Source organism: Pseudomonas sp. NPDC089734, assembly GCF_044748865.1.
Classification (GTDB): domain Bacteria; phylum Pseudomonadota; class Gammaproteobacteria; order Pseudomonadales; family Pseudomonadaceae; genus Aquipseudomonas.
The window spans coordinates 400,169-456,667 of sequence record NZ_JBIVGV010000002.1 but is presented as its reverse complement, the minus strand read 5'-3'; the positions used below and the strand labels follow the sequence as shown (position 1 = coordinate 456,667).

Genomic DNA, 56,499 nt, shown 5'->3' with positions numbered 1-56,499 from the left:
CCCAAGCAATCTGCAGAGCGCAGGTTGATGGTGAGTGAAGACGACAGACGAAAGTTTGCGCACAAACCGATCACATACCCGATTCGCTGGGACGTGCTGCAAGGTACGCACTGGCTACAGAATTTCTTGACGACCATAGAGCATTGGAACCACCTGATCCCATCCCGAACTCAGCAGTGAAACGATGCATCGCCGATGGTAGTGTGGGGTTTCCCCATGTGAGAGTAGGTCATCGTCAAGATTCATTTGCGAAACCCCAACTGCGAAGGCAGTTGGGGTTTTGTCTTTAAGTAGAAGTCACCAGAATTCGCTGACACGTTACGCAGTAACGGATCGGCCACAGAATTTCTTGACGACCATAGAGCATTGGAACCACCTGATCCCATCCCGAACTCAGCAGTGAAACGATGCATCGCCGATGGTAGTGTGGGGTTTCCCCATGTGAGAGTAGGTCATCGTCAAGATTCAATTAAAAACCCCTGTCTGCTCGCGCAGACAGGGGTTTTGTCTTTCCAGGGTTCTAACTAGAACTGATAGCTGACCGTCGCACTGACATTCCGTTCTTCGCCCATGTAGCAGAAGCTCAGGCTTGCACAGGATGCAATGTAGGATTCGTTGGTCAGGTTATTGGCATTCACTCGTACATCGACACCCTTGAGCCCCACCTTGCCGAGATCGTACCCCACGGATGCATCCAGTAACGTATAGGCGGGTACCTTCATGGTGTTCTCTGCATCTGCCCAGCTATAGCCGACATACCGCACACCACCTCCCAGACGAAGTCCATCGAGAGCACCGCTATTGAAGGCGTAGTCCCCCCAGATCGATGCCATATGTTTGGGGGCCTGGGTGGGTGAGTTGCCCTTGTTCTCAATGATGTTGCTGGCTGTGCTCAATGTGCTGATCATCGATTTTGAATATTCAATATCGGTCAGCGTATAACTGCCGAGCACCTTGAAGTTATCGGTCAGTTGCACGTGTGCCTCAAGCTCCAGCCCCTGAGAGCGTACAGCTCCAACCGGACGATAGAAGTTCTCCTGCGGCAGTTTGGACGCCAGATTTTCTTGATCGATACGGAATACCGAGGCAGTGAACAAGTTGTCCGTTCCGGGTGGCTGATACTTGATACCGGCTTCCCACTGAGTGCCATCTGTAGGTGCCAGCGGGTTGCCGCTGCTGTCAGAGTACGAGTTAGGGTTAAACGACTCGGAATAACTCAGGTAAGGCGCAAGCCCGTTATCGAAAAGGTAAAGCACACCGGCCCGGCTTGTCAGTTTGGTGCGCTTGTCACTGATTTCGGTCCCGGCCGGACGCCCGGTCTCAGCCAGTCGATTTTCGTCGGAGGTTTCGACCCAGTCCTGGCGTACGCCAAGAGAGAAGCGCCACTTGTCCAGCTCGATCAGATCCTGGGCATAAAGGCCTGTCTGCTCCAGACGCCGCAGATAGCTGGTCGGACTGTAATAAGTGATTGCGGAGTTGCCATACACCGGGTTGAAGGCATTCAACGAAGCAAGTTGCCCGCTGGTCCAGTCAACGACGGTCTTGCGCCGTTGATAGTCCACACCCAGTAGCGTCGTATGCTTGGCGGAACCGGTGAAAAACTCGGCCTGCAACATGTTGTCGACGATGAAAGAGTGCAGGCGCTCATCGCCGCCGGAGTAATAACGGTTCAGTTCATTGCTGGTCGCGCTGGTCCAGCCGTAGGCATAAACCTGATCCAGTTTCACTTTGGAATCCAGATAGCGGAAGTTCTGCCGTGCGGTGAAGACATCGTTGAAGCGATGTTCAAACTGATAACCAAAGGACTGCTGATCGCGACTGTAGCCATCCACACCTCGCTCGCCATCAAAGAAGTCCGTCGAGATGCGTTGCCCGTTGCGCTGGTGAAGCGCGCCATCGGCAGGAACACCGCCGTGATAGCCGCCTTCGGGATCGTGCTGCAGATAGGCCTGCAATGTCAGTGACGTGTCTTCGCTGAAGTCGATGCTGACCGTCGGTGCCAATGCATAGCGCTTCTCTTCCACATGATCGAACTGGGTGTCGGATCTATCAGTCAGCCCTGTCAGGCGATAAGCAATGCGCTTGTCCTCATCCACGGGGCCACTGAAGTCGAAAGCCAGGCCACGCTGCCCTTGTGTCCCGACAGTGGCCTGAATCTGGTGATAAGGCTCATACAGCGGCTTCTTGCTGGTCAACGCCACCAGACCGCCCGGTGAGCTGCGTCCATAGAGCACTGATGACGGGCCTTTGAGGATATCGACCCGCTCAAGGAAATACGGATCGACCTGCATGGTGCTGTAGGTCCCGCTGTCACCCATGGACTTGAGACCGTCCAGGTAAATGTTATCCACAGAGCCATCGTTGAAACCACGCATCGCGACATAGTCGTATCGATGAGTCGCCCCATAAGGATTGGTCAGTACGCCCGGTGTATAACGCATGGCCTGTGAAACCGTCTGTGACCCCTGATCCTCCATCTGCTGGCGGGTCACTACCGAAACCGATTGCGAGGTTTCAAGCAGGGATGTGCTGGTCTTGGTCGCGATCTGGCTGTGTGTGGCGTTATAGCCATCCATGCTGCCCAAGGCATTGCCCAGTGCGAAGCCGCGGATATCGGTACTGGGCAGCGACAGGGCCGCCTCTTCTGCGGGACGCAGCACATAGCTGCTGCCATCCTGAGAAACCGCCTGCAAACCGCTGTTGCCCAGCAGAATCGTCAAGGCCTGTTCTATGGAGTAACGGCCTTGCAGCCCCGGTGAGCGAGCACCAGCGGTCTGTGCCGGTGTCGCGGACAATGTAATGCCTGCCTGTCGTGCAAACTGATTCAACGCTTCCCCCAGCGGAGCGGCCGCAATGCTGTAGTCACGAACAGCGCTGCCCGTCGATGGCGGTTCCTGAGCCTGTACCTGAAGCGGCAGGAGGGCGGCACCCAGGGTCATGGAAATCAAGGCGGCACGAACCGCCATGCCGAGGGTTGAAATGCCTTTTGCATCAGGGCGGACATAGCCGTCAGGATCAGGGTGAGAATGCGATATGCCTTGAAGCCGGGTCATGGGGACAGTTCCGTCATGTCGATTAAGAGGGAGGGGTACTGATCTCCAAGCCGGACGACCGAGCGAAACCCGCCAAAAATAATCAGGCCTGGCGTTGCAGCGATACCCACCAGCGCGTGCGGTAACTGAGTTTTACCGGGAGCGTCTGGGGTAGAACCGCCAGCAGCTTGTCGGTGTCTTCCAGCCGGAACACACCGGAAAGACGCAGATCCGCAATGTCGTCCGCACACCCCAGATAACCTCGTCGATAGCGTCCGACCTCGGCCAGAAAATCTCCCAGGCGCATATCTTTCGTCACAATCAGGCCTTCGGCCCATGCGGCAGCGTCCATATCCAGAGCCTGTAGCAGGGCGACATGTTGAGGAGTGATCGAATAATGCTCACCGGCTTTCACCTGGACAGGCGGGGAGACAGGTGAGCGGATCACCAGACTGCCTTCCATGACGCTGATGCGGGTTTTTGCCTGCTCCTGACGCACGACGAAGCGACCGCCAATGCTTTCAAACAGCCCATGGCGACCCTGAACCCGCAACGGCCTGGGTGCAGGGCTTTGTGAGTCGGCCCCACAGGCCACAAGGATTTCCCCACGCATCAGGGTGATCAGGCGTTGCTGTGCCGTGAAGTGCTGATCCACTGCGCTGTCAGTGTTCAGTTGCAGGCGTGTTCCGTCCTGCAACTGATAGCTGTGGCGCTGGCCCACGTGGGTTGCAAAGTCGGCCTGCCATTGTTCCCAGGGCACGGTTTCTCGCGAGACCCAGGCCGCCGAGCCCAACACCGCCACGCCGGAGAGCAGTTTCAGTGCTCGTCTGCGCCCGAGCCGTTGTGCGCTGTTTTCCAGCGCCTCAAAAGCCGCACCCGATCCGGGCAACGCCTGGAAACTATGGCTCAACTCGCTGCTCAATGCCTGAATCCGCTGCCAGGCACACTCATGGTCGGGGTGCTCGGTGCGCCACTGTTCACATTGCCTGTACAGGCGGGGATCGGCCGAGGCACTGTTCAGGCGCATTGACCACTGAATCGCCTGTTTCACGACCTGTGGTGAAGGCTGATGGCGGGATGGGCTCAGGCTCATGCGTCGTAACGCAGCAGGTAGCAGTGATACAGCGCATCGGCAATGTAGCGCTCCACTGAGCGCAGCGACACACCCATATGCTCGGCAATGCGCTTGTGCGGCATACCTTCGCATTGAGCCAGCAGAAACGCTTGCCTGACTTTGGGCTTCAGGCCATCGAGCATGCTGGCGATGCTTTCCAGCAACTCGAAAACCAGCTCGCGGGACTCCGGTGACGGTGCTTCGTGGGCGGGTAAATGAGCGATCGCCTCCAGGTAGGCCCGCTCGAGTTCTTCACGACGCCAGTGATCGATCACCAGGCCTTTGGCAACCGTGCGCAAGAAGGCCCGAGGTGCTTTGAGTTCAAACAGTTCGCGGCGATTGAGCAGCCGTACAAATGTGTCCTGCGCAAGGTCGGCGGCATCGGCGGCATTGCCCAGTTTGCTGCGCAGCCATGCATGGAGCCAGCCATGGTGATCGGTGTAGAGCGTGTGCATGACCGAGTGATGAGAAGGCATTGAGGCGCGCCATCCCAGCGCTATGTAAATGATAATAAATCGCATTGTGTGAAAGCCTTCGTCAATTTGCAACCGCGCAAACGACAAAACCCGCCCAGGCCTTTGGCGCTGAGCGGGTGGCGGCAGTGCTGGGTCTCAGGCAAACAGGCCGCGTACGTTGCTCATGGCACTGTCAGCGAAGCCTTGAAGGAATTCCTGAAACGCTGGCAGAGCTTCAGGCCCGCCTTGATCCGGCTCGGCAATGATGGTCCAGGTCGCGACACAGTCATTGTCGCCCGTGGGCTGCACGGTCATTGCTGCCCAGAGATTGCCGACCGGCAGGCTGGTGTAGATCAGTGTCCAGGTCATGGTGCGGGTGTGGTTGTCGTGGGAGTTCAGTTGCTCGATGGCCACGTTGCCATCCTTGAACAGTTTCCTGCGTACCGAGCGCACGCCTTTACCGGTGACTTCGGTGCTTTCCAGTGCCGGGATGAAGGCTTGGAAACCGCCAAAGTTACCGACGATGGCCCATACGCTATTGGCATCGCCCGGAACTTCCACGCTCGATACGACTTTGCACAGTTCAGGGTTCTTGATCAGGGTGTCGGGTTTCAGGGTGTTGATTGCGTTCATGGCGTTCTCCGTTTTTTCGTGTCGGTGTGGTTCAGATAAAGTGGATTTCTTTCAGGTAGTCGCACCCCTTGCGCAGCAGCGCCGGGGTTTTCTGCGGGTATTGCTCGCCCATGTGGCGGATGCCGGCCAGCGCGTTCTGGTACTCGATCATCGAGATGTCGCCGATGTCTTCCTCAAAGCCGTCCAGGTAAAAACCCAGCACGCCGAACAGCGCGTTCTGGCTGTCGACCCGGCTGAGCTGGGTCTGCCAGTGCGCCACGCTGACCATCTCGAATTCGCGTCCGGCTTCGCGGAAGGCATCGACATAACTGTTCCAGCTCAAGGGCTCGGGGTTATGCAGGTTGAAAACCGCTCGACTGGCCTGGTAGCGGCTGGCATGGAAGCCGATGAAACGCGCCAGGAAGTCCACGGGCATCAGGTCGAAATTGATGGCGAACTCCGGCACCTGGCCCAATTGCAGCGAGCCCTTGAGCATCAGCATCAAGCGGTTCTTCTGGGGCTGGCACACGCCTGTGACGCTGTTGAAGGCGATGTTGCCGGGGCGATAGATATTCACCCAGACGCCTTGCTCCCTGGCCCGTTGCAGGACCCGCTCGGCAACCCATTTGGACAGGTTGTAACCGTTCTTGATGTAAATCGGCGGTGTGGCGGCCGCGGGTTGTTCCAGCACGCTGCCTGCCGCATTGACGGCGCTTGAGGCGGACAGTGTGGAAACGAAGTTGAAGATCTTCTTGCTACGCCCCTCGCACAGTCGCAGGCATTCAAAGACCGGCTCAACGTTGTCGCGGATAAGCGTTTCGTAGTCCTGAACGTGGTTTACGTTGGCCGCGTTATGCACCAGCGCACCAAAGTCCCGGTCCAGGCGCTCATACACGTCATTGCTCAACCCCAGCTGTGGCTGTGTGACGTCGGCGGCATAGATCGTCACCCGGCTCAGGTCCAGATGCTCCAGCCGGTTCTCCCGCAGTGACTGAATGAAGCGTTCCCGTGCGCTTTGCCCTGCACTTTCGCGTACCAGGCATGCCACCTCGCTTGCACCCCAGGCCAGCAGGGCTTCGACGATATGCACGCCGAGGAAACCGTTGGCGCCGGTCACGATGATCTTGTGCACATCCCCCAGCCTGCTGATGGGCAGAACAGGTATGTCCAGCTCGGCATTGGCATCCAGCAAGGCTTGCGGGCTGATGGTGTAAGTCGATGCACCTTCGCTGGCGATCAGGCTGGCCAGGGTCAGAACGGTAGGGGCTTCGATGAAGCGGTTGATCGGAATGCTGCGTCCGAAGCGTTCGCGGATCCCCAGCAACATGCGCGACAGCAGGATCGAGTGGCCCCCGAGATTGAAGAAGCTTTCGTCGGTGGAAATATCCCCGACAGGCAACTCCAGCAGTTCGGCCCACAGTTCGAGCAGCCTCTGCTCCTGTTCGGTTTCCGGCAGGCGTCGGGTGAGTTGCCCGGTAAAGCTCACCGGTATTTCCAGCAGCGCCTTGCGGTCGATCTTGCCGTTACTGGCAAATGGCATGTTCGCCAGCACCGTATAGGCAGCCGGGTGCATGTAGTCGGGTAGCAGGCGTTGCACATGGGCTTTCAAGGCAGACAGTGCGGCTTCGTCGGCCTCATGCGGCTGGGCAAGAAACGCCAGAATGTGCCGTTGCTCATCCACCACCACGGCAATCTGCCGATACAACTGACTGCTGCGCAGGCAATGCTCGATTTCTTCCGGCTCGACCCGGAATCCACGGATCTTCACCTGATTGTCGCGCCGCCCGGCCAGCTCGATACCTTGCGCCGTCCATTTGCCGATATCGCCGGTTCGATAGGCGCGCAACGACTGCCCGTCTGGTAATGCCAGTTGTACATAGCGTTCGGCGGTCAGTTCGGGATTACGCAGGTAACCCAGGCAGACGCCCGGCCCCACGATGTACAGCTCGCCCTGGGTCTGCTCTTCCACGGGTTGTAACTGCTCGTCGAGGATCCAGACCTGACTGTTGGCAATCGGTCGGCCCAGATTGCGGTTGCTGCTGCCGGGCTGGAACTGCCCGGCCGTGACCAGCACCGTGGCTTCGGTCGGACCATAGAGATTATGAAAACGGCACTGCCGGGTCAGGTGCTCGATAACGTAAGGCTCGCAGACATCGCCGCCGGTCATCACATGCTCAAGGCCCAGTGGTTCATCCAGCGGCAGAATGCTCAGCAAGGCGGGCGGCAGGAAGGCATGGCTGATTCTGCGTTTCAGCAGAGCGACCAGTTGTAGAGGATCCCGCCGCTGATCTTCATCGGGGACCACCAGCTCTGCGCCGCTGAGCCAGGTGGGGAAAATGTCGATCACTGACGAGTCGAAACTCAGCGTCGAAAACTGCAACACCCGACTCTGCCCGGACAGGTTCACATACTCGGCATACCAGGCCGTAAAGTGGCTGAGGTTGTGCTGGCTGAGCAGCACACCTTTCGGATGGCCTGTCGTGCCCGATGTATAGAGCGCCATGCACGGCGAGTCGCTGTTGATGTTTCTGTGAGCACAAGGCTGATCGCCTGCGTCGGCCTGGATCGAATCGATGTCCAGCGCGGGAAACCCCGCCTTGGCCAACGGATGTGAACCGTCATGCAGCAACAGCACCGCGCCCGAGTTTTCCAGAATGTATTGCTGGCGTTGAACGGGCTGGCTCGGGTCCAGGGGGAGATAGATGGCACCACTGCGGAGAATCGCCAGAATACCTGCGTACAGGGCCGCAGACTTGGGCAGGCAAATGCCAATGACGACAGGCGCGGGGGCCTCGATCAGCGGCAACAGATGACGCTGGATCGCAACACTCTGAGCGTGTAATTCCCGATAGCTGAAGGTCCGATCGGCAAACGACAGGGCGGAGCGCTCGGCGAAGGCCTGAAAACTGTGTTCCAGCCGCTCGGTCAGTGGTGTCTGTGCCCGTGTCAGCAAGTGCTCTTGAGCGGTCTGATTCAGACGATGCCTGAACAGCAGACGGTCTATCGCGTGCAGGCTTTCCTGCGATTCACACTGGGCCGGTTCGACGGTGCCGAGCGTGGCGAAATAGCGCTCGTCTCTGGACAGGCGACTGATCAGCAGGGCGGCCTTGTCGACGAAGGCTGCGATGGTTTCATCGCGCAACACGCGACCGTTGCCGGATGCCTGATCGGGCAACCATTCACGAACGATCAGGTGCTGGGTCGTGGCTGAACCATGCCAGCACAGCAGCTCCAGACGAGGCAGGGCCTCAGGCGCGTGTGGCATCACCCCGACGCGCAGGCTCAAATGATCGGAGGGCGCGAATGCCCTGAGCTGTGCGTCGCTCAGCACCAGCGTGCCGTCCTCGATCAGGACCGACGCCTTGCCAGCGACACTCTCATGCGGATCGCTCAGGTGATGGACCGTATGCCCGTGTGCCAGCAATTCGGTGTGCAGTTCGCTCAGGGTCAGGCTATGACCGATGAGCACGATCTCCAGGCGCTTCATTGCAGCATGCCCTGGGTGGGCAGGTAATCGGCCAGCGCACGTTGCACGCAAGGTGCTTCGAGCATTGAGCTGGTCTTGAAGAAGCGCACGATATTGCCGATCAGTGGGTGGTGACGGTTGATCGGAAAGCTCATGGCCATGGTTTCGGCCTTGAGTGCCTGCTTGACCGAGGCTTCGACTTGCAGGTGATCGATCAGGATGAAATCGAAGCCATGCTGAATGTCATTGGTCAAATATTGAGCAATGAACACCGGCATGATGCGGGCGATGCACTCGCGGTCTTCTTCCGGCGCGGTGTGCCAGTAGATACGCACCAGCCGCGCCCAGAAGCCGGAATGACGACCTTCGTCCAGCAGGTGATCGGCCATCAGCCCCTTGACCGACTGTTTGACCGAGTCGTCCTTGGCAAAGGCGGCCACATCATTGGTGACGGTGTTTTCCGCGATGGCGACGCAGATCAGTTCCACGGCGCTACGCAGGTGTTCCGGTGCCAGGGCCAGCGCAGCAGGAATCGCCCGGCTCAGCTCGATTTCATGAGGCAGTTCGATGGGGGCGATACCGGTGAGGGCGATGGTCTGCTGCATGAAGTCCATGGCCACCAGTGCGTGGTAATCCTCATCGACCACCACCGTCATCGCGTCGTAACGGCAGGCGAAAGGGAAGCGGATGGCGAAGTTGTCCTTGGCGATGCTACGGGCGGTCTTGTCGACGATTTCCGTCTCGAAGATCACGACATCGTTGATGAACTTGTACAGGCTCTGTACCAGTGCGTAGTCACGCAGGTGAGGGCACTCGCGGGTAAAGGTCTCGCTCAGCACCAAGGGCTGACGGCTGAGCGGGTAGATCAGTTTTTCATCGTTCTCGACGATGCGGCGCGGGCGAGTGCGAATGGTGGCGCGGCCTTCCCAGGCATCAATGAACGACGTGTAGTCTTCTGCTTTCATGATGGCTTCCTTGTAGAGGGTGAGGGGCTTGCGATGGGCTCAGGCGCTGGCTTGCATCAGGGGTTCGCGCATGCTCAGGCGCAGGGTGTCCCACAGCTCGACCCGGCTATCCACGGCGGCAATGGCGGCCTGATAGACCTCCCGCTCGCGTTGCTCGTCGCCATTGACCAGTCGGGCCAGCAATTGCTCGGCAGCCGGGCCGTGGTCCTCCGAGTCGACTTCGATATGGCGTTCCAGGTAGTAACGAAAGGTCGGGGCCTGATCGACGGTGATGCCCCATTCGTCGAGGATGCTCTGGAACATCATCGGGATGACGCTTTCGCGGCCATGCAGAAAAGCGGCTGCCACGCTGTGGGCGGGGGCATGCAGGGCCGTATTCAATGTGTGGGTCACGAACACCGAGGCGGCCTGACCCGCGTTGACCCGCTGCAAGGCTGTGGCGTAATGCACACCCTGCTTCTGCAGCTCGACGAAGCGTTCTATCTGTACGGTGCTGGCGCCAATCTCTCGCATGGCATCCAGGTACAACTCAAAGTGGCTGTAATGACCGTGATCCAGCTTGTCGTCGGACTCTTCCCCCAGGACGATTTCATTGATCAGCCTGGCCGCCGATGCATCCCGAGGTGGCAACCATGGAAGTTGCGTGCAGGTCAGTTCCTGTTGCAGACGCTTGGTCAAGGACATGAAATCCCAGACGGCGAATACATGGGTTTCCATAAAGCGTTTAAGCACGTCCAGCGAGTTGATTTCAGCAAAGATGGGGTGTTGGCTAAGTTCAACTTTTTTACGGTCCAGTAGTGTTTTCTGACAAAGCATGGCGATATCCCGGTCGTCGTAATAACAAGTGTGGGCTGTGACGTCATGAATGAGTAACAGCCGTCGTGTTTGCAACTAAGCGCTGCTGGGGTTCGATGAACAGGCGATACAAGGCCTGTTAAAGGGAACGCCCTCTAACGGTGAATGTTATTGAGTTCGCTGCAAGGTCCTTTGCGGAGCCATGTAGCCTGTGTGTACAGCCTGTCTGGGGATGACCTGATGTTCTTGTGATTCGGCCTTTAGTGTGGGCTGCGAAGAAAAGTTAAAGCACTTTTCAGGATGTGTGCAATTACTTTTTTACATTATTTTATAGGTGGTTTTTTCAAGTATGAGAGGGGCTATATAAAACTTTTGGTTTGAGTTTTATAGGGGTGTAAGCAACCCTTTCGGCTAATTAAAGCCAAAATTACTTATAATGAACGAATGCCTCGTTCAGCGTTGCTGTGATGCCGAACAATTAACGTTTGGTCTTTTCGGTGGGCGCGACTGGAAATAACTTTCCCTGTCGGGTTGCCCTCGCAAGAACTCCTTTCCCAATACGTTCAAATGAACGGGGGCACTGCCCTGCATCAAAGGGGCAGTACAAGCATGACCAGGGCACAACCCTCCGGCTGGATGGCACCGCAGTCACGACCGAGTTTGCCCTATTCCTGAGACAGGCCAACCGGATGGTTCAGGAAAACAGGCATAAAAACGCCACACGCAAACGGATGCCTCGCGGCGCAGGCAAGGAAGCACAAGGGGAAGTGAGGGAGGTATGCCGCTATGGGCACGGGTGACAGGCTGCAATCAGCCGTGAAGCGGATTCAGGCAATGCTTTTCTTGCGTTGGCGAACCGGTTTCTCTTCCGCAGCCTTCTTGTTGTTCAGGTATTGAGTGATGGCTTTGACACCCCGGTTGAGGTGGTTCTGCAGAGCGGCCACAACCTGCTCGACGGCTTTTTCCTCGGCCAGACGCAGCAATTCCCAGTGGTCGTCCTGGGACAGTTTGCCGAGGCCCATGGACGAAAGGTTGAAGCGCAGGAAGCGTTCTTCTTCGTTCAGGCCTTCTTCTACCATGCGCATCAGGCGTTTGTTGGGGGTCTTGGCGTACAGCGACATATGGAACAAGCGGTTGAGCGTGCCCATTTTCGAGTAGTCGGTTTCAACTTCCAGCAACTCGATATAGCCCCGTGCGGTGGCCAGATCGTCGGCATCCAGTAGCGGGATGGACAAACGCAGGGCTTCGGATTCCAGCAGGATACGCAGGCCGTAGGCGTCCACGGCATCTTCGGTGATCAAGGGGGCGACGACAGCGCCTTTGTGGGTTTCGACACGCAGCAGAGACTGGGCTTCAAGCTGGCGCAAGGCTTCACGTACCGGCATGCGGCTGACGCCAAACAAGGTGGCCAGTTCCTGCTGGCGTAAGGCAGTACCGCTTGGCAGGCTGCCATCCAGAATGGCGTTGCGCAGCTTTTCTTCGATCACGGCTCTGGCAAGGTGTGGCGCTGGTTGTTCGTTTCCCAGGACCGAGCACAAAAAGGCTTCTCTATCAGTCTTGCGCATCGCCATACTTCTTCATCAACCTGGCTGGTTAGAATTATTGGATTGCCAACAGATTAGCCAAGACTTGCGCGGAAGTCTTGAAGGCCGTGGCGTTATGGGGTCCGGGACGGGCGAAGTTCATGTTCAAGGCCCGTCAGTCATCGGATCGTGGCGTATTTTAACGCCCCTGACAGCAAGATGTTGAATGAGCATTTATATACACGAAGGGCGTCAGATCGGTTTGTCATCGCGAGCAGGGCCGCGATGACAACCGTTGATAACCCATTGCCATTCAGCGAGTCAGCCGCCCTGAAACGAAGTGCTGTACATCATTGAAGCCTGCCGTGGAGGCATGCCCCGGTGTCACCAGTGAGTCGATGAAGGTTTCGTCTTCAGCCGTGATCTTCACATCCAGAGCCTTGATGTAATGATTCCACTGCTGTTCGGTACGTGGACCGACGATCGCCGATGTCACCGCTTTATTGTTCAGCACCCAGGCAATGGCGAACTCGACAAGGCCGACGCCTTTGTCCTGCACATACTCCTGAAGACGCTGGGCAATGCGAAGCGATTCTACCCGCCATTCCGTTTCCAGAAGGCGCTTGTCCTGACGTCCTGCGCGGCTGTCGCTGGCGGGCGTGATGTCCGGTGCGTACTTGCCACTGAGCACGCCCCGCGCCAGCGGGCTGTAAGGCACGACTCCCAACCCATGAAACGCGGCAGCCGTGATCTGCTCGATCTCGGCCTGACGGTTGACGATGTTGTACAACGGCTGGCTGATGACCGGCTTGTCCACACCCAGACGCTGGGCGACATTGACGATTTCCGCGATGCGCCAGCCGCGATAGTTCGACAGGCCCCAGTAACGGATCTTGCCCTGGCGGATCAGGTCGCCAATGGCTGATACCGTGACCTCCAGCGGCGTGTCGTGATCTTCTTTGTGCAGGTAATAGATATCCAGGTAGTCGGTATCCAGCCTGCGCAGGCTGTTTTCGATGGCATTGAAAATGTGTTTGCGATTCAGGCCGGCCCGGTTCGGGAGGCCATCGTTCGGGCCAATGGCGACCTTGGTGGCCAGCACCCATTCGCTGCGCCGTGCCGCAATGGCTTCTCCGACGATTTCTTCGGAACGCCCGCCGTTGTAGACGTCGGCAGTGTCGATGAAATTCACACCCTGATCCCACGCCTTGTCGATGATGCGCAGGGATTCTTCGGTGTCGGTCTGTTCGCCGAACATCATGGAACCGAGCGTCAGCGTGGAAACTTTCAGGCCTGACTGGCCAAGCGTTCTGTAAATCATGCTCAACATCCTCCTTGTCATCGAAAGCGGGATCAGGAGGGCATACTGGCTTGTTTACGGGGGCGTTGGGAAGGCCAAAATGATGAAGAATGCCCACACGCCGGTGTGGGCATGTGGGGCATCAGAAGTCGACGGTGGCCGAGACCTTCAAGGTTCTGGGTGTTCCTTGGGTCAGGTAGTTGTTCGAGGTCGAGGCCGATGCCCAGTAGGCTTTATTGGCCACGTTTTCCAGATTGGCGCGCAAGGTAATGTCCCGCTCTTCCAGCTTGAATCGATAGCGCGCTCCGAGATCGACCCGTGTCCACGCCGGAATGCTCAAGGTGTTGGCGCTGTTTACATATTGGTCGCCGGTGCGCAGCAGTCGCGCATTGAGCGCCGCGCCATGGATACCGGGAACATCCCAGTCCGCGCCCAGGTTGAACTGATAGCGCGGTACGCCGGCCGCCTGGTTGCCATCGGTCAGCCCACCTGCCGTTTTCTTCAGTTCGGTGTCCATCCAGGCAGCTCCGGCCAGCAGGCGCAGCCCTTCCAGCGGTTCGCCAAACAGGTTCAGTTCGACACCTTTATTCAACTGCTCGCCATCGACCCTGAATGTGCCGAGGGTGGAACCTGCATTCGGGTAGGTTGCGCTGTTGGGTTGCTCGATGCGATAGACACCCAGGGTTGCACCGAAGCTGTCCCAGTCCAGCTTGACCCCGGCTTCGGTCTGCTTGCTGCGTTTGGGCGGGAAGACCTCGTTGATATTGGTCACCCCCGAGCTGGGGGCCGTAGGCCCTTGCGCCAGGCCTTCGATCCGGTTGGCATAGAACGAAACATGTTCCCACGGCTTGAGTACAACCCCATAGATGGGGGTGGTGATGGACTCGTCATAGTTGGCGGTCCGGGCTCCCGATGCCGTATTCCAGGCGTCGACTTCGATCGATTGGCGACGCACACCGACCGTCAGCAGGAGACGGTCATCGACGAACCCCAGCGTGTCGGACACTGCTGCGCTTTTCATGCGGTTCTTGCCGACAATACGCGGATCGCTGAGGTCGCTGCCGAAGTACGTGGCCGGTGGTGTGGGGCGGTCAACCTGCACGGGGTTATACAGGTTGCTGTTGAAACGGCTGGCGACGTAAAGCGCTTCGTACGCCGAGCGCTGTTCCCCCCAGACGCCCGACACCCCGATATTGACCTGATGGCTGACAGGGCCGGTGTCGAAATGACCGTTGAGCCCACCCATGGCGCTCTTGTTGTCCTCGTCATGGGGTGGATACAGAAAGCCGCCTCGCGCAGTGCCATTGGCATCGCTGACATAGAGCGAGGAGTAAACCCCGTTCTCGCGGGTGTGCTTGGCACCCACACCGGCATAAGCGGTCCAGTGGTCGTTCAGGTCGTACTCGCCGTTGAGCATGCCGTAAGTGTCTTCAAGCTCCGACCAGGTCCAGTCCTGCGCATAGTTATGTTTGGCCGAAGGCGCTTTCGGAACACTCGTACCGGTGGGGTAAACCACGGCGCGTCCTTGATTGATACGCTCTTTCTGATAACCCAGGTCGGCCGAAAGGCGCAGACGTTCGCCCCGATAATCCAGGGCAATGGCGATCAGCGCAGAACGCTGGGATTCATCGTCGATGGCGGTATCGCCTTCGTGCTGCGCCAGGTTGACCCGGACACCGAACTGTTTGTCTTCACCAAAGCGTTGACCCAGGTCCAGATGACCGCCGACCTGACTGTCACTGGTGTAATCCAGCGTGGCGCTGCGTGTCGGTGTGTCCTGCGCTCGTTTGGGAACCAGATTGACGCTGCCGCCAATGCCGCTTCCCTGTGGAGAAATACCGTTCAGAAAGGCATTGGGCCCCTTGAACAGCTCGACGCGCTCCAGGGCTTCGGTCGTGATGATCTGACGAGGCAGAATGCCGTACAGGCCGTTGAAGGCAATATCGTCGGTTTGCAGAGGCAGGCCACGAATGGTGAAAACCTGAGAGAAGTTGCCGAAGCCTGCCGACTGGCGCACCGAGGCGTCATTGAGCAAGACGTCGCCTACGGTCCGGGCCTGTTTATCCTTGATGACCTCCGCCGTGTAGCTCGTCACGCTGAAGGGCACGTCCTTGATTTCCCGGTTGCCGAGCATGCCCAGACGCGCGCTGCGTGCGACCTGGCCGCCTTCATAAGTGTCGGCCGCACGATTCGCTTCACCGCTGACGGTGGTTGCACCCAGTTCCACGGCACTGCCCGTTTCGATCACGGGTGCCAGGGTGTAGCCATGGTTACCGGTGCTCAGCAGCGTATAGCCACTGCCTGCCAGCAACTGCTGGAAACCGGCCTGAACGCTGTAGCTGCCCTGCAAGCCGGCGCTTTGGCGATTGCTCAGCAGTGAAGGATCGAACGACAGCGGAACACTTGTAAGAGCGGCGAACTGTGCCAGTACCTGATTCAAGGGGCCGGGAGCAATGGCAAAGACCCGGACGGCAGCGCTGTCGGCTGTTTCGGCGGCTGACGCAGGCTGGACCGACGTCAGGGTCGCCAATGCAATGGCCATGCTCAGCGCTGCGAAACGAACGCGCGCCGTACGGTGTCTGGAAGAGGGCTGAAGCGGCCTGAGAGTCATTCGGCATTCCTGTCGGCGCAGAGAAAAGTGAGGATTCATCTGCTTACCGAACGACACGCAAAAAGGTATCAGTGAAATTGAATAAAGTTTTGATCCGGTTTTAGCGTGGCTCGATGGCAACCCAGTAGCGTGTCAGGCTGCTGACCGTAACCGGCAGAGAGTCATGCAGCAGGCGCAGGCTGGCATCGGTATCGCGCAACGGAAAGGCGCCGGACACACGCAGGTTCGCCACGGCGGGATGACAACGCAGCACGCCGGAACGATAGCGTCCCAGTTCGTCGATCAGGTCCGCCAGACGCATGTCCCGGGCCAGCAGCATGCCGTTTTCCCAGGTCAGGGCCGCGGCATCCAGAGACGTGACCGGCATGACGGTAGAAGCACTGAATGCACTTTGCTCGCCTGCTTGTATCAACAGGCTCTGGCCGGTGTTCGGTTGCATCCGGACCGAGCCTTCCTGCACGGCGACCAGACTGCGTTCTCCGTCGATACGCACACTGAACCGCGTACCCAGTGCCTGAGCGGTACCGTGCTCGGTCTGGACGAAAAAAGGGCGCGCAGAATCCTTCGCGGTGGTGATCAATATTTCGCCTGTCAGCAGTTGCAGGCGCCTTTCCTCAGGGCCAAATGCAATGTTCAGGGAGCTGGCGGTGTTGAGCAGCACGCGGGTGCCATCGGGCAGTGTCAGGCTTTTCTGTTCACCGACGGCCGTATGCTGATCGGCTGTCCATTGCCGTAATGACGTGTGTTGCCATGCCATCCAGGCCGACGGCCCGGCCAGCAACAACAGGCCAAGGCGAGTGAGGGCCTGGCGTCGACCGATGCCCTTGTTGTGGTTCACACGCTTGAACGTTTCGGTGGCAATCGCCCCCGGCAGGTTCCGGAAATCTCCCAGAATCGCTTCTGCCCGTTGCCAGGCCTGTGCGTGTTGAGGGCTGCGGTTGCGCCAGTTCTGGACGGCGCGATGGTCTTCTTCGGTTGCAACGCCCGATTGCAACTGAACCATCCAGTCGGCAGCCTCGCCCAGGATCTGCGGGTCGATCTGCTGGCTCATCAGGCCACACTCAGGCAGGCAATGAAGGCTTCGCGCATGTAGCGCTTGACGCTGATCAGCGAGACATTGAGTTCAGTGGCGATCTGCGCATAGGTCAGCCCGTCGATCTGCGACATCAGGAAAGCCTGGCGTGTTCTCTCCGGCAGGTCGCGGAGCATGGATTCGACCCGGTAGAGTGTTTCCAGAATCAGCAAGCGGGTTTCCGGGGACGGGACTTCCGGTTCCGGCAAATGAGCGATGGTTTCCAGATAAGCCCGCTCGACATCCTGTCGCCGCCAGCGATCGATGACCAGCCCTTTGGCGATATGGGTCAGCAAGGCCCGGGGCTCGCTGCCCGGATTGCGCAGTGACTGGCGCGTGAGCAGGCGCATGAAGGTGTCGTGAGCCAGATCCGCGGCATCGCTGCTGTTGCCCAGTCTGCGACCAAGCCAACCCTGCAGCCAGCCGTGATGCTCGCAATAGAGTGTGTGGATATCCTGATGGTGCGAACTATCGACTGACGACATAGAAACCACAGAAGCCTCCAGCCGTCCTTGCTGGATGTAATCAAGAATTGATCGCATTCTAGCGTCGTGTGAAGACGGGTGGCAATTCGGTTCTATCCGCTACGGATATTCGGTCCAGCAGGCTCCGCACGACGATGGCATTCGTGCAGAGCCCTTGTCCCTAGGCCTTCTTCGGCAGGCCCCAGGCCTCGAGCGGGAAGTCTTCCAGTGAGGCCAGCAGCAGATCCGCATGCTCATACTGCTCGGTCGGCATGTGCGAGTCGGGTACCGCGACGGCATACATGCCAGCGGCCTTGGCGGCGGTGACGCCGAATGGCGAGTCCTCGAACACCAGACAGTCTTCGGGCGAGACTCCCAGGCGTCGAGCGGCAACCAGGAAAATGTCCGGGGCTGGCTTGGCGGCTCCGACCTCGGGATCGTCGGCGGTCACAACCGTCTCGAACAGCTCGAACCAGGCCCGATGCAAGGTGGTCTTGGCCTGGAAGTAATGCACCGAAGAGCTGGTGCCGACCGCAATGGGAATATTGTTCGCCGCCAGGTGCCGTACCAGCGCTTCAGCGCCAGGCATTGCCGGGGCGCGAGGAAAGCGCTCATCGAGCATGGGCTCACGGATTTCCAGAAACTCGTCCACGGACAGCGGCAGTTCCAGTGCCTGGATCACGTAGCTCGAAAAGTCACGGGCACCACGGCCAATCGTGTGTTGTTTGACTGACCAGTCGAAGGTCTTCCCGTAGCGGCTGGCAATCAGATGGGTGACTTCGGTGTACACCCCTTCAGTGTCCAGCAACAGGCCATCCATATCGAAAATAACGGCCTTGATCGGGCCTCGCTCACCTTGCTGTGCAGTCATGTCTTCATATCCCGTTTTCAAGTTCGAGGTCAGCCTAACGTTTACAGCAGGATCATGACTACCCATGTGTCGAACAGCGGACTACAACGAAGTACGGGTAGACCTGTCTAACCCGTCTCGATAAGTCCGTATTGGACTACGGAGCGGGCTGACAACTCTGTATGGGCTGTCACGGGCGGGTAATGATAATCTCTCGGCACTTTTGGGCCGTGCTGCAAGCTGCGCCAACTCGCGATTCAACGTGCGGGGCCGAGGCTCATCCTGGGCGCAGGGAAGGTTTTTTCAATCATTGGAACGGACATCTTCAGTCTCTATGAACAAATCAGCAGGTATCGCGATCGGCGTCATTGCCGTTGCAGGTGTATTGGCAACTGCAGGGGCCTGGTACACCGGCAATCAACTGGAAGGCGTGCTCAACGAGTCGATCCGCAAGGCGAATCAGGAGCTTCAGGAGTCTCTCGCCGGCACTGACAATGGGCTTACCCTTGAGCTGGTTTCGCTGGATCGCCACTTTTTCAGCAGCACGGCGCATTACCGTGTCGAGATCCAGAACAAGGAGTACATCCGCGACGGCCAGAAAGCCGAGTTTCTATTCGTCGACAATATCGAGCACGGGCCGATTCCGCTGTCGCGCCTGAAAAGCCTGAAGCTCATACCGGTCATGGCCTTGAGCAATTTCGAGATGGAGAAGAATGCATCGTCGGAGAAATGGTTCGCCATGAACGGCGATACGTCTCCACTCAAGGGACAGGCCAGTATCGGTTATGACCGTTCCACCCGTGGCTGGATGAAAATGGCCCCGTGGGAAATGGTCGATGTGGACGGTCAGTTCAAGTTCTCCGGCGTCGACATGACGGCTGAAGTTTCTGCCGATGCCAGGAAGCTCAACCTCACGGGCAAAGTGGATAACCTGCAACTCAATGTGACCTCGAAAGAAGGTCCGGTGAGCATCGGGCTCAAAGGCCTGACTTTCGATACCGGAGGCACCAAGGGTCAGTCCGGCCTGTATCTGGGCCACAGCAATCTGAAAATCGATACCCTCGGCTTCCAGTTGATAGGCAGAGAACCCCTGCTCATCAAGAACTTCGTCAACACCAACCTCGCACAGGAAGAGGGCGGTAATCTGGCGGCGCAGTTCAACTACGACATGGGCATGATTTCCTACAGCGACAAGGATATCGGTTCTGCGCACCTGGGTTTCAAACTCTCCAGCTTCGATGCGGCGTCTACTCAGACCCTGTATCAGTTCTATCAGGAGCAGGTGGTGCCTCAACAACAGGCCGCCGTGCAGGAAAAACGCTCTTTCCGGTTGCAGCTCAGCCCTGCCGAAGAACAGCGGATCAAAGGCGCATTGACGACATTCCTGGCGGGGAAACCCCATCTTGAGCTGGAAAAACTCTCCCTCAAGACAGCCAATGGCGAGAGCCATATGAATATCGCCGTGGACCTGACCGATCCCGGTTCCCTTCAGCAGCCGGGCAGCGATACGTTTATCAAAACCATCGCGCAGCTAAAGGCGCAGGTGCTTTTGTCCAAGCCGATGATCAGCGACATCGCGACTCTGCAAGCCGGTCTTGAAGGCCAGACCGACACCCAGGCCATTGCCAATCAGGCGTCTGCAGCCAGCGACATGCTCAGTGCCATGGCCGAAATGCTGCAACTGGCCAAGGTTGAAGGCAACGACATCGTCTCCAACCTGCATTACGCCAATGGCATGGTCGACTTCAACGGCCAGAAAATGACCCTGCAACAGTTCATGATAAACATCATGGGCAAGGTCGGGGCGTTGAGCCAGAAGTAAGCGCCTGTTGCCCGGTTATTGCGTGATACGGCGCAATAGCCCGGCAATGAAGGTACCGGTATCGTCCTGGCTGGTATCGATGACGAATTCGGGCTGCAAGGGGACTTCATAGGGGCTGTCGATGCCTGTGAAGTTGGAAATCCGACCTTCCCTGACCGCGCGATAAAGGCCTTTGGCATCGCGACGGGAGCACTCCGTGAGCGGGGTGCTGACATGGACCTCTATGAAGGCTCCGGCCGCAAGCGTGTGGCGGAGAGCATCCCGGTCTGCCCGAAAGGGCGATATGGCCGACACGATGACAATCAACCCTGCGTCGACCATCAACCTGGCGACTTCGGAAATTCTGCGCACGTTCTCGTGACGATCCGCATCGCTCATCCCCAGATCCCGGCAAAGCCCTTGCCGTACCTGATCGCCATCGAGCAGGTAGGTGTGGAACCCCTCGGTGTGCAGCGCCTGTTCCAGCTCATTGGCCAGTGTGGACTTGCCTGCGCCGGATAGCCCTGTCAGCCAGACGCAGCATGCGTGTTGATACTTCATCGCTTCGCGAAGGCCTTGATTCACGACCAGGGTCGGTGCGACGAGGAGGGGAGCGGGATTATTCATAGGAGAACAACTCATAGTCACGGGCATACACATCGCGGATCTTGCGGCGCGATGCGGCAGAGCAAGCCTGGCTGTCCGGATTTTTGGAGCGCAAGGAGCGGTTGATGTGTTGCAAATCGGTTTTGACATGCAGATGAAGGCACAGTGTGCGGAAATCGGCAGCAAGGTTTTCCTGGCGACCGATGAAATCCACATCGATGCTGCCCATGGCGTTCTGCAGGAAGTAATACTGCGGTGCAAAGTGTATTTGTCGGGTGATGTTTTCCGGCGACAGCCAGTTGTCCACGAAGGCATCGAAAGTGGGGTATTTGGTCACCAGTGAGTGGGCTGTCTTGTCTCGACTTTCCATGGAGCGTTGCAAGTAGTTATAGGCCGACAAGGCACGTTGTAACGGGTCTCTGACGAACCCGAACTTGAAGTAGTTGAGGTAGCGTTCATTAAACAGCTTTTCATACCAGTACAGTGGCATATGCCCCGTTGGTGTGCCCCCAAACAGTGCGTGAGCCACACTGCTACCTGCGCACTTGGGCACATGGATGAACAGGCATTCCAGCTTGTCGAACGCCTGGGGAAACTGATTCTTGCCAGACAGCGTTTTGTTGACGACTTGTCGATCAATGACCGGAAGACGCTCAAGTAACAACTCACGCTGAGTCTTTGGAATTAACTTCCAGAGGAGGCGATTCATGGAGGGGCCTGTAACGATAGTGTTGACTGCTTATATCGTATAGGCATAACACGCATTAAAGGGCGAAATTTTCGTTTAATTTACGTTGTGCAACTAAACGTTGTGGAGTTGTATCTTTTATGTAATGGGTTTGTTACGCGATAACATGAAGTCAGACAGGTTTCCGACTTTATAGAAACCTGTCTGCCATCGGTTAGAAAAGTTCGTCCCGGTCTTCCAGTTCCACCAGGTTCTGCATGTCGAGTGTGGACAGAGAGGGAATGAGGTCCAGCGCATTGAAGAGGTTGCCGAAGTTATATCGCCATTGCAGGGCGAAGCTCATGCCAATCCTTCCATCGAGATCGCTGCGCAAGAAGCGATACCACTCATTGTCATTGGGCAGGCGGGCGAAATCCTTGTGATTATCGATGACCCAGTCACTGCAGGCATTGATGATGGCCGAAACCTTGTGGTTGGAGCCGCGAATCTCCAGGACTTTATCCAGTTCGCTTTGGGGAAGGGGTTCGGTGCCCTTGCGTGAATCCGCCATCAGCTTCTTGGCGAAATCTGCCTCTATATCGTTCAACAGGTCCAGCAGGGTTGCGTCCGAGTCGAACAGAGAATAAACCAGTCGGAGCAGTGCCTTGGCTCGCCAGTCTTGCTGGTTCACATGGCACAGGAACTGAAGCATCTTTTTGCAGGAGGCCTCATTCTGGTGGTAGAGCGGCTCCCTGTTTCTCTTGGCAATGATGCACAGGTTTCGGTCGGCAATTTCACTGCCCTTGAGATAGGCGGCCTTGATGATCTGGATACGGACCGGCGGAGGATTGCGCTTGGCGGTCTGGTAATCGGTCAGGAGGATGACGGCATCGCTCTCGTTACCCAATACCCGCTCATAGGCCGAGAAGAACGGCTCACTGGTGCAGAAGTTCTCGGATGGGGATTTGACGCCCAGATTCAATAAGGGAATGTCGACGCCTTTCGCCGGATTGACCACCAGGTGCGGAATACCGAAAGAACTTAACGTGTGTTTTTCAAGCACGCCGATCAGCGTCATTTCAATCACGCTGCCAATGGTCTTGCCATCCAGGTTGGGCATCGACTGGCCTGTCAGCAGCAGGTCATACCAATGAGGCAGACGGCCTCCTCGCCCAATGCGCTGAAGGATGCCCTCGATATCGGAAACGTTCTCGCCGCGCAGGTAGCTGTTCAGTTGATGAACGATGCTCGGCAAGTTGTTTTTGATGTGGCTGCGCAAATGCACGGTATCAATCATATCAAGTCCATTTGTGTTTCAAGGGCGGCAGGTGACTCAATGCCTGGGGAGGGTTGAAAGGTCGTGCCTTCGTGATGGATGACTTTGCGCAGTGCCCACGCAACGAGCGCGGGTGGTACGGCATTGCCATAGAGGGTGTACTGGTCATAAACCGATGCGGTGTCGCAATGGTGATCAGGAAACCCCTGGATTCGGGCGTATTCGATGTTCGTCAGCCTGCGGTATTCATTGCCGACTCTGTAGCGCTCGTAATGACGGCTGGCGGTACAGGTCAGTGTCGGGGCCACGCCATTGATACCAAAGATGGAATACCCCATCCGGGCTCCACCTTTCTGGTTGTACAGAATTTCGACACCGCTGTAGTAGCGGTTTACTTCATCACTGTTCTTGATTCTTTCAAGGGTGTCTTCGGTGAAAAAGAACCGGGCATCAGGGTGACGTTCAAGCACTTCATGAAGCTTGACGTCTTTCTGCCTTTCGGAAAAACGATTGATCTTGGCGTGAAAGAATTTACCGTGAAGTGCCAGCCCCCACGTGTTGAATTTTGCGCCGTGGTCCTCGATGTTTTTCCAGCTTGAAGCATCGGCGGCTTGCCTGATCTGGTGCGGCGTCAGCTCACCGATATCTTCCCGGGTGCACAGGTGTGAGTTCGGGGTATGGTCTTTCCTGCCGATGATGACGATGCGTTCACGATTTTGCGCAAGACCAAAGTCAATGGCATTGAGCACGCGCCACTCAACGAGGTAACCGACTCTGGAGAGGGCATCGAGGATCGTCGCGAAGTGTTTTCCCTGGTCCATGGACAGCAGGCGCTTCACATTCTCGAGCACGAAGTACCGCGGGCTTTTTCGCTCGAGAATATCGACGATCTTTTCAAATAAAGTACCGCGCATATCTTCTATGCCCAGTTTCTTCCCTGCGCTGGAAAAAGGCTGGCACGGAAAACCGCCCGTCAATATGTCGTGATCGGGGACGGTATCCAACAGGTGATTGATATCGCCCTCATGAAAGCTTTCAGACCCGAATTGAGCACGATAGACAGCCGCCGCCTTGGCGTTTATGTCATTGGCCCAGATGGTTTCAATACCTAACGAATCGCACGCTATCCTGAATCCGCCGATGCCTGAAAATAGTTCAATTGCTTTCATTGATGATGTACGTCGTGCAGAGTCTGGAGTGCCGCGATTCTACACGAGTGACTGGGCGGGGGAGAGTCGGGCAGGGCGTTGCGCCCGGCATTCAGCAGGCATCCCTGTCTTTGCGAGGGCAACAAAAAACCCGCCGAAGCGGGTTTTTCCAAGACCATTCCGACTCCCTGTCGGCCGCCTCCCAGGCAATGGTCGATCGTCCCTGATCCTGGTGAACTCCCTGTTCACCACTTGTTGGATCCAATATTACGGGCCTTGCTGTAGGACCAAAAGAGCGAATAACCATCAGGGCGTGTAAGCCTTTGGCTATTCCTTTGCTTTGGTGGGCAAGCGGTCGGGACGAGAAAGCCGAGAATTGCCAGTGGGCAAGGATGCCGGGAAGGGGCGGCGTTCCAGCACTTTTTGACAGGCAATAAAAAACCCGCCGAAGCGGGTTTGTTCCAAGACCATCCCAACTCCCTGTCGGCCGCCTCCCAGGCAATGGTCGATCATCCTTGATCCTGGCGAACTCCCTGCTCACCAGTTGTTGGATCCAATATTACGAGCCACACCCAAGGGTGAAAAGAGCCAAATGCCTCTATCTCGTGTAAGCCTTTGGCTATATATGAGATTGAGATTTAATCGCAAATAGGGTCATGCGAGCAAGAAATCCCTCAGGGCGTGAAGGTTGTCGTGGCTTCACAATACCGCTGTGCGGTGCTTTTGCTTTCCTCGTTGCGATCCCGGGCGGCTCGTCTGGTCCAGTCCCGGCATTCCTCCTTGAAGTGCACTTGTGCAGACAGACGGCATTCGCGCCTTTCCACGGAGCGATCCAGGAAGTTCTCGCACACGCTGTCCCCATTGATATGGTTGTCGTAGAGGCGCCATTGGGCACGGTAGCGACCATTTCCGTCCCATTCGCGAATCGACACGGTGGCCACCGTATAGGGTTTCGAGTGGCGAGGTGTGGTCTTGCGCGAAGCATCCGATTTGAAATCAGCCATATAGCTGGCAGATACCATGCCTGTAGGCGGCGCGGTCGGGGCAGGACGCGACGTTTGGCCAAAACGGCAGTTCAGAACGCTTTCATCGATGACATTGCCATCCTTGATGCAGTTATCCAGGGGCTGTGCGACGGGAGGTTGTTCCTGCGGAGCCGGTATTGGAACGATGTAAGGTTCTACCCGCAATGCCGGGCGTACAGGGTCGGTAGCGATCGGTGCGTCGGCCATCTCAATGGGGAATGACTGGGCTTCGATGTCCGGTTCCGGTTGTTCAAGGGTGACCGGTGTTGCGGCAGGTGCAGGCAGTGGAGTCCTGAGGATCAGCCCCACGGCCACGAATCCGAGGAGGGTCAGACAGAGCGCCACCAGCATGTAAGGGCGTGACTTTCGTGGACGCCCCGGTTTTTTCCTGGTGGGCGGTGATCCCAGGACAACATCGACCTGGCCAGGAACAAGGCGTTGAATACGAATAATCCCATCGTCATCCTGGGGTTTGGTGGAATCCATCCCTGCTCCTTGAATCGCTGCCGAACCTGATTGGGCGAGATTATTGTGGTTATCGATCTGCGAAACGCAGTTTTTCTGAACGGCGTATCGGCGGCTTCCTGGAGTTCTAGAGTGCCTTTTTCTTCTTTTTTGCTGGCCTGAACGAAAACCGGCCGCTTTTCAGGGCGGCCAGTCAGAGACAGGGCGATGGAATCAACGATGACGCCAGTCACGACCGTGTTTACGGTGTCCGTAGTGCTTGCGATGACCATGACCCCGGTAGTCGCGACGGTCATCGCGGCCATTGCGGTAGCGGCGATCGTCTTCGCGGCTTTCGTTGCCCATATAGTTGCCGAGTGCGCCACCTGCACCGCCGCCTGCGGCTGCGCCAACCAGGCTGCCCGTGTTGCCGCCCACGCTGCGACCGAGCACGTTGCCGCCTGCCGCGCCCAGGCCACCACCGATGGCGGCTTCTGTACGGTTACGACGATCGGCACCCACAGCACTGCCTGCTGCGCCGCCGAGGCCTGCGCCAATGGCCGAACCGGTGCTGCCGCCGATCTGTTGGCCGACGACCGAACCGAGTACCCCACCCAATGCTCCGCCCACACCCGCTTCGACCGTGCCGCCTGCAGAGGCGACGCCAGTAGCGAGAGTAAGAGACAACAACAGAATCGAGGAATACTTCATGTATGGAATCTCGTAGGGATGACGGCGCGATCCTGATAGGCCGTGGGAAATATAACAACGAGAATCCGACGAGTAACACGACTGCCACACAAATAGCTAAGTTATTGTTTTGTATACGGAACTTAACGTATTTAAAGCAGTCTGAGTTCACTTGATGCAAGGCCCGAATCTCACGATTCGGGCCTTTTTCATGGCGGTCAAAAACGTCTAACCGATCAGATGATTCGGGCGGACTCGCTCGAACGCTCCAGGCGAATGGCCACGAACTTGGAGGTCGGCGTGTGGCTGCCATCGCCGACGCTTTCCAGCGGCACCAGCGGGTTGACCTCTGGGTAGTAAGCCGCTGCCTGACCGGCCGGAATGTCGAACGGCAACAGAGTGAAGCCTTTGACACGGCGTTCGTGGTCATCGCTCCAGATCGAGATCAAGTCCACTTTCTGACCCGGCTGGAAGCCCAGACGCACAATGTCGGCCTCATTGACGAACAGCACCTCACGTTGTCCCTTCACGCCGCGATAGCGGTCGTCCAGGCCATAAATGGTGGTGTTGTACTGATCGTGAGAGCGCATGGATTGCATGATCAGGTCCGGAGTCTGGCCGGTCGAACTGATCTTTTCATGGATCAGCTTGAGCGGCAGCGCATTGGGCTTGAAGTTGGCGCGTGTCGAGGCCGTATTCCAGCGACGGGCACCTGCTGCGTTACCCAGATAGAAACCGCCAGGGTTCTTGATGCGCTTGTTGAAGTCCTTGAAGCCGGGGATGGTGTCGGCAATCAGGTCACGAATGCGGCTGTAGTCCTCTGCCAGCCACAGCCAGTCCACAGGTTGCTTGCCCAGGACCGCGTAGGCGAGACCGGCGATGATGGCCGGTTCCGAACGCATCAGCGGTGAAGACGGCTGCAACTGGCCGTTGGACGCATGGACCATGCTGAAGGAGTCTTCCACGGTGACCGATTGCGGGCCATTGGCTTGCAGGTCGATGTCGGTACGACCGAAGCACGGCAGGATCAAGGCGTCCTTGCCATGGAACAGGTGGCTGCGGTTGAGTTTGGTGCTGATCTGTACGGTCAGGTCACAGTTGCTCAGGGCGGCGGCGGTACGCGGGCTGTCCGGCGTGGCCTGGGCAAAGTTGCCGCCCAGCGCGATGAACACCTTGGAGCGGCCTTCGGCCATGGCGTGAATGGCTTCGACCACGTTATGGCCGTTTTCACGCGGAACGGTGAACTGGAAGCGTTTTTCCAGCGCGTCGAGCAGGAACACCGGTGGGCGCTCGTTGATGCCCATGGTCCGGTCGCCCTGCACGTTACTGTGGCCGCGCACAGGACAGAGGCCGGCACCCGGCTTGCCAATGTTGCCGCGCAGCATCATCAGGTTGGCGATTTCCTGAATGGTCGCAACCGAGTGACGGTGCTGGGTAATGCCCATGGCCCAGCACATGATGACGTTCTGGCCTTTGGCGTACATCCGTGCGGCCTGTTCGATGTCGCTCAGCGGCAGGCCGGACTGCTCAAGAATTTCATCCCAGGTGGTTTCGTCGATGGCCGCCAGGTAATCGAGAACGCCCTGGGTGTGCTCATTGAGGAACGCATGGTCGAAAACGGCAGGTGCATTGTTGAGCTGGGCTTCGCGTTCCCATTGCAGCAGGAACTTGGCCATGCCGCGCAGCAGTGCCATGTCGCCGCCCAGTGCCGGGCGGAAGTACGCGGTATTGGTCGGGCGATCACCGTTGGTGAGCATTTCCATCGCGTGCTGCGGATGCTGGAAGCGCTCCAGCCCACGCTCCTTGAGCGGGTTGACGCAGACGACCTGGGCACCGCGTTTCACGGCGTCACGCAGAGGATCGAGCATGCGTGGGTGGTTGGTACCCGGGTTCTGGCCCAGCACGAAGATCGCATCGGCGTGCTCGAAGTCATCGAACGTGACGGTGCCTTTGCCCACGCCCACGCTTTGCGACAGGGCTACGCCGCTGGCTTCGTGGCACATGTTCGAGCAGTCGGGGAAGTTGTTGGTGCCGAAGGCGCGAACGAACAACTGGTACAGATAGGCCGCTTCGTTACTGGCGCGGCCCGAGGTGTAGAACTCGGCCATGTTCGGGCTGGGCAGGCTTTTCAGGTGTCTGGCAATCAGCGCAAACGCATCGTCCCAACTGATGGGCTTGTAGCGATCGGTTTCCGCGTCATAGACCATCGGTTCGGTCAGGCGGCCCTGATATTCCAGCCAGTAATCGCTTTGCTCCAGCAGCGAGCTGACGCTGTAGCGGGCAAAGAACGAAGCATCCACACGGCGCTTGGTGGCTTCCCAGTTGACGGCCTTGGCGCCGTTCTCGCAGAACTTGACCATGCCGCTTTCCGGCGAGTCGCCCCATGCGCAACCGGGGCAGTCGAAGCCGCCGTTCTGGTTGGTCTTGAGCATCATGCGCAGGTTTTTCAGCGCGTTGTCGCTGCCCAGCCAGGCTTGCGTCACGCTGATCAGTGCGCCCCAGCCTCCTGCCGGCCCCTTGTAAGGCTTGTAACGGGGTGTCGGTGTCTTGTCGGCTTGGTGATGAGTGCTCACGGTTGAATCTCCATCGCAGGGCTATAAACCCGCGGCGCACTGTGCTGCGGCAGGTGAATTAGATTTAAGTTATGACGGCGAGCCCATTGCAGGGCCAGTCCGGTGGGGGCAGACAGGCTGACCAACGTCTGAATGCCAGCGCGCAAGACCTTCTGGATCAACTCCAGGCTGCAACGGCTGGTGACGATGGCGATGCCGCCAGCCAGGCCAATGCCTTGGCGAATGAGGGCACCGATCAGCTTGTCGAGGGCGTTGTGGCGCCCGATATCTTCGCGCCCCAGCAGCAACTGACCGTTGCTGTCCATGAACAATGCGGCATGCACAGCGCCGCAGTGTTGGCCCAGGGGCTGGAATTCGGAGATCCGTTGCCGCAAGCCCTGTAACCACTGGGCGGGCGGCAACGGTGCGCCGGGCAATACATTCAGTTCCGGCAGGGCCTGCTCGACGGCTTCGACGCCGCACAGCCCGCAGCCGCTGGTGCCTGCCAACTGGCGACGTTGCTGCTTGAGGTTCCAGAAGGCACGGTTGGCGATTTCGACGTCGGCCTGCATGGCCGATCCGCAACCGCCGAGTGTGAAGTCGTAGATCTCGTCGGCACTGGCAATGATGCCGCTGCCGATACTGAAGCCGACGATGAAGTCTTCCAGGTCGGTCGGGCTGACCAGCATCACGGCCTGGCTGATGCCGTTATAGGCAATGGCAAGGGCGACTTCTTCGGCAAGCGCGGTATGAGCCGACTCGTCGGCCTCGAGGGTCGAGTAGCTATACGACTGGCTTGCCTGGGGCGCGGGCGACTGGAGGGCGGGCGCCGTGCTGACCGTGCGCTTGGCGTGCATGGGCTAAGAATACCGGCTGGATGATAGCTCTTAGCCTAGGCCTCTTGTCGGAAATCGTCTAATCGCTAGTTCTGATGCGCTGATAGATGACGTCGATCAATGTTTATCGGGGCGATTCTGATAGGAGCGCAAAGCACGCTTCTGCCAGGGCCGAGCGCGGCGCACTGCGGCGCATGATCAGGCCGATCGGCGCCAGCGTGCGCGCGTCTTCGATCGGGTGCAGGGCCAGATGCTCGGTGAAGGTGTCCAGGCCGCCATCCAGCGGCATGATCGCGCAGCAGAAACCGCCGTGTACGGCTTGCATCAACTGGTGAACGGCGTCGGTCTGCAACAAGGGCGTCGGGTGCAGGCCGCGACTGTGGAAGTTGTGATCGATGGATTGCCGAAAGTGCATGCCGTTGGTCAGCATCCCCAGTGGCAATGCAGTCAGGTCGCTCCAGTTCAGCGGTTCTTCGCCGAAGCTGAAGTGGCGTTGGTCATACAGCAGGCCCATCCGGGTTTCGTTCAGGGGCATGGCGTCGAAGCGTTCGCTATCCAGACGCTCCAGATAGGACACGCCCAGGTCGATACGGTTGCTCGCCAGTTGCTCCAGGATCTGCTCGGAACTGAGCGAAGACAGCTCGAAGTGCAGGTTGGGGTGGATCTGGTGCAAGCGTTGTAACAGCGGCAAAGGGTCAAAGCTCGAAAGCGGCACCACGCCCAGACGCAATGTCCCGACCAGATGACCCCGACAGGCCGCCGCTTCGGCCTGCAAGCCGTCATAGGCGGCCAGCACCGTTCGTGCCCAGGCCAGCACGCGTTCACCGGGCGCCGTGAACCCCTCGAAACGCTGGCCGCGCATGACCAGAGGCAACCCGAGTTCTTCTTCGAGATTGCGCAGGCGCATGGACAATGTGGGCTGGGTGATATTGCAACGCGCCGCCGCCTGCCCGAAGTGTCGGGTCTCGTCGAGGGCGATCAGGAATTTCAGTTGTTTGATGTCCATCGTCATTCCGGGCTGCGGTGCAAGAAAGCGATTCTACGCGTTCAGTGGTTTCTGTGGGATGGGCGCGTTGGTCGGAACGCTGCAAACCCCGTGTTGCGGGAGCTATCGTTGTTCCTTGCGGGCGTGGCAGCCTTCGCAGGAGAGTGAGTCATGAGTATTTTCAGCTTCTTGAAAAATGCAGGTGAAAACATTCTGGATGCGTTGACACCGGGCAATGCCAATGCCGATGAAGTCCTGAAAAAGCATATTGCCGGGGTCGGGCTGGGGCACCCCAATGTTCAAACCACTGTAGATGACGGTACGGTCACTGTGACAGGCGAGGTGGCCAGTCAGGAAGAAAAGGAAAAGATCTTGCTGGCGCTGGGCAATATCTCGGGTGTCGAGCGTGTGGACGACCAGATGACTGTTGCCGCCGGTGCGCCGGTGGCAACGGCTGCCCGATTCGTCACGGTGGAAAAGGGCGACACCCTGAGCGCTATCTCGAAGCGGGTCTACGGTGACCCGAACCAGTATCAGAAAATCTTCGAGGCCAACAAACCGATGCTCAAGGATGTGAACCATATCTATCCGGGGCAACAGCTGAGAATCCCCGATTAGATTTCTGCCGCTGCAGGAGCGAATTCATCCGCGAAGACGTGTGTCAGGCAATACATCTGTACTGGCTTTTCGCGAATGAATTCGCTCCTACAGGCCTTTGATCAGTTCCAGATAATCGCCCACGGCCTCGAATTCTTCGGTGTCCTTTGGGCCTTTCTGGCTATTGGGTTCGCTGACGGCCAACAAATGGGCCACACCAAAGCGTCGGGCGCTGCGCAGAATCGGCAGGGTATCGTCGATGAACAGGCTGCGCGCCGGGTCGAATGCGGTGTCGGCCTGCAAGGCATCCCAGAACTGCGCGTTTTCCTTGGGAAAACCGTAGTCATGCGAGCTGATGAGGCGTTCGAAGTACGGTGCCAGCTCGATCCGCTCCAGTTTCAATGACAACGAGTCACGATGGGCATTGGTGATCATGATCACCCGCTTGCCTGCTTTCTGGATCGCCGCCAGAAAAGTCTGGGCATCTGGCCGCAAGGCGATCAGGTGGGCCGTTTCAAGCTTCAGGTCGCGCACCGACAGGTTCAACTCCTTGCTCCAGAAGTCCAGGCAATACCAGTTGAGCGTGCCCGCGTTGTTCTTGAACAGGGGCTCAATCTCCAGCCAGGCCATGGCCAGACTGATTCCGTGCAGCTCGGCATAACGCTGAGGCAGGTGCTGCATCCAGAAATGCTCGTCGTAATGCAGATCGAGCAATGTGCCGTCCATATCCAGCAGAACGGTATCGATGTCGCGCCAGGGCATTGAAGACATTCTTGCCTCTTTAGAGATTGATGACGGATGTAAGCATATCCGGGACAGACAACCGGAAAAGCCACGGTATAGTACCCCGTCACCGCAAAGGAGCCTGTCATGCGCCAGAAACCTACCGTACTTGCCCGCGAAATCGTCGCCAGCAGTCGCCTGTTCCGAGTTGAAGAGCTGCAATTGCGCTTCGCCAACGGCGTCGAGCGTACTTATGAGCGGCTGGTGGGCAGGGGAGCCGGGTATGGTGCAGTGATGATTGTCGCCATGATCGATGCCGAACAGGCGGTCTTGATCGAAGAGTATTGCGGCGGGACGGATGAATACGAGCTGTCCCTCCCCAAGGGCCTGATCGAGCCGGGCGAAGATGTTCTGGCGGCCGCCAACCGTGAACTCAAGGAAGAGGCAGGCTTTGGCGCCCGGCAACTGGAGCATCTGACCGAGCTGTCCTTGTCGCCTGGTTACATGAGCCAGAAGATTCAGGTGGTGCTGGCGACCGATCTGTACGAAGAGCGCCTGGAAGGCGATGAACCTGAGCCTATTCGAGTCGACCGCATCAGCCTGCGCGAACTGTCCAGCCTGGCCCAGAACGCCCAGTTCAGTGAGGGCAGGGCGCTGGCCGCGCTCTACCTTGTTCGAGACCTATTAACCCAACGTGGACTTTTTCTGCCATGACCGACGTGTTTGCCAACCTGCCACATCCGCTTCTTGCTCCCGTGATCGACCTTGCCCGGGTGGCGGGCGAGGCCATCCTGCCGTTCTGGAGAGCGGACGTTGCCGTGATGGCCAAGGCTGATGACTCTCCGGTGACGGCGGCCGACCTGGCGGCCCATCAGGTTCTGGTCAAAGGCTTGAAGGCGCTGGACCCCACGATCCATGTGTTGTCCGAAGAAGACGCGGATATTCCCCTGAGTGAGCGGGCCGGTTGGGAGCGCTGGTGGCTGGTCGATCCGCTGGACGGCACCAAGGAATTCATTTCCGGCAGCGAAGAATTCACCGTCAATGTCGCCTTGATCGAGCGTGGGCGCGTGGTGTTCGGGGTGGTGTCCATGCCGACCAACAATCGCTGCTACTTCGGCGGTGCCGGGCTGGGTGCCTGGCGCAGCGATAATCTTGAGCATTGTGAACCCGTCACGGTGCGGAATGAGCCTGCGCCAGGGCAGGACTTTACGGTGGTTGCCAGCCGTCGCCATTCCAGCCCCGAGCAGGAACGCCTGCTGACGGGGTTGTCTGCCAGCCTGGGCGAACTGAAATTGACCAGCATCGGCAGTTCATTGAAGTTCTGTCTGGTGGCCGAAGGTGCCGCCGACTGTTATCCGAGACTGGCCCCGACTTCTCAGTGGGATACCGCTGCTGCTCAAGGGGTGCTTGAAGGCGCTGGCGGTGAGGTGCTGCAACTCGATGGCGAGCCGTTCAGCTACCCGGCACGAGAGTCGTTGCTCAACCCGTTCTTCCTGGCCTTGCCTGCCAGTGCCGCATGGCGAGGGAAGTTGCTGGAACTGGCTACCGGGATTGTTCGCGAATAAACCCGGTAGGAGCGAATTCATTCGCGAAAGCCTGTACAGCCGATGAATCTTTACCGGCAGAAATACAGTTTTCGCGAATGAATTCGCTCCTACAGGTGGTGGTATCTAGCGGTGCAACACGAACTGCCCGGTAAACCTCACCGCATCCGCATCGTCGTCCTGAGCGGTGATACGGGTCTGCAAGGTCAGGCGCGCCCGGCCCCGGCGTTGGTAGGTGGTGATGAACTTGTCCCACAACGTCTCGTCGGGCGCTTCGCACAAGGCAATGGCATCGCCGCGAACCGGTAGCGGATAGCTGATCTGCCCGTCCTGGATCACGATATGCCCGTCGGTGATCCCGGCTTCCTGCAATCTCAGGTGCAGCCAGCCCCAACCGGCCAGCACTGCGCCGCAATACAGGCTGCCGCCGAACAGCGTGCTTTTGTGGTTGATGTTGGGAGCCAGTGGCAGGTGCAGGCGCAGCCGGCGGTCCTGCCAGTCAATGACGCGCATGCCCATTTCCCGGGTCAGCGGAATGTCGTGATGCAGGACGTTTTCCAGCGCCTGTGCTGCCGAACCCTGCTCATTCGTTTTCATCGGAGGCTCCGCCGTTGTCGCCAAAGCTCAGGCCGTGTTTGCGTAGTTTGTCGTGCAGGGTCTTGCGTGGCAGCCCCAGCGCTTCGGCCAGGCTGCGAACCGAGCTGTGCGGACGCGTCAGTTCGGCGGCGATCAAGGCGCGCTCGAAGCTTTCCACCTGATCGCTCAAGCCGCCACTGACAGGCGGGGCTTCGGGCGTGTCGCTGCCTTCGAGTTCCAGCTCCAGCCCCAAGGCAAAGCGTTCGGCGGCGTTCTGCAATTCGCGCACGTTGCCCGGCCAGTTGTGGCGCAATAACAGCGCCCGCTGGCCCGGTTTGAGTTCGTTCTTGAGGATGCCGTGGCGTGCGCTGGCGGCATCGGCGTAATGCTCGAACAGCACCAGCGCATCTTCGCCGCGTTCACGCAGGGGCGGGATGCGCAACGACGCCACATTCAGGCGGTAATACAAGTCGGCCCGGAAGCGTCCCTGATCGGCCGCCTGACGCAGGTCTTCCTTGGTGGCGGCGATCACGCGGATATCCAGAGGAATCTGCTGGTTGCTGCCCATGCGCTCGACCACACGTTCCTGTAACAGGCGCAGCAACTTGACCTGCACATCCAGGCTCATGCTTTCGATTTCATCGAGGAACAACGTGCCGCCATTGGCGAACTCGAACTTGCCGATTCGCCGCTTTTGCGCGCCGGTGAACGCGCCCGGCTCGTGGCCGAACAACTCGCTTTCCACGACCGATTCGGCCAGGGCCCCGGCGTTGATCGCAACGAACGGGCCGTTTCGGCGGTTGGACAAGTCATGAAGGGCTCTGGCCACCACCTCTTTGCCTGCGCCGGTTTCACCGAGGATCAGAACATCGGCCCGCGTGGCCGCCAGTGCACCGATCTGTTCGCGCAGGCGCAACATGGGCGAGGACTGGCCCACCAGCCGGGTGCTCAATTGCTGGCGATCGCTCAAGGCCAGCCTCAGGCTGCGGTTTTCCAGGACCAGCTGGCGCAAGGCCAGGGCCCGGCGAACGCTGTCGAGCAAGGCATCGCTGGCGAAAGGTTTTTCGAGAAAGTCATAGGCTCCGGCGCGCATGGCCTGTACGGCAAGCGGAACGTCGCCATGACCGGTAATCAACAGCACCGGCAGTTCAGGGTCCTGACTGTGCAGATGGCTCAACAACTCCAGGCCATCCATGCCGGGCATGCGGATATCGCTGACGATGACGCCCGGCCAGTCGCGGCCAATGCGATTGGCCAGCCCATTGGCTTCGGCCAGGGGCAGGACTTTCAGGCCTGCCAGGTCGAGCGTCTGGCACAAGGCCTGGCGCAGGTGCGAGTCGTCGTCGATCAGAACCACCTGAATGTGGCTGTCGATGGCGGTATCCGAACTCATGCGGAGAGATCCTCTGGCGGTTGAAGGTTGGACCCGGAAGAGCCGGCACGCAGGCGCAAGGTGAGCAAGGCGCCGCCTGTCGGGTGATTGGCGAACAGCAACTCGCCATCCAGGGCGCGCATCAGCGTATCGCAGATCGCCAACCCCAGCCCAAGGCCCTGGGTGCGGGTCTTGGTGGTGAAGAAGGGTTCGCGTGCCCGGGCCAGCGCTTCCTGGGTAAAGCCCGGGCCATTGTCACGAATGTACAGATTGACGCCTTCATCGGTGGACTCGGCACTTATCCACAGCCTGCGTGGCGGGCCTTTTTCGGTCAGGGCATCCAGCGCGTTGGCCAGCAGGTTGCCCAGTACCTGGCGTAAACGGGTTTCTCCGGCCTGCACCCACAGCGTGGCGTCCGGCAGGTCACGGATCAGTTCGACTTCCATGGCGCGGCGTCGCTTGGCCAGCAGGGCCAGGGCATCGTCCAGCGCCGGTTGCAGGGCAACGCTTTCCGGGGCATGCCGATCCCGACGGGCAAAGGCGCGCAGGTGGGCGATGATCGAGGCCATACGCCCGGTCAGTTCACTGATCAGTTTCAGGTTGCCGCGTGCATCGTCGATTCGCTGGTGATCGAGCAGAACCTCCGCGTTTTCGGCGTAACTGCGGATCGCCGCCAATGGCTGGTTGAGTTCATGGCTGATGCTGGCGGACATGGTGCCCAGTGCCGAAAGCTTGCCGGCCTGCACCAGTTCGTCCTGCGCACGGACCAGTTCCTGCTGCGCCTGCTCACGCTCCAGCACTTCCTGACGAAGCCTGCTGTTGAGGCCTTCGAGGTCGCTGGTGCGTTCGATGACGCGCATTTCCAGCTCGCGTCTGGCCTTGGCCTCGAACGCGATGCGGTCCAGGTAATGGCGGCGGCGCTGCATCATGAGGCCCAGCAGTGACATCAATACCAGCAGGCCTGCACCACCAATCGCCACGACGGTGCGCACCTGCCGGTCGACCAGAACACGCGGTGCCAGAATGCTTACGCTCCAGTCGGTTTCATCGATATCGCGGGTCTGGGTCAGCCAGGCGCGCTCATCGAGTTTCAACGGGCGTGGGTCGCGGGTCGGATAAGGCTGTATGGCGACAATGGCCTTTTTTTCCTCTTCGCTCAGCTCGCGGGTTGCCCGGAAGCGCCATTCCGGGTTGGACGTCAGGATCACCACGCCATTCTGGTCGGTGAGCAACAACTGCTCGGGTGTCTTGCCCCACAGGGTTTCCGTATGGTCCAGATCGACCTTGACGACCAGCACGCCAGTCACCTTGCCCGCGTCACTGACAGGGGCCGCGAAGAAATAGCCGCGTTTGACCGAGGTGGTCCCCAGGCCGAAGAAACGCCCCAGTTTCCCGGCCAGTGCATCGCTGAAATAAGGGCGGAACGAGAAGTTGCGGCCCACGAAACTGTCGTGTTGATCGGCGTTGGAAGCTGCGATGGTCAGGCCCTGGCTGTCCATCAGGTACATGACATCCGCGCCGGTTTGCCGGGTAATGTCCCTGAGCAACTGGTTGGCGTGTTCCTGTGTCGCCTGATCCTGGGGTTTTGCCAGCGCCTCATGCAGGGCCGGAAGGTCACCGAGAATCTGCGGCAGGGTTTCATAGCGGTGCAAGGTGCCGAGTAGGCTGGCCACGTACAGGTCCAGCGTCTGGCGATTCTGGCTGGCCAGCTCGCTGCGGTAATAACGTTCGGCAAGGTGTTCGAGAGGCCATAGCAACGGCGCAAGGCAGAGCGCCAGAAGAGCGAGGCTGCGCCAGCGAGGGCGATGTGGGATGGCGGGTTTGGTCGTCATGTCTGGGCGATGGCCGAAAGGTGTGCTGGCCTGGTCTTTCACGAATGGATCTGCCCGCGCGAGGCTGACCCATTCGCGAATCTCACGATCGCGTCGGAACAGGCGTATCAGAAAACCGCATTATGCCTGCCGTTGAGCCGACAGGCACTCATGCAAACAGGTCGGCGTCTTTCAGGCTCTTGCCCTGCTGATCCTTGGCCGACAGCTGTGGCGCACTGGCCAGTTCCCAGTCGATGGCCAGATCGGGATCGTCCCAGCGAATGCAGCGCTCGGCGGACGGGGTGTAGTAGTCGGTGGTCTTGTACAGGAACTCGGCATAGTCACTGAGCACCACGAATCCATGGGCAAAACCTTTGGGGACCCACAGTTGGCGGCTATTTTCGGCCGACAGCCTGACACCCACCCACTGGCCGAATGTCGGGGAGCTGCGGCGGATATCGACCGCGATATCCAGCACTTCGCCGACGGTCACGCGCACCAGTTTGTCCTGGGCGTTTTCGATCTGGTAATGCAGGCCTCGCAACACACCTTTTTGCGAGCGTGAATGGTTGTCCTGAACGAAGTCCGGCTGAATGCCTGTCGCCTCGAAGAAAGCCCTGGCGTTGTAGCTTTCATAAAAGAACCCTCTTTCATCGCCGAACACTTTGGGTTCGACGATGAAGACTTCAGGCAGCTTTGTGGCAATCACTTTCACTTACGTTCCCCTGCAAGTTTGAACAAATACTGACCATAACCGGTCTTGCCGAAATACGCGGCGCGATTGAGCAAATGGTGACGGTCTATCCAGTCATTCTGATACGCAATTTCTTCAAGGCATGCGACTTTCAGGCCTTGTCGGTGTTCGATGGTCTGCACGTAGGCCGAGGCATCGAGCAGGCTGTCATGGGTGCCCGTATCAAGCCAGGCAAAGCCTCGTCCGAAGCGTTCGACCCGCAAGTCGCCACGCTGCAGATAGGCATTGTTCACATCGGTGATTTCCAGTTCGCCGCGCTCGGACGGTTTGACGTCCCTGGCAATCTGGATCACTTCGTTATCGTAGAAGTACAAACCGGTGACTGCATAACCGGATTTCGGGGCTGTGGGTTTTTCTTCGATGGACAGTGCCCGGCCTTCTTCATCGAAATCGATGACACCGAAGCGTTCCGGATCTTTTACCCAGTAACCGAATACGGTCGCCCCGCTGGTGCTGGCGGCCGCCTTTTGCAACTGTTCGCTGAAATGCTGACCGTGGAAGATGTTATCACCCAATATCAGGCACACCGAATCATTGCCTATAAATGTCTCGCCGATCAGGAATGCCTGGGCCAGCCCGTCGGGCTTCGGCTGTTCGGCGTAATGAAAGTTCACGCCGAACTGGCTGCCATCGCCCAGTAGCCTACGGTACTGGGGCAGGTCCTGCGGGGTGGAGATGATCAGGATTTCCCGAATCCCGGCCAGCATCAACACGGAGATCGGGTAATAGATCATCGGTTTGTCATAGACCGGCAACAATTGTTTGGAAAGCCCCAGCGTGATCGGATGCAGGCGTGAGCCAGAGCCTCCGGCCAGTACAATTCCCTTGGTCATGCGATCAGATCCTTGTGGTCAGTGAAACCCAGTCGTTCACCTCGATAACTGCCATCCTGGACCCTGCGACACCAGTCCGGATTATCCAGATACCATTGCACAGTCTTTCGCAGTCCTGATTCGAGTGTTTCTACAGGCGTCCACCCCAGTTCTTTTTCGATCTTGCCCGTATCGATAGCGTAGCGGCGATCCTGATCCGGCCGATCGGCCACATGGGTGATGAGGTCGCTGAAATGCGCTATGCCAGTGGGACGAGTCGGGGCCAGTTCTTCCAGCAAATCACAGATGTGCCGAGCCACATCGAGATTCTTCTGCCCGTTGCGCCCGCCAATGGTGTAAGTCTCCCCGACCGCTCCTTCGGTCACGACCTTGAGCAATGCCCGGACATGGTCATCGACGTACAGCCAGTCCTGCACATGCAGGCCGTCGCCATGCCCGGGCAGTGGCTTGCCCTCCAGGGCATTGAGGATCGTCAGCGGGATCAGCCTGTCCGGGAAATGAAACGGCCCGTAATTGTTTGAGCTGTGAGTGACGACGACCGGTAATCCATAGGTACGGTGCCAGGCCCGAACCAGATGATCCGACGCTGCCTTGCTGGCGGCATGGGGCGAGCCGGGTGCATAAGGCGTGGCTTCGTTGAACGGCTCATCATGGCCACGCAGGTCGCCATACACCTCGTCGGTGGAAATATGGTGGAAGCGGAATGCCTTTCGCTCGGCTTCAGGCCTGTTCTGCCAATAGCTGCGAGTCGCTTCCAGCAGGCTGTAGGTGCCCACGACATTGGTCTGGACAAAATCGCCAGGGCCATCGGTGACGTGGTCCCCATCGGATTCGGTCGCCAGGTGCATGATGGCATGGGGCTCGAACCGCTCAAGCACGGCGCTTATCCGGGCCTGATCGCAGATATCGGCCTGCACCAGTTCATAGCGCGTATTGATCGCAATGCCGGACAGCGACTCAAGGTTGCCAGCATGGGTCAGCTTGTCGACGTTGAGCACATCGTGCTCGGTGTTCTGTATCAGGTGTCTGATCAACGCAGAGCCGATAAAACCAGCACCACCGGTCACAAGTATTCGCATGAGCGGGTCTTCTTTGTTTATCTGTCTTGAGCGTTATGGTGCATAGCTTGTGGTCATGAAGGGATGCGTGCAAGCAGCATCGGGCAAGATGGCATTCAGAAATAATGAAAAAAACCGATAAGCGATTGTGCTATCGCCATAAAACTGCCGCCCGGTCACCGGACAGCAGTTGGAGGCATGAATCAAGGCTTCTATAGTGGGGCGACCGGAACCCCTCTGCCTGTCTGGCCGAGGGTTATGACAAGAACGAGGTCGCCACATGCCGCTTGCTACGCTTATCCGCCGATCCAGCCTGCCTTGCCCGGAGGTCTCTGTTGAGCAGGCCTTGCAATGGCTTGAGCAGCATTACGGATTGACGGGAGCCTTGAAGGCGCTGGGCAGCCAGCAGGATCGCAACTTTCTGCTCGACGCCGGTCAGCGTCGGTATGTGCTGAAAATCTGCCATGGCGACTACTCGGCTGTTGAGCTGGACGCCCAGCATGCGGCGTTGCAGCATCTGGCCAGCCATTCATCCGTGCGGGTGCCGGGTGTGATCCGGGCCAACGACACCGAGCAACGGTTATCCCTGGAGATCGACGGGCGTGCCTTTCATGTGCGCTTGCTGGAGTTCATCGACGGCCAGTCGCTGGGGCATGTCGGGCACCTGAGCCATGAGGTCGTGGCAGAGCTGGGGGCCGTGTGTGCCTGGGTCGATGTGGCGCTGGCCGATTTCAAGCATCCCGGTCTCGAGCGGATTCTGCAATGGGACCCCCGGCACGCTTATGCACTGAGCAAGCATCTGTTGCCCGTGATCGACAGCGCCGATGAGCGGGCCTGTCTGATCGAAGCTGCTGAACAGGCGCATGGCCGTCTATTGCCGCTGATCCCGGAACTGCCGATACAGGCCGTTCATCTGGATATCACCGAGCACAACGTTGTCTGGGCACGGGATGCAAGCCGCTGTTGGCAATTGCAGGGGTTGATCGATTTCGGGGATCTGGTCACGACCTGGCGGGTGGCGGATCTTTCGGTGACCTGCGCCGCGCTGTTGCACCATGCCGACGGCGATCCGTTTTACATCCTGCCCGCCGTACGGGCGTATCACGCCATTAACCCGCTGACGGTTGCCGAGCTGCAAGCCTTGTGGCCGTTGATCGTGGCGCGTTCGACGGTGCTGGTACTCAGCAGTGAGCAACAGGCCCGTGTCGAGCCGGATAACGCCTATATCCAGGCCAACCTCGCGGGCGAGTGGGGTATTTTCGATGTGGCGACATCGGTGCCGATGACGCTGATGGAGGCGGCGATTCTTCAGGCGGCCGGGGTCGAGTTGCCGGTCATCACGCAGCCTGTCTACTTCCCCTTGCTACCGAGCTTGACGGGCCGGACCTTCCAGCCGGTGGACCTGGGCGTGCTCAGCGAACACTTCGTGGCCGGGAACTGGGAGCAAGACGGCATCGATGAGCGTGTGCTGGCGGATGTCGCAGAAGAGACCGGTCTGGCCTCCAGCCGGTTCGGTGAATACCGCCTGTCGCGCACCGTGCCGGACAGTGCCAGAGAGCCCGACACCTGTGCCTTGCACGTTGAATTGCATATTCCGCCCGAAACGCCCCTGCATGCGCCTTTCAATGCCACCTTGCGTCAGACGGCCGATGCCGCGATATGGCTGGTCGGCGACGAGGTGAGCCTGAAACTGTGGGGGGCCGTGACAGGTTTGAAAGCGGGAAGCCGCGTGGCGGCCGGGGATGTGATCGGGCAGGGCGGCGGTTCCTTGTTACTGCAACTGTGCACGGATACCGAGCTGAGCCCGCCGCTCTTTACAACACCTTCACGGGCGGCGGCCTGGCGTGCGTTCTGCCCCTCGCCTTCGACCATGCTGGGTTTCGCTTGCGATGCCCCGGCGCTTCCGGAGAGTGCGCAGCTTCTGGCGCGGCGTGACGCCAGCTTCGCCCGTTCGCAGAAACATTATTATCAGGCTCCGCCGCAGATCGAGCGTGGCTGGCGCAATCACTTGATCGACATGCAGGGCCGCTCCTACCTGGACATGCTCAATAACGTGGCGGTGCTGGGGCATGGTCATCCACGCATGGCCCATGAGGCCGGGCGTCAGTGGTCGCTGCTCAACACCAATTCCCGTTTTCACTACGCGGCCATCGCCGAGTTTTCCGAACGCCTGCTCGCGCTGGCACCGGAAGGAATGGACCGCGTCTTTCTGGTCAACAGCGGCACCGAGGCCAACGATCTGGCGATCCGACTGGCCTGGGCCTACAGCGGCGGGCGCGACATGCTCAGCGTGCTGGAGGCCTATCACGGCTGGTCGGTGGCGACCGATGCTATCTCCACCTCGATTGCCGATAACCCGCAGGCGCTGAGCACACGCCCCGACTGGGTGCATCCGGTAACGGCACCCAATACCTACCGCGGTCCTTATCGTGGCAGCGACAGTGCGGTGGAGTATGTGCGCAGCGTCGATCAGGTACTGGCGAGGCTGGCAGAGCAACAGCGGCAGGTCGCCGGTTTTATCTGCGAGCCGGTCTATGGCAATGCCGGTGGGATCTCCCTGCCGCCGGGTTATCTGCAACACGTTTATCGGAAGATCCGTGAGCAGGGCGGCGTGTGCATTGCCGATGAGGTGCAGGTGGGTTATGGCCGTCTGGGCCATTACTTCTGGGGCTTTGAGGAGCAGGGCGTGGTGCCGGACATCATCACCATGGCCAAAGGCATGGGGAATGGCCACCCTCTGGGAGCCGTCATTACTCGTCGTGAAATTGCCGAAGCACTGGAGGCCGAGGGCTATTTCTTTTCATCCTCCGGCGGCAGCCCGGTCAGTTGCCGGATCGGCATGGCGGTGCTGGATGTCATGGAAGAAGAAAAACTGTGGGACAACGCAAGGATCACAGGCGATCACTTCAAGGCGTTATTGCAGGCACTGGTCGATAAACACCCGCTGGTGGGCGCGGTACATGGCATGGGGTTCTATCTGGGGGTCGAGTTCGTCAGGGATCGTCAGACGCTGGAGCCCGCCACCGAAGAAACCGCGCAACTGTGCGATCGTCTCCGAGAACTGGGTATTTTCATGCAGCCGACAGGGGATTACCTGAACATTCTCAAGATCAAGCCGCCCATGTGCACCACCCGGCAAAGTGTGGAATTTTTTGTCGAGAGTGTGTCCAAGGTGTTGAGCGAGCTGGAGTAAATTCGATGGGTATCGGCTTAAAGTGATGATTTATCATTTTTTAAGCCTTTATCTACTTTAAAAGCCGATTTTTATCCGTTATAAAGCGACCCTATCCGTAGGAGCGGTTTTAACCGCGAAAGCCATTCGCGAATGAATGCGCTCCTACCGCTGTCCATGATTGTCATGAGCCCGCCCAGGAGGCATTTCCATGAGCCGTATCGTCACCGTCGCCGCTACCCAGATGGCCTGTTCCTGGGATCTGGAAGCCAACATCGAAACCGCTGAAAAGCTGGTCCGTGAGGCCGCTGCCAAGGGGGCTCAGATCATCCTGATCCAGGAGCTGTTCGAGACGCCGTACTTCTGCCAGAAGCCCAACCCGGATTACCTGCAACTGGCGACCAGCCTAGAATCCAATGTGGCGATCAAACATTTCCAGAAGATTGCAAAAGAGTTGCAGGTCGTCCTGCCGATCAGCTTCTTCGAGCTGGCCGGGCGTGCGCGCTTCAACTCCATCGCGATCATCGATGCCGACGGCAGCAACCTGGGCATCTACCGCAAGAGCCATATCCCGGACGGCCCCGGCTACCACGAAAAGTATTACTTCAACCCGGGCGACACCGGCTTCAAGGTCTGGCAGACCCGTTACGCGAAAATCGGTGTGGGCATCTGCTGGGATCAGTGGTTCCCGGAGTGCGCGCGCAGCATGGCGCTGCAAGGGGCGGAAATCCTGTTCTACCCGACCGCCATCGGCAGCGAGCCGCATGACAAGACCATCAGCTCCCGCGATCACTGGCAGCGTGTGCAGCAAGGCCATGCCGGCGCCAACCTGATGCCGCTGATCGCCAGCAACCGTATCGGCAACGAAGAGCAGGACGGTTACGACATCACCTTCTACGGCTCGTCATTCATCGCCAACCAGTTCGGTGAGAAAGTCGAGGAACTGAACGAAACCGAAGAAGGCATTCTGGTCCACAGCTTCGACCTGGATGAGTTGGAGCACATCCGCAGTGCCTGGGGGACCTTCCGTGACCGTCGTCCGAACCTGTACGGCGCGGTCAAGACCCTCGACGGCTCGCTGGAGTCCTGATCGCCATGACGACGCTCAAGAGCACGCCACGGGCCGATGGCTTTCACATGCCTGCCGAATGGGCACCGCAGACTCAGGTCTGGATGGTCTGGCCTGAGCGGCCCGACAACTGGCGTCTGGGTGGTAAACCTGCGCAGGCCGCACACGTTGCGGTCGCCAAGGCCATCGCGCGTTTCGAGCCGGTTATGGTCGCGGTGTCTGCCGGGCAATACGACAACGCCCGTGCCCACCTCGACATGCCCAATATCCGTGTGGTGGAAATCAGCAATGACGACGCCTGGGTGCGGGATACCGGGCCGACCTTCGTCATCAACGATCAGGGCGAAGTGCGTGGCGTGAACTGGGACTTCAATGCCTGGGGCGGCTTCGACGGAGGGTTGTATTCACCCTGGAACCTGGATTCGCAACTGGGCAGCAAGGTACTGGAAATCGAGCGTTGCCCGCGTTACGCGACGGAAGGTTTCGTGCTGGAAGGTGGCTCGATCCACGTCGACGGTGAAGGCACGCTGATTACCACGGAAGAATGCCTGCTCAATCGCAACCGCAACCCGCACCTTTCTCGTGCACAAATCGAGGCCGTGCTCAGCGATAACCTGTCTGTGGATAAAGTCATCTGGCTCCCCGACGGTCTGTTCAATGACGAGACGGACGGGCATGTGGATAACTTCTGCTGCTACGTGCGTCCGGGTGAAGTGCTACTCGCCTGGACCGATGATCCCAAAGACCCCAACTACACACGTTGCCACGCGGCGTTGAGTATTTTGGAAAACACCCGGGATGCCAGAGGACGCGAAATCACCGTCCATAAAATGCCGATTCCCGGCCCGTTGTTTGCGACCGAGGAAGAATGCGCAGGCGTCGATAAGGTGCACGGCAGTCAGGAACGCTCCCCTTCGGTGCGTCTGGCTGCTTCTTATGTGAACTTTTTGATCGTCAACGGCGGCATCATTGCACCGAGTTTCGATGACCCCATGGACGAAAAGGCCCGTGAAATCCTGCAGCGGCTCTTCCCGGAGCATGAAGTGGTGATGGCACCTGGCCGTGAATTATTGTTGGGCGGGGGTAACATCCATTGCCTCACCCAGCAGCAGCCCGCCCCACGAAAAGCATCTTTGTAATACTTTTTTACATTCAGACCAGCCAGTTGGTCCTGTTCTTGCTGAGCTAAGCCCATCTCCTGATGGGCTTTTTCTTTGGGTAACGCTTTGTAGCAATTACCCTGAGGTAAACCCGACGGCGAGTAAATAAGTGGAGGTTTCTTTCGTTTTCCTGTCACAAAGCGTCCGTAGATTTAGCCCCTCATGACTCAAGAGGTTGTCCATTATGAACGCAGGTATCAACCAGCATCATGCTCGTGGTTTGTCTGCGAGTAACGAGGCTCGTCAGATGATGGCTGATTGGTTAAGGACGACCAGACTTCCAAAACCCAGACCGGATGTACGTGCACTGCTTTTGCAGCGCTACCCGGCAGGTTTGTTCAATGAGGCAGAGCTGGAGGCTTTGTTAGGTGTTCTCAAGGACTGAGTGGTGTGTGCGAGCCTTCTGAACCGGCTATTTCCGCGTTTGACACCCCTCAAGCCCTGAGACTAGGATTCAGGTCCCACCGCTTGTGGCTATACGCCATATACGTGCATCTGTAGTCCACTGCGATGATTTCGTTCGGGCTTCTATACTTGTTCGTTCAAGTCGGAAGCCCCCGGCCGACCTCAGGGAAGCCGCCACGGCGCGTGTCAATCCGTGTTTAAGAAGGAAAATAAGATGTTTAACAAACGTATCGGTTTGCTCGCTCTGGGCATCATGAGCGCCAGTCAGGCGATGGCCCAGGGACAGGCAGATTCCAAAGGTTTTGTTGAAGACAGTCACCTGACCGTGAACCTGCGTAACGCTTACATCAACCGTGACTACAAGAATGGCGGTGACGACAAGGCCGAATGGGGCCAAGCGTTCATGGGTACCTTCACGTCCGGTTTCACCCAGGGCACAGTCGGCGTGGGCGTCGATGCATTCGGTCTGTACGGCATCCGTCTGGATGGCGGTAAAGGTCGTAGCGGCGCTGGCGGTATCGACTTCTTCAAGCGAGGCAGTGCCGGCGTTGACGCAAATGGCGATGATATTCCGACCTCGTCACCCCATGACCTGGCGCGTGCTGGCGCAGCGGTAAAATTCCGCGTCTCCAACACTGTGCTCAAGTACGGCGATCAAATGCCTCAGCTGCCAGTGCTGAGCTACGATAACTCCCGCCTGTTACCGGAAAGTTACACCGGTACCATGATCACTTCCAAAGAGATCGAAGGTCTGGAGCTGGTTGCCGGTCGCTTCACTCAGGAAGCTCGCAAGAGCGCCGAAGCTCGCGACAGCGGTGGCTTGAAGAGCATCAACGTATTCGGTGGTAGCTACAAGTTCACCGACGCTTTCAGCGCAGCGGCCTATGCCTCTGACAACGAAGATGTCTTCAAGAAGCAGTACCTGAACCTGAACTACGTCTTCTCGCTGCCACAAGACCAGTCCCTGACTCTGGACTTCAACGGCTACAAGACCAAGCTGGACAAGGACTACTCGGACGCAGCGGCTGCTGGCGCACGTGACAACAAGATCTGGAGCCTGGCGGCGACCTGGGCTGTGGGTATCCACTCCTTCACCCTGGCTCACCAGCGTAGCTCCGGTGAAACCGGCTACAACTATGGCGGCTACCGGAATGCCGGTGGCTTCGGTGATGGCGGCAACACCATCTACCTGGCCAACTCCTACTGGTCTGACTTCAACGGCAAGGACGAGCGTTCGTGGCAAGTGGCCTACGGCGTCGACCTGTCCAGCCTGATCACTCCAGGCCTGAGCTACAAGACGGCCTACGTTCGCGGTGACAACATCGACGACGGCACTGCGGGTAGCGGCAATGGTACAGAGCGCGAGTTCTTCAACCAGCTGACCTACGTTGTACAGGGCGGCCCGGCCAAGGACTTGTCCGTTCGCCTGCGTAGCTCGATCCTGCGTGTTTCTTCTGACGCTCAGGCCTACAACAGCGAAGGTAACGAAGTTCGCATCTTCGTTGATTACCCAATCAACGTCTTCTAAGACGTGACTGTGTAAACCGCTGTCGAAAATGCCTCGATCTCCGGATCGGGGCATTTTTTATGGGGAGCGATAAATGGCGACGCGAGAAGGTTGTCGGCTACCATGCGCTTATCCTTGCCCACGCCGATGACGCCATGGCACTCGCCGCACCTCCAGACCTCACCGATATCGCCATCCCCGTGCAACCTCTGGCACGCACTTACCCGCGTGGGCATTACACCGAGCCGCATGATCATGTGTGGGGCCAGGTGCTGTATGCGATGTCCGGGGTGATGTGGGTCGAGACACCCCAGGAAGCGCTGGTCGTGCCACCGCAACGAGCCGTGTGGCTGCCGCCGGGTGTCGAGCATGGCATTCGCGTGGTTTCGGAGCTGGAAATGCGCAATATCTACCTGCGTCCGGCCCTTGCCCAGACGCTGGAGCGCTCGGTTCAAGTTCTTGAAGTGGGCGGTTTGCTGCGCGAGCTTATTCTCAATCTTGTCGCACAGGACCGGGATCGAGAGCCGCAATACTACGATGCGCTGGTCAGCCTTGCCTTGCTGGAGCTCAAGCGAGCCAGGCGTTCCCTCTTGAAAGTCCCGATGCCCGACGGCTCTGATCGACGTCTGATGAACCTCTGTCAGGCGGTCATGAGCGAACCGTCGCTGAATATCTCGCTCGAGCAACACGCTGAAAACGCCGGTGCCAGTGTCCGCACCCTGGCTCGCCTGTTTCAGGGTGTACTGGGAATGGGCTTTGCCGAATGGCGCAGACAGGTGCAACTGGCGACGGCCGTGGCCGAAATCATCCAGGGCGTTCCGGTCAGCCGCATTGCCCGTTCGCTGGGCTACAGCCCCAGCAGTTTCAGCGACATGTTCCGCCGCGAACTGGGCACAGCACCCTCGCAATACCTCACCCCCTGACACAACACCGCCCTGTGTGTGGGACCGGATTTATCCGGGAAGACATTCTTTCTGACGAACGCAGATGCTGTGAATACACGGGCCTCTTCGCGGATGAATCCGCTCCCACACGATGCCCATCTGACCGATATCCTGAAGCCCTTGGCCGATAGCCTGCCGCGCCTCTCTCTACACTCTGCGCATTCCATGACTTGTGCGGAGACACCCATGAAAGCCCTGCAATTTTCCCGAACCGGCGACCTGGCGGCACTGGAGTACGTCGAACTGCCCAAGCCAGTGCCCTCCGACGGAGAAGTCCTGATTCACGTAAAAGCCGCTGGCCTGAACCCCAGCGATGTGAAGAACGTACTGGGCCGTTTCCCTTACACCACACTGCCGCGCATCCCTGGCCGGGACTTTGCCGGTGTTGTCGTCGAGGGGCCGCAAGAGTTGCTGGGGCAGGACGTCTGGGGAACCGGCAGGGAGCCGGGTTTCTTCCGTGATGGGTCCCATGCCGAGTTCCTTACCCTGCCCGCCAAAGGCGTTGCTCTCAAACCCAAGACCCTGAGCTTTGCGCAAGCCGCCAGCCTTGGCGTGCCTTACACCACCGCTTGGGATGCACTGCAACGCAGCCTCGTGGCTCGCGACACTCGCCTGCTGGTGATCGGTGCCAACGGCGCGGTCGGCAGTGCGGCCATGGCGCTGGGCAAGATATTGGGCGCGAAAGTGCTGGGTGCGGTGCGCCGTCCCGAGCATCTGGAAAACCTGCAAGCCGCAGGCTTCGACGGCATCCTGCTCGATACTGCTCAGGAGCTGGCCAGTCAGGTCAACCAGACCTTCCAGGGCGGCGCAGACGTCATTTTCGACACCACGGGCTTCTGGTTACCCGCAGCCGTAACGGCGTTGGCCACCTTCGGACGCATTGCCATCATTGCTGCGCCTGTCGACGGTCACGTCCAGTTACCCGCGCTGGCGCTGTACCGCAAAGGGGGCTCGGTGGTGGGGATCAACTCGCTGCTCTACGACTGCGAAGCCTGCGCCCGCATGCTCAATCAGTTCGGGCAGTTTTTCGATCAGGGCTTGCTGGCGCTGCCGAGCGGGTTGTTCGAGTCCCCCATGAGCGAGGGACTGGCGCGTTATGCCGAAGTCAACGAGGGCAGGGGAGAGAAGGTCATCCTCATCCCCTGATGCCCTTCACACCTTGAAGCGGCTGACCATCTTGCTCAAGTCCACCGCCAGGCGTGACAACTCATGGCTGGCGGTGGTGGTCTGGTCGGCTCCTGTCGTGCTCTGCAATGACAGATCGCGGATGTTCACCAGGTTCCGATCAACCTCCCGGGCCACCTGAGCCTGCTCCTCGGCGGCGCTGGCGATCACCAGATTGCGTTCCGAGATTTCATTGATGGCCTTGGTGATCTCCTCCAGTGCCTGACCCGCGCTCTGGGCAATGTCCAGCGTCGCTTCAGCCTTGGAGCTGCTGTTCTGCATCGAAATCACCGCCTGTTCGGTATCGGTCTGGATACCGCCCACCATGACTTCGATTTCCTGGGCCGACGTCTGGGTACGATGGGCCAGCGCCCGCACTTCATCGGCCACCACCGCAAAACCACGGCCAGCCTCACCGGCGCGTGCCGCTTCGATCGCGGCGTTCAGGGCCAGCAGGTTGGTCTGTTGCGCAATGGCCTGAATCACATCCAGCACCTTGCCGATGGCCTGGGACTGCTCAGCGAGTGAGCGAACCTGATCGGATGTTACCGCCACATCTTTCGTCATCTGCTGAATCGACGACAGGGTTTCACTGACGCGATGACGCCCTTCCTGCGCCGAATGGCTGGACAGCCGCGAAGCCTCGGACGTCGAGACCGCATTGCGTGCCACTTCCTCAACCGCCGCCGTCATCTCGTTGACCGCAGTCGCGGCCTGCTCGATCTCGTTATTCTGCTGCTGAAGCCCGCGGCTGCTCTCGGTGGTCACGGCATCCAGCTCCTCGGCCGCAGACGCCAACAGCGCTGCCGAGTCGGAAATCTGCTGGATGGTCTTGCGCAGATTGAGCTGCATACCGCTCAAGGCCTGCTGCAAGCGTGAAACCTCATCCTTGCCCTGCACGACCACGGTCTTGCTCAGATCCCCCGCCGCAACGTCTTCAGCCACCTGCACCGCATCCATGAGCGGACGCACGATGCTGCGCGTCAGCAGAACCGCCAGCAACACGGTCAGCAAGGCTGCCGCGATAATCATCCCGGCAATCATGAAGCGAGAGCTTTCATACTGACTGCTGGCATCCTCCACCGCCTTGTTGGCCCCCGTGGTGTTCAAGGCAATCAGCTTCTCGAGCAGCGGTGCTATCTGGTCCGAATACACCTTCAGGTCACCGATGATCAAACCGTTGATCTGATCGGTCTCACCCGCCAGCGAAATCTTGCGCAGCCGATCCTGAGCCTGCAGGTAGTTTTGCAGGGCATCCTTGAACTGCTTGAACGCCGCGCCTTCTTCCGGGGTACTGACCAGCGGTGCATAACTGTCCGCGATCTGATTGGCCTTCTGCGTCAACGTATTCAGACGCGCCTCAGCCTTGTCGACATCCGCCTTGGAGCGGTTGACCAGAATGAAATACGACATGGTCCGGAAACGCGTCGTGGTATCGGCCATCTCACCCAGCAAACGCGTACTGGTCAGCCAGTTCTTGCCAATATCACGGCTCGACTGATTCAACGAATGCAGCTTTTGCAGGCTCAACAACCCGAGCAGCACCACGATCAAAGCGATCAGCGCAAACCCTAGAGTGGCCCTTGATGCGATACCCAGATTCCGTAGCGACATTGTTGTGATCTCGTAAGAGCCGAGGGGATGAGAGAGGCTATTCACACCTACATCGGCTACACGATATGTTTCTTAATATGACAATGATGCTAAATAGGTATCAGTGATAGCGGGTTAGAAATGAGTGTGAGTGAGGCTGAATGTAGGGCTGTGCATGACGCCTCGACAGATCTTCCGGGGTCAAAAAAGCTGATTCACCCCGGAAGTCGCCCCGGAAGTACCCCGGAAGTCGAAATGTCCTGGCTAATGCCTCATGCCCTTACTGACTGCCCTGTTTGTTCTCCAGCCCCGCCACCGACGCTTCAACCAACGCCCGCGCCGCTTCTATCTGATGCACCACCGCTTGCGCCAATGGCCGAAACTCCCGAGTGCTGTTATCGGCAGCCTCATAAGCCGTTGCCGCTGCACAGAGCAGGTATTCGGAAGCGAGTACCAGAGCATCTTCAACCCTGACACCGGGCTTTACGTTGAACAGGCCGATATTGATTTCGCGGGACGTTGTTGGGATTTGAGGGGGATGTGCTGTGGTTCTGATCACGGTGACTCCTTGACGTGGTTGAGCCATCACGTTTCGCGACTAAACGAAAGGTGGTGGCTATGCACGGGTTAGTCGACCGGGACGTCAAGCACCCGGCGCACCCGGAGGTGCCCCGTACACAGCCACCATAAAGAGCCATGCCGGTGTCAGGGAGGCGGCAATGGTTATGGTGCGCATTTTTGCTTGACGATGTTCGGGCGACTAAACCCGGTCGCTGGTTGGCGACAGGCAGGAAGGTAGTCGTGGTCTAGGGCATCGACAAGCGGTTATGGGAGGTCTTCCTGTATTTCAGAAAGGTCCTACGGTCTGGCGGCGTTTCGCGAATGAATTCGCTCCTACAGGCGCCGGAAACAAAAAAGGCCCACCTTTCGGTGAGCCTCTTTTGGTACTTCGTATGGTGCCGGCACCAGGAGTCGAACCCGGGACCTACTGATTACAAGTCAGTTGCTCTACCAACTGAGCTATACCGGCGTAATGGGCGGTGAGTATATAGAGTCTGGCGAGCTTGTAAAGCCTAGCTGTCTGATTCGGTTGAAAAAAAGCGGAGTGCGGTGTGGCGTATGACCGGAATGCGGGATGTTTGCAGGCTGGCTTGTAGGTGGTTTCCCCGGTTTTTGAGCGATGGGGCTGGGGGATGATGTTGAAAGCGGGGAGCTTTGGCGTTGTCTTGGGTGCTTTGGAGCGTGGTTGAGGGCTGTGTGGGGTTCAGACTTTTTATGCGGGCCTTTTGAACCGGTCGGTTGAGAGCTGATGGCAATCCGAGATTGTTTTACGTCGGTTGAGGGCATTGGCCGTTTGCCCCTGTTTGCGAGGCGGTGGGGGCTTGCATAAGCTTGGTTTCAACGGCCCGGACCACACGCAATAACGGAAAGGGTTGTTGGCTTTTCAGCCGGGAAGACAAGGATTGTCTCTGGTATTCGATGGATCGAAACCTTGCCGCGGTCGTGCAGTAAACCGCTGGTCGGGACTGGGCTGAAGAGTTGTCGTGTATAGCTGTACTGATGCTTCAAAAATGCCCGGGTCCAAGGATCCGGGCATTTTCGTCCGGGTCGTCAGGCACACAGGACTGATGTAAGCGGAAATCTTGCCGATATAGCTTGTTAAATGGCATGCCGCCATGGACAGCAAGACATATGCAGAGAACTCTTACTCATTATGAGCAGCTCAAGGTTCCGCGCGATGCCTCTCCTGATCAGATCAAGAAAGCCTATCGCAAACTGGCCCAGCAGCTGCATCCCGACAGGAATCCGGCTCCCAACGCATCGGATCTGATGTGCATTCTCAACGCTTCCCATGATGTGTTGGCTGATGCTGCCAAACGTGCGGCCTATGATGCGCAGCTGGCGTATGAAGAGCGCCGTGCCAGGGAAGCCTATGGTTTGAATCGGCAGGTTCAGCCTACGGCGGCGCGTGCTGCCAGCGCGTATGCTGCGGCTGCACCTCAACCGCGACCTGCGCCATCCCCTCCGCCTCGGCCCGCTCAGGCGCGTCCGGAGCCTCAACCGCAACCGGTGCCCAAGGCGTCGGGGCGTAAACGTCGGCGCAGCCTGTTGCGTTGGGCGCTGGTGTTCATGATTTTCTGCGGTGCCGGTGTCTGGATGGGGTATGACCCGGATGCACACAAGGCGTATATCCCCACCGAGGCCCTGCCGGTCCATACCACTTGGGTCAAGCCGGCTCCCGCGCCTGTGGATGACACCGTGGGGAGTCCCACCAAACTGGTGGACCCTGCGCAGCCCGAGTGTGTAGTGCCGGATCTGGACCCCATGGGCGCTGCATGGCCTCAGAAGGCGGGGTATGTGAAGGACATGCCGCTGCGCAAGGACAGTGGCTGGTCGCAGATCATCATCGACAATTCCGGTGGCGAGTCGGCGGTCTATGCCAAGGTGACCGATGCCGTGGGGCGTAATGCCTATCGGCATGCATTCATCCCGGCGGGTGCGGTGTTCGCCTTCGCCAAGATGGATGCAGGCCTGTATCAGCTCAAGTACAAGATGCTCAACACCGGTTGTGCCTATGCGTCCAACCGGATTCTGCTCGAGGAAACGCCCATGGGCAGCCAGGTCAAATCCAGCGTCTACAAGCTGACATTGCGCAAGTTGCAGAATCGCAACTCGCAGTTCTCCAACCTGAGAAACGACCAGTTCTGAGCCGGGTAGCCCTCAGTTTTTCTTCCTGATGAGTTTGTTCAGGTAGTACCGGGGGCTCAGAAGGTCCTTGGGCCTTGGCTTGTAATGGGTCTTGTTTCTTTGCGTGGGGTCTATCGGCCCCTTCGAGGCGGTGTAGTAATACAACGCGACGGAGCGACGGGTGATGTGCTCGGGCGTCGTCAACGGTTCCGGGTGCCCGTGGTTGCTGTCGGCGTCGGTGTTGAAGATCACGCAGCGGTTATAGATGGGCAGGACTTTTTTCAGGCACGTCCGCATGTCCACATCCCAGAGTTCCAGGTTGCCGCCGTATTCCTCTTTCCAGTCCGGGTTGAGGTAAATGATGGCGTTGATCCGGCGATCGACGTTGAGTTTCTTGTTCAGCCTGAAGTCCGAATGCACCCCCAGAAAACCACCCTTTTTGGTTTCATGCAGGCCTCCGCCGGTGAAGTACGGGTCGGGTATCAGCCCTTCGATACCGGTGAGCTTTTCCAGAAAATGCAGCATGGGGGCCGAGTTGAAGGCGCTGAAGATCTTCCGCAGATGCGGGTCGCATTCATTGGGGCTGATCTGCCGTTTGTGCTGCCCTTTGTAGCCGCGCTCGTAGAGCATTTCATTGTCGGTCGGTTCGGCCGGGAAGTGCTCGCACAGGCTGGCGATCAGGTCGGGTGGCAGAAAGTCGTCGAGGACGATATGCGCAAAGGGCGTGGCCTGTGTGTATCGATCGGTCAACGATTGTCCCAGTTTGCCAGCGGCCGCCAGATCGAAATCAAGCTCGGGAGACAGGGTAATGGGCAGTGTCTGGGGCGTGGCGGTCATTGCTGCTCCGGTCGTCGGGGGACGTCATCAGGTGTTCAGTGTCGGGTTGGCCTTGTTAACACGGCGCAGGATGTCGTTGTACATTTTTACTCGGCGATGGTTCGTGTCATAGCCGCCGGCTGCCGAAACCGTACCTGCCTGGATGTGGTCCAGGTAGCTGAATATCTTGCGGGGCGACAGGAACTCGATGTCATGGCCCAGTGTGACCATGGTGTCTTGCAGGGTATAACCCGGTACACGTTCATCCATCTGGAAATGCAGGCCGTGTTGTTTCATGAGCCGGGTGTTCCAGAGCGTACAGAAACTTTTCAGGTGTTCTTCCCGATAAGGCTTGGGCTGTTTGGAGCGCAGGCCCAGAGACAGTTTCAGGCGACGGTAATGATGTTTGAACAGTCGGGAGCTGAAGCGCCAGAGGGTTCTGGCCGTGCCCCGATTTAGTTGTTCCACACAGCCGACAGCCGCAACTTTCGGGTTCTTGATGCATTTGTCCAGCATCATGGAAAACACACGCGGATCGAAAATGAATGTATCGGTGTGCAACAGGAACAGGTAGTCGGTTTCAACCCGCTCTAGCACCATGTCGAGTGCCTTGCCGTGGGCAATATGACCGCTTTCCGGGTGAGGACTCTTGCGCTCGATCAGGTGAATCCAGTCCAGCGTGCGCAGGTATTCGGTGCTGTCGTCGGCGGAGTCGTTATCGACGACCCAGACTTGATGAGGGGTGTTGCCCAAGTGTTGTTGCAAGAGGCCCAGACAGATCTTGGTGATTTCAAGTGTCTTGTAGTTGACGATGGCAATGCTGAAGGAGGGGGCTGTAGTGGAACCGGAATCAGTATTGCTCATTGTGTCGACTCAGTCATAACGTGAAAATAAATGGAACAATTGCCGTTTTAGTTAAATTGTTTCTTTATGTTTCTTTATCGTTTTCCACGGGAATGCGCATGGCTATTTAAATCAATAGCCAAGCGATAAAGGGTCTTGCAGAGATAAAGACAGAAACCAACTAACGGCTGGTTATCCTATAAGCCTGAGGTCATGAGGTAAACCCTTCCTGACGGTTGTCGCCCCAACCCTCGCGTACCGCTTTTCTGATCCCATCCAGCAACATTGCAAAAGCCGGGTTGTCGTTGTTCTCGGGCCAGATCAGGTGCAGTTCGCTCTGGACGCCTTCCCCCAGATCGATGTCCCGAAACACCACGTTCCTGAAGACAACACTGGTGGCGCAACGCGGGACCAGCGCCAGCCCCATCCCGGCATTGACCAGCGCCAGGATGGTCAGGGACGAGCCCAGCCACTGTACGTATTCCGGAGCAACCCGGGCCGAACGGAGCATGCCGGTCAGCAGTTCGTTGAACGGTGGGTAGGCGGAGTGCGAATACATGAGAAAGGGTTGCGCATCGAGGTCTTTGACCGACACGGTTTCGCTGCTGGCCAGCCGGTGGTTGCTGGGGACGGCCAGTACGAAAGGCTCGCGCACCAGGCACTCGGTGGCGTAGCCGGTTTCCAGCAAAGGCGTGCGCACGATGCCCAGGTCGATACGGCGTGCGCGCAACGCTTCGTGCTGCTGATAGGTGTTCATTTCCGACAGGTTGATTTTGACGTGGGGCTGCTTGAGCCGGGCTTCCGCGATGACCTTGGGCAGAAACTCATACACGGCACTGCCGACGAAGCTGATATTGACCGAGCCGATGTCCCCCTCGGCAAAACGCCGGGCCGTGACGGCGGCTTGCTGGGCGCGCTCCAGCAGGTTCTGGGCTTCGACGAAAAAGGCGCGGCCCGCCGCGGTCAGGGTGACGTTGCGGGTGGTGCGGGTGAACAGATCGACCCCCAGATGATGCTCCAGCAACTGGATCTGCCGGCTGAGCGGTGGCTGCGTCATGTTCAACCGTTCGGCGGCGCGGCGGAAGTTGAGTTCAGTCGCGACGGTGGTGAAGCAACGCAGTTGAGTCAGCTCGAACATTGATCTAATCCGGGTATCAATGGAATGCCAAGTTAGATTAGACGGTAACAATCAGTGAGTCCATGATCGATTCGTCCCTAAAAAAACAATGAACGGGAGTCGCATCTTGAACAACCACCCGAGCGCCACAGACCCCGCCGTACTGGCCCGCGCAGCCGCCAAAGTGAAGCGCCATGTGCTGCCGCTGTTTGTGGTGATGTTCATCGTCAACTACATCGACCGCGTGAACATCGGCTTTGTACGCAGCCATCTGGAAACCGACCTGGGCATTGGCGCTGCGGCCTATGGGCTGGGTGCCGGGCTCTTCTTCGTGGGATACGCCCTGTTTGAAGTGCCGTCCAACATGCTGCTGCAACGCTACGGTGCCCGCGCCTGGCTGACGCGCATCATGTTCACCTGGGGCGCTGCGGCCATGGCCATGGCGTTCGTGCAGGGTGAAACCA

At 58.4% G+C, this 56,499-nt stretch carries 47 protein-coding genes, 1 tRNA gene and 2 rRNA genes (1 of these 50 running past the window's edge); 15 read left to right on the top strand and 35 right to left on the bottom strand.

Annotated features, from left to right (window positions below):
• The first annotated feature begins 125 nt into the window (after positions 1-125).
• A 5S ribosomal RNA gene (rrf, locus tag ACIPY9_RS04735) occupies positions 126-241 on the top strand.
• A 107-nt stretch (positions 242-348) separates the two neighbouring features.
• Positions 349-464 (top strand): 5S ribosomal RNA (gene rrf, locus ACIPY9_RS04730).
• A 60-nt stretch (positions 465-524) separates the two neighbouring features.
• On the opposite strand, the gene ACIPY9_RS04725 is transcribed toward rrf (ACIPY9_RS04730), so the two are convergent.
• The 13 genes from ACIPY9_RS04725 to ACIPY9_RS04665 form a co-directional block, all read right to left on the bottom strand.
• Entirely contained in the window at positions 525-2,966 is a 2,442-nt protein-coding gene (locus tag ACIPY9_RS04725; RefSeq protein WP_400697432.1) for a TonB-dependent siderophore receptor, read from the bottom strand.
• A gap of 169 nt (positions 2,967-3,135) precedes the next feature.
• Positions 3,136-4,125, bottom strand: a complete 990-nt coding sequence (locus ACIPY9_RS04720; RefSeq protein WP_400697403.1) for a FecR domain-containing protein — start codon at positions 4,123-4,125, stop codon at positions 3,136-3,138.
• A complete protein-coding gene (locus ACIPY9_RS04715; RefSeq protein ID WP_400697401.1) occupies positions 4,122-4,622 on the bottom strand; it encodes a sigma-70 family RNA polymerase sigma factor in 501 nt (166 codons plus the stop codon). Before ACIPY9_RS04715 ends, ACIPY9_RS04720 begins: the two co-directional genes overlap by 4 nt.
• Before the next feature lie 135 nt (positions 4,623-4,757).
• Entirely contained in the window at positions 4,758-5,234 is a 477-nt protein-coding gene (locus tag ACIPY9_RS04710; protein ID WP_400697399.1) for an SRPBCC family protein, read from the bottom strand.
• Between the two features lie 31 nt (positions 5,235-5,265).
• Positions 5,266-8,700 (bottom strand): non-ribosomal peptide synthetase, encoded by a 3,435-nt coding sequence (locus ACIPY9_RS04705; protein ID WP_400697396.1) that lies wholly within the window; start codon positions 8,698-8,700, stop codon positions 5,266-5,268.
• Positions 8,697-9,644 carry a diiron oxygenase gene (locus ACIPY9_RS04700; RefSeq protein WP_400697394.1) on the bottom strand — a complete coding sequence of 316 codons (948 nt, stop codon included), beginning with the start codon at positions 9,642-9,644 and terminating at the stop codon, positions 8,697-8,699. Before ACIPY9_RS04700 ends, ACIPY9_RS04705 begins: the two co-directional genes overlap by 4 nt.
• Positions 9,645-9,683: 39 nt before the next feature.
• Entirely contained in the window at positions 9,684-10,460 is a 777-nt protein-coding gene (locus tag ACIPY9_RS04695; RefSeq protein ID WP_400697391.1) for a DUF3050 domain-containing protein, read from the bottom strand.
• Positions 10,461-11,266: 806 nt separating this feature from the next.
• A complete protein-coding gene (locus ACIPY9_RS04690; protein WP_400697389.1) occupies positions 11,267-12,004 on the bottom strand; it encodes a GntR family transcriptional regulator in 738 nt (245 codons plus the stop codon).
• Positions 12,005-12,275: 271 nt separating this feature from the next.
• The gene (locus ACIPY9_RS04685; RefSeq protein WP_400697386.1) at positions 12,276-13,283 is read right to left on the bottom strand and encodes an aldo/keto reductase; all 1,008 of its coding nucleotides are present in this window, start codon (positions 13,281-13,283) and stop codon (positions 12,276-12,278) included.
• Positions 13,284-13,404: 121 nt separating this feature from the next.
• On the bottom strand, positions 13,405-15,873 hold the full coding sequence (locus ACIPY9_RS04680; protein ID WP_400697384.1) for a TonB-dependent siderophore receptor: 2,469 nt from the start codon (positions 15,871-15,873) through the stop codon (positions 13,405-13,407).
• A 100-nt stretch (positions 15,874-15,973) separates the two neighbouring features.
• A complete protein-coding gene (locus tag ACIPY9_RS04675; RefSeq protein WP_400697381.1) occupies positions 15,974-16,924 on the bottom strand; it encodes a FecR domain-containing protein in 951 nt (316 codons plus the stop codon).
• Positions 16,924-17,430 (bottom strand): sigma-70 family RNA polymerase sigma factor, encoded by a 507-nt coding sequence (locus ACIPY9_RS04670; RefSeq protein WP_400697379.1) that lies wholly within the window; start codon positions 17,428-17,430, stop codon positions 16,924-16,926. Before ACIPY9_RS04670 ends, ACIPY9_RS04675 begins: the two co-directional genes overlap by 1 nt.
• 160 nt (positions 17,431-17,590) lie before the next feature.
• Positions 17,591-18,280, bottom strand: a complete 690-nt coding sequence (locus ACIPY9_RS04665) for an HAD-IA family hydrolase (protein WP_400697377.1) — start codon at positions 18,278-18,280, stop codon at positions 17,591-17,593.
• A 313-nt stretch (positions 18,281-18,593) separates the two neighbouring features.
• On the opposite strand from ACIPY9_RS04665, the gene ACIPY9_RS04660 reads away from it, so the two are divergent.
• Positions 18,594-20,081, top strand: a complete 1,488-nt coding sequence (locus ACIPY9_RS04660; RefSeq protein WP_400697375.1) for a YdgA family protein — start codon at positions 18,594-18,596, stop codon at positions 20,079-20,081.
• Positions 20,082-20,096: 15 nt separating this feature from the next.
• Here ACIPY9_RS04660 and cysC read toward each other — a convergent pair whose 3' ends face one another.
• The 9 genes from cysC to ACIPY9_RS04615 all read right to left on the bottom strand — a co-directional run bounded on the left by cysC (position 20,097) and on the right by ACIPY9_RS04615 (position 30,310).
• Entirely contained in the window at positions 20,097-20,687 is a 591-nt protein-coding gene (cysC, locus tag ACIPY9_RS04655) for an adenylyl-sulfate kinase (RefSeq protein WP_400697373.1), read from the bottom strand.
• Positions 20,680-21,375, bottom strand: coding sequence for a sulfotransferase family 2 domain-containing protein (locus tag ACIPY9_RS04650; RefSeq protein ID WP_400697371.1), 696 nt, complete (start codon positions 21,373-21,375; stop codon positions 20,680-20,682). Before ACIPY9_RS04650 ends, cysC begins: the two co-directional genes overlap by 8 nt.
• Positions 21,376-21,568: 193 nt before the next feature.
• Positions 21,569-22,630 carry a hypothetical protein gene (locus ACIPY9_RS04645; RefSeq protein WP_400697369.1) on the bottom strand — a complete coding sequence of 354 codons (1,062 nt, stop codon included), beginning with the start codon at positions 22,628-22,630 and terminating at the stop codon, positions 21,569-21,571.
• Complete coding sequence (locus ACIPY9_RS04640; protein ID WP_400697367.1) at positions 22,627-23,778, bottom strand: DNA cytosine methyltransferase; 1,152 nt, start codon at positions 23,776-23,778, stop codon at positions 22,627-22,629. The genes ACIPY9_RS04645 and ACIPY9_RS04640 overlap by 4 nt, the downstream gene beginning before the upstream one ends.
• A 653-nt stretch (positions 23,779-24,431) precedes the next feature.
• Positions 24,432-25,268: a hypothetical protein gene (locus ACIPY9_RS04635; RefSeq protein ID WP_400697365.1), complete on the bottom strand. Its 837-nt coding sequence runs from the start codon at positions 25,266-25,268 to the stop codon at positions 24,432-24,434.
• A gap of 192 nt (positions 25,269-25,460) precedes the next feature.
• Complete coding sequence (locus ACIPY9_RS04630) at positions 25,461-25,937, bottom strand: glycine zipper domain-containing protein (RefSeq protein ID WP_400697363.1); 477 nt, start codon at positions 25,935-25,937, stop codon at positions 25,461-25,463.
• A gap of 215 nt (positions 25,938-26,152) precedes the next feature.
• Entirely contained in the window at positions 26,153-28,489 is a 2,337-nt protein-coding gene (locus tag ACIPY9_RS04625) for an FdhF/YdeP family oxidoreductase (RefSeq protein WP_400697361.1), read from the bottom strand.
• On the bottom strand, positions 28,486-29,325 hold the full coding sequence (gene fdhD, locus ACIPY9_RS04620; RefSeq protein ID WP_400697359.1) for a formate dehydrogenase accessory sulfurtransferase FdhD: 840 nt from the start codon (positions 29,323-29,325) through the stop codon (positions 28,486-28,488). The genes ACIPY9_RS04625 and fdhD overlap by 4 nt, the downstream gene beginning before the upstream one ends.
• Before the next feature lie 103 nt (positions 29,326-29,428).
• Entirely contained in the window at positions 29,429-30,310 is an 882-nt protein-coding gene (locus ACIPY9_RS04615) for a LysR family transcriptional regulator (RefSeq protein ID WP_400697356.1), read from the bottom strand.
• A gap of 150 nt (positions 30,311-30,460) precedes the next feature.
• On the opposite strand from ACIPY9_RS04615, the gene lysM reads away from it, so the two are divergent.
• Positions 30,461-30,907, top strand: a complete 447-nt coding sequence (gene lysM, locus ACIPY9_RS04610) for a peptidoglycan-binding protein LysM (RefSeq protein ID WP_400697355.1) — start codon at positions 30,461-30,463, stop codon at positions 30,905-30,907.
• A gap of 87 nt (positions 30,908-30,994) precedes the next feature.
• Here lysM and yrfG read toward each other — a convergent pair whose 3' ends face one another.
• On the bottom strand, positions 30,995-31,657 hold the full coding sequence (gene yrfG, locus ACIPY9_RS04605) for a GMP/IMP nucleotidase (RefSeq protein ID WP_400697354.1): 663 nt from the start codon (positions 31,655-31,657) through the stop codon (positions 30,995-30,997).
• A gap of 99 nt (positions 31,658-31,756) precedes the next feature.
• On the opposite strand from yrfG, the gene nudE reads away from it, so the two are divergent.
• Positions 31,757-32,323, top strand: coding sequence for an ADP compounds hydrolase NudE (gene nudE / locus ACIPY9_RS04600; RefSeq protein ID WP_400697353.1), 567 nt, complete (start codon positions 31,757-31,759; stop codon positions 32,321-32,323).
• The gene (gene cysQ / locus ACIPY9_RS04595) at positions 32,320-33,174 is read left to right on the top strand and encodes a 3'(2'),5'-bisphosphate nucleotidase CysQ (protein WP_400697352.1); all 855 of its coding nucleotides are present in this window, start codon (positions 32,320-32,322) and stop codon (positions 33,172-33,174) included. Before nudE ends, cysQ begins: the two co-directional genes overlap by 4 nt.
• A gap of 105 nt (positions 33,175-33,279) precedes the next feature.
• Here cysQ and ACIPY9_RS04590 read toward each other — a convergent pair whose 3' ends face one another.
• From ACIPY9_RS04590 to rfbB, 6 genes are all read right to left on the bottom strand, one after another.
• Positions 33,280-33,750, bottom strand: a complete 471-nt coding sequence (locus ACIPY9_RS04590; RefSeq protein ID WP_400697351.1) for a YiiD C-terminal domain-containing protein — start codon at positions 33,748-33,750, stop codon at positions 33,280-33,282.
• A complete protein-coding gene (locus ACIPY9_RS04585) occupies positions 33,737-35,122 on the bottom strand; it encodes a sigma-54-dependent transcriptional regulator (RefSeq protein ID WP_400697349.1) in 1,386 nt (461 codons plus the stop codon). The genes ACIPY9_RS04590 and ACIPY9_RS04585 overlap by 14 nt, the downstream gene beginning before the upstream one ends.
• Positions 35,119-36,933: an ATP-binding protein gene (locus ACIPY9_RS04580; RefSeq protein WP_400697429.1), complete on the bottom strand. Its 1,815-nt coding sequence runs from the start codon at positions 36,931-36,933 to the stop codon at positions 35,119-35,121. The genes ACIPY9_RS04585 and ACIPY9_RS04580 overlap by 4 nt, the downstream gene beginning before the upstream one ends.
• A gap of 148 nt (positions 36,934-37,081) precedes the next feature.
• Positions 37,082-37,627, bottom strand: coding sequence for a dTDP-4-dehydrorhamnose 3,5-epimerase (gene rfbC / locus ACIPY9_RS04575; protein WP_400697348.1), 546 nt, complete (start codon positions 37,625-37,627; stop codon positions 37,082-37,084).
• A complete protein-coding gene (gene rfbA / locus ACIPY9_RS04570; protein WP_400697347.1) occupies positions 37,624-38,499 on the bottom strand; it encodes a glucose-1-phosphate thymidylyltransferase RfbA in 876 nt (291 codons plus the stop codon). The genes rfbC and rfbA overlap by 4 nt, the downstream gene beginning before the upstream one ends.
• Positions 38,496-39,578 (bottom strand): dTDP-glucose 4,6-dehydratase, encoded by a 1,083-nt coding sequence (rfbB, locus tag ACIPY9_RS04565; protein WP_400697346.1) that lies wholly within the window; start codon positions 39,576-39,578, stop codon positions 38,496-38,498. The genes rfbA and rfbB overlap by 4 nt, the downstream gene beginning before the upstream one ends.
• Positions 39,579-39,837: 259 nt before the next feature.
• Here rfbB and ACIPY9_RS04560 point away from each other — a divergent pair, with 259 nt between their 5' ends.
• The 7 genes from ACIPY9_RS04560 to ACIPY9_RS04530 all read left to right on the top strand — a co-directional run bounded on the left by ACIPY9_RS04560 (position 39,838) and on the right by ACIPY9_RS04530 (position 48,960).
• The gene (locus ACIPY9_RS04560) at positions 39,838-42,750 is read left to right on the top strand and encodes an aminotransferase (protein ID WP_400697345.1); all 2,913 of its coding nucleotides are present in this window, start codon (positions 39,838-39,840) and stop codon (positions 42,748-42,750) included.
• A gap of 190 nt (positions 42,751-42,940) precedes the next feature.
• Positions 42,941-43,819, top strand: a complete 879-nt coding sequence (gene aguB / locus ACIPY9_RS04555; RefSeq protein ID WP_400697343.1) for an N-carbamoylputrescine amidase — start codon at positions 42,941-42,943, stop codon at positions 43,817-43,819.
• 5 nt (positions 43,820-43,824) lie between these two features.
• The gene (gene aguA, locus ACIPY9_RS04550; protein WP_400697341.1) at positions 43,825-44,937 is read left to right on the top strand and encodes an agmatine deiminase; all 1,113 of its coding nucleotides are present in this window, start codon (positions 43,825-43,827) and stop codon (positions 44,935-44,937) included.
• Between the two features lie 205 nt (positions 44,938-45,142).
• Positions 45,143-45,343: a hypothetical protein gene (locus ACIPY9_RS04545; RefSeq protein ID WP_400697340.1), complete on the top strand. Its 201-nt coding sequence runs from the start codon at positions 45,143-45,145 to the stop codon at positions 45,341-45,343.
• 234 nt (positions 45,344-45,577) lie between these two features.
• Positions 45,578-46,891, top strand: coding sequence for an OprD family porin (locus ACIPY9_RS04540; RefSeq protein WP_400697338.1), 1,314 nt, complete (start codon positions 45,578-45,580; stop codon positions 46,889-46,891).
• A gap of 134 nt (positions 46,892-47,025) precedes the next feature.
• On the top strand, positions 47,026-47,793 hold the full coding sequence (locus ACIPY9_RS04535; protein WP_400697427.1) for an AraC family transcriptional regulator: 768 nt from the start codon (positions 47,026-47,028) through the stop codon (positions 47,791-47,793).
• Between the two features lie 207 nt (positions 47,794-48,000).
• A complete protein-coding gene (locus tag ACIPY9_RS04530) occupies positions 48,001-48,960 on the top strand; it encodes a zinc-binding alcohol dehydrogenase family protein (RefSeq protein ID WP_400697337.1) in 960 nt (319 codons plus the stop codon).
• 6 nt (positions 48,961-48,966) lie between these two features.
• Here ACIPY9_RS04530 and ACIPY9_RS04525 read toward each other — a convergent pair whose 3' ends face one another.
• From ACIPY9_RS04525 to ACIPY9_RS04515, 3 genes are all read right to left on the bottom strand, one after another.
• Positions 48,967-50,592, bottom strand: coding sequence for a methyl-accepting chemotaxis protein (locus ACIPY9_RS04525; RefSeq protein ID WP_400697336.1), 1,626 nt, complete (start codon positions 50,590-50,592; stop codon positions 48,967-48,969).
• 259 nt (positions 50,593-50,851) lie between these two features.
• Positions 50,852-51,130, bottom strand: coding sequence for a DUF6124 family protein (locus ACIPY9_RS04520; RefSeq protein ID WP_400697335.1), 279 nt, complete (start codon positions 51,128-51,130; stop codon positions 50,852-50,854).
• 395 nt (positions 51,131-51,525) lie between these two features.
• Positions 51,526-51,601 (bottom strand) — tRNA-Thr (locus tag ACIPY9_RS04515).
• Positions 51,602-52,263: 662 nt separating this feature from the next.
• Between ACIPY9_RS04515 and ACIPY9_RS04510 the strand changes: the two genes are divergently transcribed.
• Complete coding sequence (locus tag ACIPY9_RS04510) at positions 52,264-53,280, top strand: J domain-containing protein (RefSeq protein ID WP_400697333.1); 1,017 nt, start codon at positions 52,264-52,266, stop codon at positions 53,278-53,280.
• 12 nt (positions 53,281-53,292) lie between these two features.
• On the opposite strand, the gene ACIPY9_RS04505 is transcribed toward ACIPY9_RS04510, so the two are convergent.
• The 3 genes from ACIPY9_RS04505 to ACIPY9_RS04495 all read right to left on the bottom strand — a co-directional run bounded on the left by ACIPY9_RS04505 (position 53,293) and on the right by ACIPY9_RS04495 (position 56,056).
• The gene (locus ACIPY9_RS04505) at positions 53,293-54,096 is read right to left on the bottom strand and encodes a 2OG-Fe(II) oxygenase (RefSeq protein WP_400697332.1); all 804 of its coding nucleotides are present in this window, start codon (positions 54,094-54,096) and stop codon (positions 53,293-53,295) included.
• A gap of 27 nt (positions 54,097-54,123) precedes the next feature.
• The gene (locus ACIPY9_RS04500; RefSeq protein WP_400697330.1) at positions 54,124-54,939 is read right to left on the bottom strand and encodes a glycosyltransferase; all 816 of its coding nucleotides are present in this window, start codon (positions 54,937-54,939) and stop codon (positions 54,124-54,126) included.
• Between the two features lie 190 nt (positions 54,940-55,129).
• Complete coding sequence (locus ACIPY9_RS04495) at positions 55,130-56,056, bottom strand: LysR substrate-binding domain-containing protein (protein ID WP_400697329.1); 927 nt, start codon at positions 56,054-56,056, stop codon at positions 55,130-55,132.
• Positions 56,057-56,144: 88 nt separating this feature from the next.
• Between ACIPY9_RS04495 and ACIPY9_RS04490 the strand changes: the two genes are divergently transcribed.
• A protein-coding gene (locus tag ACIPY9_RS04490; RefSeq protein ID WP_400697328.1) for an MFS transporter crosses the window boundary here: on the top strand, positions 56,145-56,499 show its 5' portion. It continues 1,010 nt past the right edge of the window; the window shows 355 of its 1,365 coding nt (coding positions 1-355); its start codon is at positions 56,145-56,147; the stop codon falls past the right edge of the window.

Bases quoted from the DNA above. Each gene is read 5' to 3' on its own strand.
- ACIPY9_RS04660 (WP_400697375.1), top strand. From the start codon at position 18,594: ATGAACAAATCAGCAGGTATCGCGATCGGCGTCATTGCCGTTGCAGGT.
- ACIPY9_RS04505 (WP_400697332.1), bottom strand. From the start codon at position 54,096: ATGACCGCCACGCCCCAGACACTGCCCATTACCCTGTCTCCCGAGCTT.
- ACIPY9_RS04590 (WP_400697351.1), bottom strand. From the start codon at position 33,750: ATGAAAACGAATGAGCAGGGTTCGGCAGCACAGGCGCTGGAAAACGTC.
- ACIPY9_RS04495 (WP_400697329.1), bottom strand. From the start codon at position 56,056: ATGTTCGAGCTGACTCAACTGCGTTGCTTCACCACCGTCGCGACTGAA.
- cysC (WP_400697373.1), bottom strand. From the start codon at position 20,687: ATGAATAATCCCGCTCCCCTCCTCGTCGCACCGACCCTGGTCGTGAAT.
- ACIPY9_RS04545 (WP_400697340.1), top strand. From the start codon at position 45,143: ATGAACGCAGGTATCAACCAGCATCATGCTCGTGGTTTGTCTGCGAGT.
- ACIPY9_RS04720 (WP_400697403.1), bottom strand. From the start codon at position 4,125: ATGAGCCTGAGCCCATCCCGCCATCAGCCTTCACCACAGGTCGTGAAA.
- ACIPY9_RS04705 (WP_400697396.1), bottom strand. From the start codon at position 8,700: ATGAAGCGCCTGGAGATCGTGCTCATCGGTCATAGCCTGACCCTGAGC.
- rfbA (WP_400697347.1), bottom strand. From the start codon at position 38,499: ATGACCAAGGGAATTGTACTGGCCGGAGGCTCTGGCTCACGCCTGCAT.
- ACIPY9_RS04670 (WP_400697379.1), bottom strand. From the start codon at position 17,430: ATGTCGTCAGTCGATAGTTCGCACCATCAGGATATCCACACACTCTAT.
- ACIPY9_RS04635 (WP_400697365.1), bottom strand. From the start codon at position 25,268: ATGGATTCCACCAAACCCCAGGATGACGATGGGATTATTCGTATTCAA.
- ACIPY9_RS04700 (WP_400697394.1), bottom strand. From the start codon at position 9,644: ATGAAAGCAGAAGACTACACGTCGTTCATTGATGCCTGGGAAGGCCGC.
- ACIPY9_RS04715 (WP_400697401.1), bottom strand. From the start codon at position 4,622: ATGCCTTCTCATCACTCGGTCATGCACACGCTCTACACCGATCACCAT.
- ACIPY9_RS04725 (WP_400697432.1), bottom strand. From the start codon at position 2,966: ATGGCGGTTCGTGCCGCCTTGATTTCCATGACCCTGGGTGCCGCCCTC.
- ACIPY9_RS04680 (WP_400697384.1), bottom strand. From the start codon at position 15,873: ATGACTCTCAGGCCGCTTCAGCCCTCTTCCAGACACCGTACGGCGCGC.
- ACIPY9_RS04580 (WP_400697429.1), bottom strand. From the start codon at position 36,933: ATGACGACCAAACCCGCCATCCCACATCGCCCTCGCTGGCGCAGCCTC.
- nudE (WP_400697353.1), top strand. From the start codon at position 31,757: ATGCGCCAGAAACCTACCGTACTTGCCCGCGAAATCGTCGCCAGCAGT.
- ACIPY9_RS04615 (WP_400697356.1), bottom strand. From the start codon at position 30,310: ATGGACATCAAACAACTGAAATTCCTGATCGCCCTCGACGAGACCCGA.
- ACIPY9_RS04525 (WP_400697336.1), bottom strand. From the start codon at position 50,592: ATGTCGCTACGGAATCTGGGTATCGCATCAAGGGCCACTCTAGGGTTT.
- ACIPY9_RS04710 (WP_400697399.1), bottom strand. From the start codon at position 5,234: ATGAACGCAATCAACACCCTGAAACCCGACACCCTGATCAAGAACCCT.
- rfbB (WP_400697346.1), bottom strand. From the start codon at position 39,578: ATGCGAATACTTGTGACCGGTGGTGCTGGTTTTATCGGCTCTGCGTTG.
- ACIPY9_RS04650 (WP_400697371.1), bottom strand. From the start codon at position 21,375: ATGAATCGCCTCCTCTGGAAGTTAATTCCAAAGACTCAGCGTGAGTTG.
- ACIPY9_RS04640 (WP_400697367.1), bottom strand. From the start codon at position 23,778: ATGAAAGCAATTGAACTATTTTCAGGCATCGGCGGATTCAGGATAGCG.
- ACIPY9_RS04645 (WP_400697369.1), bottom strand. From the start codon at position 22,630: ATGATTGATACCGTGCATTTGCGCAGCCACATCAAAAACAACTTGCCG.
- ACIPY9_RS04540 (WP_400697338.1), top strand. From the start codon at position 45,578: ATGTTTAACAAACGTATCGGTTTGCTCGCTCTGGGCATCATGAGCGCC.
- ACIPY9_RS04630 (WP_400697363.1), bottom strand. From the start codon at position 25,937: ATGAAGTATTCCTCGATTCTGTTGTTGTCTCTTACTCTCGCTACTGGC.
- ACIPY9_RS04695 (WP_400697391.1), bottom strand. From the start codon at position 10,460: ATGCTTTGTCAGAAAACACTACTGGACCGTAAAAAAGTTGAACTTAGC.
- lysM (WP_400697355.1), top strand. From the start codon at position 30,461: ATGAGTATTTTCAGCTTCTTGAAAAATGCAGGTGAAAACATTCTGGAT.
- ACIPY9_RS04560 (WP_400697345.1), top strand. From the start codon at position 39,838: ATGCCGCTTGCTACGCTTATCCGCCGATCCAGCCTGCCTTGCCCGGAG.
- ACIPY9_RS04535 (WP_400697427.1), top strand. From the start codon at position 47,026: ATGGCACTCGCCGCACCTCCAGACCTCACCGATATCGCCATCCCCGTG.
- aguA (WP_400697341.1), top strand. From the start codon at position 43,825: ATGACGACGCTCAAGAGCACGCCACGGGCCGATGGCTTTCACATGCCT.
- ACIPY9_RS04665 (WP_400697377.1), bottom strand. From the start codon at position 18,280: ATGACTGCACAGCAAGGTGAGCGAGGCCCGATCAAGGCCGTTATTTTC.
- ACIPY9_RS04690 (WP_400697389.1), bottom strand. From the start codon at position 12,004: ATGCGCAAGACTGATAGAGAAGCCTTTTTGTGCTCGGTCCTGGGAAAC.
- ACIPY9_RS04510 (WP_400697333.1), top strand. From the start codon at position 52,264: ATGCAGAGAACTCTTACTCATTATGAGCAGCTCAAGGTTCCGCGCGAT.
- cysQ (WP_400697352.1), top strand. From the start codon at position 32,320: ATGACCGACGTGTTTGCCAACCTGCCACATCCGCTTCTTGCTCCCGTG.
- ACIPY9_RS04675 (WP_400697381.1), bottom strand. From the start codon at position 16,924: ATGAGCCAGCAGATCGACCCGCAGATCCTGGGCGAGGCTGCCGACTGG.
- ACIPY9_RS04500 (WP_400697330.1), bottom strand. From the start codon at position 54,939: ATGAGCAATACTGATTCCGGTTCCACTACAGCCCCCTCCTTCAGCATT.
- ACIPY9_RS04685 (WP_400697386.1), bottom strand. From the start codon at position 13,283: ATGATTTACAGAACGCTTGGCCAGTCAGGCCTGAAAGTTTCCACGCTG.
- ACIPY9_RS04585 (WP_400697349.1), bottom strand. From the start codon at position 35,122: ATGAGTTCGGATACCGCCATCGACAGCCACATTCAGGTGGTTCTGATC.
- yrfG (WP_400697354.1), bottom strand. From the start codon at position 31,657: ATGTCTTCAATGCCCTGGCGCGACATCGATACCGTTCTGCTGGATATG.
- aguB (WP_400697343.1), top strand. From the start codon at position 42,941: ATGAGCCGTATCGTCACCGTCGCCGCTACCCAGATGGCCTGTTCCTGG.
- fdhD (WP_400697359.1), bottom strand. From the start codon at position 29,325: ATGCACGCCAAGCGCACGGTCAGCACGGCGCCCGCCCTCCAGTCGCCC.
- ACIPY9_RS04530 (WP_400697337.1), top strand. From the start codon at position 48,001: ATGAAAGCCCTGCAATTTTCCCGAACCGGCGACCTGGCGGCACTGGAG.